Consider the following 57054-nt stretch of genomic DNA (forward strand, 5'->3'; position numbering starts at 1 on the left):
CCACGCGCTACGACAAACTCGCCGTCACTTTCACCGCTGCCGTCGCCATTGCGGCTATCGTCACTTGGTGGATCTGATTGAGTCTCAACCCTAGAGCCTCTAGAGCAAATCCCGAGCGATCTGGAACAGATCGCGACGACGATTTGCTTCAATATCAAAAAGTTAGAGCATTTTGCGTGATCCCGATGTCACGCAAAATGCTCTAGGGGTTCCTTCCCGTGCCGCCGTCGGATGGCGAGCGGCCGAACGCGCGGCGGAAGATGGCCTGCCGCTGAGCCTGAAACTCCTCCTCGGTCAGGAGGCCCTGGTCTCGCAAGCTCTTCAGGGTGGCGAGTTGCGCGCCGATGCTGGTCTGCGGATCGGTCGGCGGAGACGGCAAGCCGCTGCCCTCACCGCCCAGCACAATGACCGAACGAGGCGGCTCGGTCTGCGTCGGACTCGGGGGCGGCCCTTGGGCCGGTGGCGGTGCCGTGTCCGCCGGGGCGATCGGCGTGCCCTCGGGTTCGGTCGCTGGCGCATCGGGTTCGGTGGGGGTGGACGGGACAGCCGCGACCGCTGCGGGATCGGTGTCCGCGTCGGGGGCGTCCGGGCGCTCCCCAAGTGCGGCCGGTGCTTCGGTGGCGGGTGTGTCGGGACCCGGGGCGGCGGGCGCGGTAGACGCCTCCGCCGTCCGGTCTTCCGTCTCGTCTTCCGTTACGGCGGGTGCCGGTACGGCGGTGGGCGGGACGATCGCAACGTCTGTGTCGGTCTCCGTGTCCGCGCTCGGCCTCTCCGGGGCCGGCGAGTCCGCCACCTCGGGCGCCTCGGCGGCGTCTGGTGTCTCGGGTGCGGTGGAACCGGGCTTCGGGCCCAAGGCGGCGTGGTCCGGCCGGGGCGGCGGACGATCCGTATCGGTCGTTGCCGGAGGCGCGGCGGGTGCCGACGCGGGTGCCGGGTCGGGTGCGGCTGGGCGGGCGGCGGCCGTGCCGCTCCCGCCGCCTGTCCCCGACCCGAGCGACGCCCGAAGCTGCGCGCGGCGCGCCTGCAGGTCCGCGTCCCCGGGCGCGAGCCGCAGCGCGGTTTCGCAGGCGGTCAGAGCGCGACGGCCGCCGAGGGTATCGCACTTGATGCGCTCCACCCGAAGCCGCACGGCGCTGTCGTCGCTGGCCCGCGCTGCCGCCTGCTCCTCCTGATAGCGTTGTTCGTCCCGGTAGCTGAGGGCGAGCCGCAGGGCATGCGCGAGGTCGGCCCCGCTGGCGCCGGCCGCCTGGGCCTGCTCCAGGACCCGCACCGCCTGATCCGCGTCGCCGCCGTAGCGCAGGGCCTCGGCCAGCTTGATGGCGACCGGGCCGTTGGCGCGGTCGGTCGCGAACGCGCGCCGACACGGGTCGGCGGCCGTGGGTGCGGGCGCGGACAGACAGCGCGCGGCCGTCGCGTCATATTGCGCCAGGGCCGGCGCGCCACGGGCGATGGCGAGACTCAGGCCGAGAGCGGCGGCCCCAAGATGGCGGGCGACACGCGGGGGGGCGCGCAGCCGGCCGATGGATCGGGATCGCCGCGCCTCCGCCATGGCCGCCTCCTCAGTCCGTGTTGTAGGCGCCGACGGCACCGCCGCCAGCCGGATCCTTCCAGCCCCAGTCCCCCGACGGCAGACGGATCAGGTTGAACAGCCAGCGTCGTTCGACCGTCGTGTAGGGCGGGTTTTCCTGTGCGAGGGTGTTTTCCAGCGACTGGCGCATCTGACGCAGACCGGCCTCTGACACCCCGATCTGGCCATCGTGGTCGGCGTCGTCACCGGCGCGGACCGCCTCGGCCATCTGCGCCAGTTCCTGCGCCAGAGCGCGCGCCTCGCCGGTCGCGCGGGCCGCGAGCACGGCGTCGGAGAGGCCGGCCATGATGCCGACATCGGTGAGGACCGCTTCGCCCATCGCGATGAACTCCGGGCCCCCCGCGCGCAGGTTCGCGGAGGCGTCTCCCGATTCCATGGCGAAACGAACGTGGGTCACCGCGCCGTCCAGGGCGCGCCTCAACCCATAGCCCGCGCCGGGGCCGACCGGATGCAGCGTGGGGTCGATGGCGTGGCGCATGTCACGCACCCTCGCCTGAATGGTCGCAAGATCATTGGCGGATGCGGCGGCCTCGGCGGCCTGTGCGGCGGTGGTGGCCTCCCGCTCGGCGGTGTCCAGCAAACCGGCCTGACCCGGCGTGTCGGGCCATGCCGTCATGGTGTGGCCGACGTGTGTGTGGGCGATGGTCGGTCGCTGCACCGTTACGCATCCGGAGACTAGGCCGGCCATCCCCATAACGGCGAGTCCCAAGGCCAGCGTTCGTCCCAAGCGTGGTTTTGACATCGTCCGTTTTCTCCCCGGATCCCAGCCCTCGTCGAGGCAACCAGTCCCGGCGGGCGCGGTCGGGCGCACAGCCGGCACCATTCATCTACTATTGCAATGATGCCGAGTCCGGACAATAGCGGAGTTGCGGAGTAGGGTTTTTAGGGGCGTCCATCGGTCGGGGCGCGCGGCGGGAGCCACACGCCCACGAACAACGCGCCGGGGTGGATGCTGGAAGCGTTCTCAGGACCGGACCAGTGTGCTAGCGTTCCCGGCGCGATGTGCCCCGTATGGATGGGCGCGGGACGACCAAAACAGGGTCGGGCGTGGGGTCGGGCGGTGCGTGCCGCGCGGGCCGGCGGGCCCGGCCGGATCAGGAGCGGCGGGGTGGGCGGCGGTTGATGAACGACGGCACGCAACGGATCGAAAGCGCCAGCGCGTCCCATGTTGGACGGGTCCGCTCGGTGAACGAAGACAGCTACCTAGAGCGCCGCGAGATCGGTCTATGGGCGGTTGCGGATGGGATGGGGGGGCACAGCCGGGGCGATCTGGCCAGCCGGACCGTGTGTCAGGCGCTGTCGGAGATCGAGCATCCCGGCTCCGGCCTGGACCTTCTCAACGCGGTGCGCGACGCGCTGTATAACGCGCACGCTCAGCTTCTGGACCATGCGGCGGCGTTGGGTGGGGAGCAGACCGTTGGGACCACGGTTGTGGTCTTGATGATCTGCCAGGAACACTATGCCTGTGTCTGGGCTGGGGATTCGCGCTGCTACATCTTGCGGGAGGGGTCCTTGACGCGACTCACGCACGATCATAGCGTGGTGCAAGGCATGATCGACAGCGGAGTCCTGGACGAATCCCAGGCGGAAACCCATCCGTTGGCGAACGTGGTGACCCAGGCGCTGGGGGCGCCGGGAGATCTGGAACTGGCCACCGTGCATGGGCCGCTGGAGCCGGGCGATCTTCTCCTGCTCTGCTCCGACGGCCTGACGCGCATGGTGCCGGACTCGGTCATCGCCGAACTTCTTGGGTCACGGGGCCTTGCCGGAGTGGATACGTTGATTGACGCGGCCCTCAGCGCGGGCGGACGGGACAATGTCACGGCCGTCGTGGTCGCGCCGGATGGCGCCGGGCAGGGGCGGGGGGACCACGCTCCGGCCGACGATTCCCTCGACGAGGACGACGATACGGCCATTCACTGGGGGAACAACGGCCATGGCTGAGGCTGTGGGCCCGGAACGCCTGGGCAAGTATGTGCTGCGGCGTGTCTTGGGCAAAGGCGCCATGGGGATCGTCTACGAAGGCTATGACGAGATCCTGGAGCGCACGGTCGCGATCAAAACGATTCGTTCGGATTTGTGGGATTCCGACGATGCCGCCGAGATGCGCGAGCGCTTCATTCGCGAGGCGCGCGCCGTAGCGCGGATGTCCCACCCCAACATCGTCACCCTGTACGAGTTCGACGAGAAGGACGGCACCGGCTACATCGCCCTGGAGTTCGTGGCCGGCCAGACCCTGAAGGCGCATGTGGCGGCGGCCCCGAACCGGCGGCTGGAGCCGCGCGAGGCGATCACCATCGCCGTGCGTATCCTGGAGGGGCTGGCCTACTCGCATCGCATGGAGGTCACCCACCGGGACATCAAGCCGGGCAATGTCATGCTGACCCCGGACGGTCAGGTGAAGATCCTCGATTTCGGTGTGGCCCGTCTGGCGTCCGCCGGCATCACCGTGGCGGGCGCCATGCTCGGCACGCCCGCTTACATGGCGCCGGAACAGCTTCTCGGCAAGCCCGTGGACCATCGGGCCGACCTCTACAGCGTCGGTGTGGTCCTGTATGAGATGCTCACCGGGCGCAAACCGCACGAGGGCGACTTCAACCAGATCCACATGCAGGTGCTGCATACGGAACCGGACCCGCCGTCCGCCCTGGCGCCGGAGGTCACGCCGGAGCTTGACCGCGTCGTGCTCACGGCCCTCGCCAAGACGCCCGAGGGGCGGTACGCGGACGCCAGCGTCTTCGCGGCGGCGTTGCGCGACACTCTGGACGAGGCGCTATCGATGTCCATCGCCCAGCCGGCCCTGTCCGACTCCGAGGCCACGGTGGTGCGTCCCGGTCCGGACAGTCTAAACGGCACCGGGTTGAACGGCACCGGGCGCGGTCAGCGCGGCGCGAGCGGTACGTCGTCGGGCACGGGGCCAGGGACGGCTAGGGGCAAGAGCACGAGCAAGGGCGCCGGACCCGGTTCGCGGAACGGCGCGGGAGCGCGATCGGGCACGGCCACGGGAACCGCCGGCCGGCGCCCCACCGCGACCCGGGATGGGACGTCGCGGACCGGAAAACCCGGGGGCGGCAAGCCGGGCGGTGGGACCGGTGCGGCGATCGCCGCCATGATGGTCGTGGTCCTCATCGGCGGTGGCGCCGGCGGCGGCTGGTGGTGGTATACGCAGCAGCAGGGCGGATCCACCGCATCCTCGTCGATGGGTGGAGGAGGCTATGGCACGGGCGCATCTTCGGCCGCGGCCACGGATGACGCCTCTGCGGCCCGCTCGGGAGGGACCTCGGGGGCGCAATCCGGGACTGTGCCGTCGTTCAGTGGTGACGACGCTGGGGCGGATCCCGCCCTGCCGGATGCGACGCCGCCGGCGGCGGCGGACGAGGCCGCGCCTGAACCGGCTCCCACGCCGGACCCCGCGCCGCGTGCCGCGTTGAACGCAGACAGCCTCACCCTGAACAGCCCTCGTGGGACCGCGCCGTGGTATGATCCGGGCGAGACGCTGACGGTCTCGTTGCGGACGGACCAGCCCCTCTACACCTACTGCTTCTATGAAATGGGCCACGGGGACATTGTGCGCATCTTCCCCACGCAGTTTGCGCGGAACGCCCGGGTGGAGCCCGGCGAGACCCTGAACCTGCCGGGGTCGCAACCCTTCCTGATTCGGATGGATACCCCGGGTGAGGTCGAGCGCGTCGCCTGCATCGGCACCCAAGACGATGTGACCGCTCAGGTGCGGGTGCTTCTGGGAGGCGGTGGCTTGCAGGTTCTGCCGGTGGATTCCCTCGACACCATTCTCGCCACGATTGACCGGGCCGCGAATGGCGAGGCCGCGACCGATACCCTGACGGTTCGCGTCCGCTGACTCACCCCGAACCGTCCGACGTGACGTCCGAATGAACGTCCGACGCAAAGTCCGACGTAAAGTCCGACTGGGGGAATCGTACGGGTGCGGGTTGAGGCCTCGCTTGGGTGGTGGGGTGGCGCCGTGAGCGCCTGAGAAAGCGGTCCCGATGGGCGGCCTTGACCGGTCACGGAAAGCCTTGCCGTAACGATGGTGCCGCTTGGCACCCCCGGTTCAAAAGGTTATCCTTTCGCTCAAATATTGCCGATACACGAAGGGGACGTGTGCCGAGATGGTTGAACGGGTGTTTGATCTTGACGCTATGTTGGCGCCGATCGAGGGGGAGAGCCCGACCGGGGTCGACCTGCGGGAGGTCACGTCCGGCACAACCTCTCTTTATACCCTGCGCGACCTCCGCACGGCGGCCTCGACCGCCGAACGCAACATGGTGCTGGAGGAGGATGACGGCAGTGTTCCGGAACAGTGGGGCGATATTCTGGACTTGGCGCCCCGGGTTCTGGCGACGGAATCCAAGGACTTGCGGGTCGCCTGCCTGCTGATCGAGGCGGCCGTCCGCTATGAGGGCTTCGCGGCCGTGCGCGACGGCTTCGATCTGCTGATCGGCTTGATCGAGCAGTATTGGGACGGCCTATATCCGCCCATCGAGGATACGGTTGAGGACAAGATCATCGATCTTGTGCATCTGAACGGGGCCGGCGGCGACGGCACGCTGATCGCGCCCCTGCGCAAGGTGCCGCTGACCGACGGCATGTCCGGTGCGTTCGGCCACTGGCGCTTCGAGCAGGCCAGCGAACTGCGCAAGCTGAACGACGAGGAGAAGATCGCCGCCCGTATCGAGGCCGGGGCGATCACCTACCAGACGTTCGAACAGGCCGTCCTGGAAACACCGGCGGCGTTCTACACGAACCTGGCGCAGACGCTGAAGGACGCCCGCGAAAGCTTTGATCGCCTTGACCGGCTGCTGACGGAAACGTGCGGGGCCGAGGCGCCGCCCACCAGCAACATCCGGAACACGCTGGAACAGGTGGCCGACACCGTCACCTACATCATGCGCACCTGGAACAAGGGCAGCCTCGACAGCGGGGATGCGACGGAGGCCGGGGATGGCGCGGAGGATGCCGTCGGCGCGGGGGGCGATGGAACGGCGGGGGCCGTGGTGGCCGGTGGAGGCACGACCAGCGGCGGTGTCTCCGTCGCGGCGGCCGGGGCGATCCAGACCCGCGAGCAGGCGTTCTCGCAGCTTCTCAAGATCGCCGAGTTCTTCCGCAAGACCGAGCCCCATTCCGTCATTCCCCATACCCTGGACGAACTGGTCCGGCGTGGTCGCCTCCCACTCAGCAACCTGCTGGCGGAGTTGATCCCGGACGAAGACGCCCGCCAGAATTTCTATATCCGGGCCGGCATCATGCCACCGGAGGACGCCAGTTCATCCGAGTACGAGTAGACCCCACCGCGGTGGGGCCCGCCGCGCGCCGGCCCGCGTGCTTCGTCAGCGCGCATGCGGGGCTGTCGCGCGAACCGATCCCGGACGCGGCTGTGCCTCGTGGTGAGGCGCGGCCTCGGCTTCGGGAAGGCATCCGGCCCGCGTCCCGGCCACCGGACGCCCGTCGACCCCAGGACGGCGGCGCGACCAAGGACCGGGCGCGGATATGGTACAGGGACCGACCCTCGCGTTTTCGGGACCCAGGCCCGTGGACGCTCTGGCGCAACATGATGGGAGGCGATGATGGCGGAAAGCGTTCACAACCGATTGAACCGGGTGCGGAAACCCCGGGTGCACATCCGGTACGACGTGGAGACGGAAGGCGCCGTGGTCGAGCGCGAACTGCCGTTCGTGGTGGGTGTGCTGGGCTCGTTGTCCGGCGATCCGACCGCTCCGCTGCAGCCGCTGCGGGACCGGAAGTTCGTGACCATCGATCGCGATAACTTCGACCAGGTCATGCAGCGGATGACGCCGGGCCTGAACCTGCGCGTCCAGAACACGCTGAAGGGTGACGATAGCGAAATGCCCGTCAACCTGACGTTCAACTCCATGGACGACTTCGAGCCCGGCCGGGTCGCCGAGCAGGTGCCCGCGCTCAAGGCGCTGATGGAGACGCGCAACAAGCTGCGCGATCTGATGTCCAAGGCGGACCGGTCCGAGGATCTGGAGGCCCTTCTGGAAAAGGTGCTTCAGAACAAGGACGATCTGGCCGCCCTGCAACAAGCCCTGGGCGTCGAGCCCGAGAGTGAAAGCGCCGAGGGAGGGGACAAGGGATGAGCGAGGCACAAAACCTTCAGGACTCCGCCGCCGGCACCCAAGTCGCGGAGGGTCCGAGCCTGCTGGATCAGGCCATCGCCGCCACCAAGCAGACCGAGCCCGATCGCGCGCAGGAGCTGATCCGCACCCTGACGGAACAGGCGATGAAGGGGACCATCACCTTCTCGCGCAACCTGACGCAGACCTTCAACGAGGCCATTACGGCGATCGACCGGCAGTTGTCGGAACAGCTTGCGGCGATCATGCATCACGAGAAGTTCCGCCAGCTCGAAGGTAGCTGGCGCGGCCTGCACTACCTCGTGATGAACACGGAGACCTCGACGAACCTGAAGATCCGCGTGCTGAACGCCACCAAGCGTGAACTGCACAAGGACCTGACCCGCGCCGTCGAGTTCGACCAGAGCGGCTTGTTCCGGAAGATCTACGAAAACGAATTCGGCACCCCGGGCGGCGAGCCCTACGGGTCGCTCATCGGCGACTTCGAGTTCACGAACCACCCCGAAGATCTCGAACTGCTGTCCGGCCTGTCGAGTGTGGCCGCGGCCTCGTTCGCGCCGTTGATCTCAGCCGCCGCGCCCGAGCTGTTCGGCATGAACGACTTCACCGAACTGTCCAAGCCGCGCGATCTGGCGAAGATCTTCGACTCCATGGAGTACGGCAAGTGGCGCGGCTTCCGCGACAGCGAGGACAGCCGCTTCGTCACGCTCACCATGCCGCGCGTCCTGGCGCGCCTGCCCTACGGTCAGGCCACCAAGACGATCGAGGAGTTCGACTACGAGGAAGCGCCGTTCAGCGCGGATGGTTCGCCCCGGCAGATGGACCATGAGCACTATTGCTGGATGAACTCGGCCTATGCCATGGGCGTGCGCCTGACCAGCGCGTTCTCCAACTACGGCTGGTGCACCGCGATCCGGGGCGCGGAGGGCGGCGGCAAGGTCGAGGGCCTGCCGACGCACAACTTCATCAGCGACGACGGCGACACCGACGCCCAGTGCCCGACCGAGGTCGGCATCACGGATCGGCGCGAGGCCGAGCTGTCCAAGCTGGGCTTTCTGCCGCTGTGTCACTACAAGAACTCGGACTATGCCGTGTTCTTCGGGGCGCAGACCACGCAGAAGCCGAAGAAGTACGACCGGCCGGAAGCCACGGCGAACGCTGCCATTTCTGCCCGCCTGCCGTACATCATGGCCACGTCGCGGTTCGCCCATTACCTGAAGGTCATGGCGCGCGACAAGATCGGCTCCTTCATGGAGGCGCCGGACTGCGAGGCCTGGCTGAACCGCTGGATCATGAACTACGTCAACGCGAAGGAGGGCGCCGACCAGGAGTTGCGCGCCCAGTACCCCCTGCGCGAGGCGGCCGTTCAGGTCCGCGAGATTCCGGGGCAGCCGGGCGCATACAACGCCGTGGCCTATCTGCGGCCGTGGCTCCAGATGGAGGAACTGACCACCTCCATGCGGCTCGTGGCGCGCATTCCAAAGCAGGTCTAACGGCCCGTTGGGGCAAACGGGGGCGCGGCGGACCGCGCCCCCGGGGCCTCGTCAGGCTTCACGGTTCGGTGGATCGGGGTTCGGTCGTCGTGCCGCCATCACGAAAGCTGCACGACCGGAGGGAAGGCGAGCCGATGGGGAAGGCGACGTGACATCCGGACCCGGTGACACCGTAACCCGGAAGGCCGCCGCCCGAACAGGGGCCGCGGCGGAGCCAGGGGCCGGGCCCGCCGTGTCCGCGCGTGTGCGGGCCGGGCTGTCCGGTGTGTTGACCGGTCCAGGACATGCCTCCGGCAGCGGCCCAAAACGCGCCTCCGGCGGCATCGCCGCCCGTCCGGGTGCTCTACATCCCGAAGCCCTTCATCCGGATGCCTTGGCCCGGTTCCTGGCGATGGACCGCTGGGAGCTCGCCCTGGTGGCCTGGATCGGCACCGACCGCACGGTCGGGCGGGAGCGGTCCCGTCTGATGGCCGCCATCGACCGCGATATCGCGCTGATCGACCGGCTGCTGTCGGCGCAGTTGGACGCGATCCTGCACCATCCCCGGTTTCAGAAGCTGGAGTCCTCCTGGCGCGGCCTGCGCTATCTGGTGGGCTCCACCGAAGGCGACGACATGGTGCGCATCCGCGTGCTGGATCTGCGCTGGACGGAGCTCTGCCGCGATCTGGAGCGTGCTCTGGAATTCGACCAGAGCCAGTTGTTCCAGAAGATCTACGAGGACGAATTCGGCACCCCCGGCGGAGAGCCCTACGGCTTGTTGTTGGGGGACTACGCCGTCCAGCACCGCATGGACAAGACCCACAGCACCGACGACGTCGCCGCGCTGAAGGCCATGTCCGGTGTCTGCGCGGCGGCGTTCGCGCCGATGGTCGTGGGCTGCACGCCCGCCCTGTTGGGGCTGGATTCCTTCGGCGAGCTGACGGCGCCGATCCGCCTCGCCGGGTTGTTCGACAGCCCGGACTATGACCGCTGGCGCGGGTTGCGGGCGGGTGACGACAGCCGGTTCCTCGGTGTCGTCCTGCCCACCACGCTGATGCGCGACGCTCACCGCGATGACGGCAGCGGGACCCAGCCGTTCCGCTACGCCGAGGACGTCTCGGCCCCGGATGCCTCGGACTGGCTTTGGGCCTCGCCGGTGTACGCCTTCGGCCGCATGGCCATCCGCGCCTTCGTCGAAAGCCGCTGGTTCGGCACCATCCGGGGCGCGCGCCGCGACGAACTGGGCGGTGGCCTGGTCGAGGACTTGCAGGCTCCGGACTACGGTACCGATCGCCCGGGCCTCGCGCAGCGCATCCCGGTGACGGTCGCCCTGCCCGACATGCGCGAGAGCGAGCTGGCCGAGGTCGGCCTGATTCCGCTGTCGGCACACCAGCACACGCCGTTCGCGGTGTTCCGTGCGGTCGGCTCGATTCAGGCGCCCAAACGCTACGATCGGGCGGAGGCCGGCATCAACGCCCGCCTGTCCGCGATGCTGCACTACATGCTGTGCGTTTCGCGCTTCGCCCATCTGCTCAAGGTCATGGTGCGCGACAAGGTGGGGTCGTTCGCCAGCCCTGAGGAGTGTGAGTTGTACCTGCACAACAAGCTGATCCAGTATGTCCAGAGCCGCGCCACCGCCTCCTTCCTGGAAAAGGCCAAGCGGCCCCTGCGCGAAGCGTCGGTGTCCGTGCGGGAACTGCCGGGCCGGCCGGGGGTCTTCACCTGCACCTGTCATATCGTGCCGCACTTCCAGGTCGATCAGGTCCACAGCAGCTTCCGGCTGGAGCTGGACACCACGCCGCTGCGGACCGGCACCTGAGCGTGTCGGCGCCGCCCGTTCCATTCGTTCCGCGTCCCGGGGAGACTCACCGATGAGCGCCAGCACCGCCACCGATCTGTTCCAATCCGGCGACCTCGATGGGGCCATCGCGGCCCTGACGGCCGTCGTGAAGTCCAGCCCCACCGATGTGCAGGCCCGCGCCCGACTGGCGGAGATGCTCTGTTTCACCGGGGAGATCGACCGCGCCGACAAGATGATGGAAGTGGTCGGCAAGCAGGACACCGATCATGCCGTCGGCATCGCTCTGTTCCGCCGCGTGATGCGCGGCGCCATTCAGCGCGAGCAGGTGTTCCGGGAGGGCCGCGCGCCGGAGTTCATCGGTGAGCCCAATGCGTGCCTTCAGGCGCATCTGCGGGCGCTGACGGCGCTGCGGGCGGACGACATGGCCGGCGTGCGCGCCGCCCTGGAGGAGGCGGAGGAGGTTCGCCCTTCCGTGATCGGTACTGCCGGGGAGACGCCGTTCACCGACCTGCGCGACCTGGACGACCTGACCGCCAACGTGCTGGAGGTCATTGCCGCCAGCGGCACGTACTATTGGGTCAGCTTCGACCGTCTGGTCAGCCTGGACTTCCACGCGCCCGAGCGGCCGCGCGACCTGATCTGGCGCCGCGCCTCCATCGAGATCGCCGAGGGGCCCGAGGGCGAGGTCTTCATCCCCGCGCTGTACATGCCGCCGCCGGGGGTGGAGACGCGGTCCGACCACAAGCTCGGCCGCGTGACGGAATGGATCGGCGACGAGGACGCCGGCCCCATCCTGGGCCTTGGCCAACGCTGCTGGCTGGTGGGCGAGACCGACCATCCGATCATGGACCTGGGGACGCTCAGCCTGCCGACCAATGCGCCGGCGGCGCCGGAGGCGTAACGCCATGGCCTATGGCGCGCTGAAGCAACCGCCGCTGCCGTCCCTGCTCGACCGGTTGCGCGACGACGACGCGGTCGACGCGCTGACGGGCCCCAACGCCTCCGTCACGCGCCAGGTGGAGGCGTTGCGCCGCGCCGTGCGCCGCGACCTGGAACTGCTGCTGAACACGCGCGTCCGCTGCATCTCGCCGCCCGCCGACCTGGACGAAGTGCGGCAATCGGTGGTCGACTACGGCATTCCGGACTTCACGGGCGAGGACATGGCCGCGCCGGAGCACCGCGACGGCCTGCGCCGGGCGATTGAGGCGGCGATCCGCCGCTTCGAACCCCGCTTCCTTCAGGTGTCGGTCACCCTCTCCGGCGAAACGAACATGGAAGACCGCCGCCTTTGCTTTCGGATCGAGGCCCTGATGCGGGCCTATCCCTCACCGGAGCCGGTGGTGTTCGACAGCTTCATGGACCCCGTCACCCGCGACATGGAGGTACGACCCGGCGACCATGGTTGATGACCTTCTGCCGCATTACCAGTCCGAACTGACCGCGATCCGCCGCCTCGCCGGGGCCTTCGCCGCCGCCAACCCGAAGATCGCTGGCCGTCTGCGGCTGTCGGAGACGGTGGCTGAGGACCCCCACGTCGCCCGCCTGATCGAAAGCTTCGCCTTCCTGACCGGGCGCATCCGGCTGAAGCTGGACGATACTTTCCCCGAGCTGACCGACGCCCTGCTGGGGGTGCTGTATCCCCACTTTCTGGCGCCGATCCCGTCCATGGCGGTGGTCGGGATGACCTGTCAGGCGGACCTGTCCGGCGGCTATACCGTGGCGCGCGGCACCGAGATCGACACCAGTCCGGCTCATGGGGAGCCCTGCCGCTTCCGCACCGGCTATGACACCACCCTGTGGCCCGTGCGGTTGCAGGCGGCCGCCCTGGCCTCGCGCCCGTTCCAGGCGCCCAACAACCCGCGCGCCGGGTCCGCCGTCGCCTGTTTGCGCCTGACCTTCCAATGCCTCCAACCGGAGCAGACCTTTTCAGCGTTGGGCGTGGACCGGCTCCGGCTGTTCCTGAGGGGCGCGCCGCACGAGAGCTTTCCGCTGTACGAGCTGTTGCTGAACAACACGGTGTCGGTGGCGCTGGCCGACACGCCGGAGGACCGCGCGCCGGTGATCCTGCCGCCGGATGTGGTGCGGCCGGTCGGCTTCGCCGAGGACGAGGGCCTCTTGCCCTGGTCGGCGCGCTCCGCGCCGGGCTATCGGCTGCTGAGCGAGTTCTTCGCCTTCCCGGAGAAGTTCCTGTTCGTCGATCTGGCCGGCCTCGACGCCAAGGTGATGCTGAACGCGGGCAACACGCTGGAGGTCTTCGTCTACCTCGACCGCACGTTCGGTGACCTGGAGCGGACCGTGTCGGCGGGCAGCTTCGCGCTGGGGTGCACGCCGGTGGTGAATCTGATCCGCCAGCGGGCCGAGCCGATCGACGTTACCCAGGCCATGTCGGACTACCGGGTGATCCCGGACTCGCGCCGGCCCAAGGGGCTGGAGGTCTACCGGGTCGAGCGCGTGACGGCCACCAGTCCGGACGACGACACGGTGGAGGTGCGGCCGTTCTACGGCGTCTCCCATGGGCTGGGCGATCCAGACGACGGGCGGCCGTGGTACTGGATGACCGACCGCCGGCCCGGGGTCACGGACGACACCGGGACCGAGGTCTATCTGGGGCTCGTCGATCTGGATTTCGAGCGTGCCAACCGCGACGGCTGGGTGCTGTCGGTGGAGACGCTGTGCATCAACCGGGACCTGCCGAACCGGCTGCCCTTCGGTGGCGGCAACCCGAAGATGGCGCTGAACCAGGCTTCGGCGGCGGTGATCGGGGTCACGGCGCTGACCGCGCCGACCCGGACGCTGCGGCCGGGCGGCGGCCCCGGTGGGCGCTGGCAACTGGTGTCCCATCTCGCGCTCAACCATCTGTCCCTGGCCGGTGGGGACGAGGCGGTGCATGCCCTGCGGGAGATCCTGGCGCTGTATGATGTGCGCGGCACGGCGGAGACGCGGGCGCTGGTCGAAAGCGTCGTGGGGATGTCCACGACCCAGGGCGTGGCGCGCACCCACGCGCGGGTCGGGGCCGCCATGGCGCGCGGCCTGGACGTCGCGCTGGAGCTGGACGAGCGGGCGACACCCGCCACCGGGACGTTCCTGTTCGCCAGCGTGCTGGATCACTTCCTCGGGCTGTACTGTTCGATCAACTCGTTCACGCGCCTGTCGGTGTCCGTGCGGGGGCGGCCGGGTGTGCTGCGGCGGTTCGCGCCGCGCTCCGGCACGCGGGTCATGCTGTGACGGCCGCGCCGCCGAAGGGGGCGCCGGGACCGGCGGATCGGTCGGGCGTGATGGGGCGCTTGGCGGCCGAGCCGCACCGGTTCACGTTCTTGCAGGCGGTGCGTCTGTGGCAGCGCGAGGCGCGGCGCACCGGCACCGGGCGGCCGGTGGGGGGCGATGCGCCGCCCGACCAGGAGGCGGTGCGGCTGCTGGCGCATCAGGCGCTCAGCTTCCAGCCCGGTCAGGTCGCGCCGCCACGCCGCCGCGACACCAACGAGCACGGCATGCCGCACATCGCAGCCACGTTCATGGGCCTGACCGGGCCGAACGGGGCACTGCCGCAGTACTACACCGAGATGGTCCTGCAGCGGTCGCGCGAGCACGATACGGCGATGCAGGCGTTTTTCGACCTGTTCAATCACCGTCTGCTGTCGCTGTTCTGGCGCGCCTGCGCCAAGTACCGGCTCGACCTGTCCTATGAACTGCAGCCGGAGACGGGCCGGCCCGACCCGGTGACGCAGGGGCTGCTGTCGCTGGTCGGGCTGGGGCTGCCGGGGCTGACCGGGCGGCTGCCGGTCGAGGACGAGCGCATCCTGTACTACGGCGGCCATTTCAGCCGTCGCCCGCCGTCGGCCGTCGGGCTGGAGCAGATTCTGAGTGACTATTTCGGCCGCCCTGTGACCGTGGAGCAGTTCCACGGCCGCTGGCTGTACCTGCCGCCGGAGGAGCAGACCCGGCTGGGCGATCCGAAGGGCTGCCGTCTCGGCGTCGACACCGTGGCCGGCAACCGGGTGTGGGACGTGCAGGGGAGCCTGCGGCTGCGCATCGGGCCGCTGGATTGGGAGGGCTTCCGCGCCTTCCAGCCGGGCGGGCGGAATCTGGAGCGGCTGGCCGCGCTGGCGCGGCTGTACGTGGGGCCGGAGTACGCCTTCGACGTCCAGGTGGTGCTGGCGCGCGAGGCGGTGCCGCGCCTTCAGATGCCCAAAGGGGAGCCGAAGGGCGGCGACGCGCCGGAGGGCGGGCTGCGCCTGGGCTGGAACACCTGGATGGTGCACGAGACGCCGCGCCACGACGCCGAGGAGGCCGTGTTCCTGATCCGCGACCTGGAGCCCGGCCCGCTGGCGTGAGGCAGGGCGTTACACACGCGCCAAAACGGCAAGCCGCTTGGACGCCCTCCCCTGGATAGGGGAGGGCCGGGGTGGGGTTGATGCCGAGACACGCACCCGACGGGCCGCAGCCCCCTCCCAGCCTCCCCCCGACGGGGGGAGGAGGCCGGCGGCGGGTGTCGCCTTACAGCTTCGCCTTGGCGGCGGCGGTCACGGCTTCGGCGGTGATGCCGAAGTGCAGGTACAGGTCCGGCGCCGGGCCGGAGGCGCCGAAGCCCTCCATGCCGATGAAGGTGCCGGCCTCGCCCAGCCAACGCTCCCAGCCCAGGCCACCGGCGGCTTCGACCGCCACGCGGACGGTGCCGGGGCCCAGCACGCGGTCGCGGTAGCTCTGGTCCTGCTTGGCGAACAGCTCCCAGCAGGGCATGGAGACCACGGCGGTCGGGATCCCCTCGGCCTGAAGCGCGGCGCGCGCGTCCATGGCGATGGTGACTTCGGAGCCGGTGGCCAGCAGCGTGACCTTGCGGGCGCCGCCCCCGGCCTCGGCCAGGACATAGGCGCCCTTGGCGCTCGGCATGGCCTCGGTGTCGGGGCTGCGCAGGGTCGGCAGGCCCTGGCGGCTGAGGGCCAGGATGCTCGGGCCGCCCTTGTTCTGCAGCGCCAGCGCCCAGCATTCGGCGGTCTCGACCGCGTCGGCGGGGCGGAACATCAGCACGTTCGGCATGGCGCGCAGGGATGCCAGATGCTCGACCGGCTGGTGGGTCGGGCCGTCCTCGCCTAGGCCGATGGAGTCGTGGGTCATGACGTGCACCACCCGGATGCCCATCAGCGCCGCGAGGCGGATCGACGGCCGGCAGTAGTCCGCGAACACCAGGAAGGTGCCGCCGTAGGGGATGAACTCGCCGTGCAGGGCGAGGCCGTTCATGGCGGCGGCCATGCCGTGCTCCCGCACCCCGTAGTAGATGTAGGACCCGGCGTAGTCCGGCGGCGTCACCGGCTCCTGACCCGCGACCTTGGTGTTGTTGGAGCCGGTCAGGTCGGCCGAGCCGCCCACCAGCGTTGGCACCGCCGGCACCAGCACCTCCAGCGCCTTCTGCGACGCGACGCGGGAGGCGATTTTCGGCTTGTCGGCGATCAAGGCGGCGATGTGCGCCTTCAGCCCGGTGTCCCACCCCTCGGGCAGGTCGCCGGACAGGGCGGCGGTCATGGCGTCGCGCACGGCGGGGTCGGCGGCGGCCAGACGGCCCTCCCAGTCGGCACGGGCCTTGGCGCCGCGCGCACCGGCGGCGCGCCACGCCTTCAGGGCATCGGCCGGCAGCTCGAACGGCCCGTGGGTCCAGCCGAGGCCGGAGCGGGCGGCGGCGATCTCGTCATCGCCCAGGGGCGCGCCGTGGGTGGCAGATGTGCCCTGCTTGGTGGGCGCACCCTTGCCGATCACGGTCTTGCACGCGATCAGGCTGGGGGTGTCCGTGGCCTGCGCGGCGGCGATGGCGGCGGCGATGGCCTCCGGGTCGTGGCCGTCGATGCGGGTGGTGTCCCAGCCGCTGGCGGCGAAACGGGCCAGATGGTCATCCGAGGTCGACAGGCTGGTCGGGCCGTCGATCGAAATGCTGTTGTCGTCCCACAGCACGATCAGCTTGCCCAACTTCAGGTGACCGGCCAGCGAGATCGCCTCTTGGCTGATGCCCTCCATCAGGCAGCCGTCGCCCGCGATCACATAGGTGTAGTGGTCGGTCAGGTCGGCGCCGAAGCGGGCGGCGGCCATGCGCTCGCCCAGCGCCATGCCGACCGAGGTCGCGATCCCCTGGCCGAGCGGGCCGGTGGTCACCTCGATGCCCGGCGCGTGGCCGTATTCGGGATGCCCCGCCGTCTTGCTGCCGAGCTGACGGAAGTTCTTCAGGTCCTCGATCTCCATGCCCGGCATGCCGGTCAGGTAGGACAGCGCGTACAGCAGCATGGAGCCATGCCCGGCCGACAGCACGAAGCGGTCGCGGTCCGGCCAGGTCGGGTTGGCGGCGTCGAATTTCAGGACGCGCGTGAACAGCACCGTCGCCACGTCCGCCATGCCCATGGGCATGCCGGGATGGCCCGACTTGGCGGCCTGGACCGCGTCGGCGGCCAGGAAGCGGATGCAGTTGGCCATGTCCGCGTGGCTGGCGGTGGCCGCGGGGGAAGTCTGGTGCGTCATGGAGCGTTCCTCGTCACGCTGGTCCACCGACCGGCCGGTGTGCCGGGGCGGCGGAATCTTGCCGAACCGATCTTCAGGCCGGCTGGCGGAGTGAAGACGGTCGGCGGCGGCATGATCGCGTTGGACCATGCTCCGCCGCCGATCGCAAGTCTCTAGATCGCATGAATGCCCAGCGCCGCCTTCACCATGTGGTAGGCGATCAGAAGCTGGGTCAGCGCCAGCGGGTGGCTGACGACCTGCTCGTTCTCGGCATTGGTGAACTCGCCCACGTTGGCGCGCAGGTGGCTGGCCTCCGGGATCAGATCCCAGAGCAGGTTTTGCAGGGCGGCGGCCCGCTGGTCGGTGATCGACCCGGCGATGCCGAGCACGTCCACCGGCTTGCCGTCGTGGTCGCGCGCCAGATCGAGGCTGAGTTCGTTCTTGGCGCCGGCGTCCACCAGCGGGGCGAGGTTCGGGTGCGGCAGCGTCGGGCGCAGGATGTGGCGCACGTCCAGGCGGGCGCCGCTTTCGGCGGTCTGCCCCTCCGGCCGGCGGAACTGGATGACGATGTCCGCGAAAATGCGCTGGGGGTGGATGAAGGCGGGGCTGTCCGCCGCGCGCTTCTCCAGCGAGGCCAGGACCGCCTCCCGGGTGTAGCCGCGCTTGGCGGTGTCGCGCTGGATCTTCCAGTCGACGCGCAGATCCTCGTCCGGCTCCAGGTAGGTCTTGACGTCGTAGCAGTCGCGCATGGCGCGGGTGGTGTAGCCCAGCAGGCCCTCGACGATGATGTAGGGCTTGGGCGCGATGTACTCGGGCGCGACCAGATCCCCCGTGTCGTGGCTGTAGACCGGCTTCAGGATCGGCTTGCCCTGGCGGAGGCGGGCGAGGTCCTGCTCCAGGATGTCGATGTAGTTGGCGCGCGGATCCAGGGCGGACAGGCCGTTCTCGGCCCGCTCGCTGCGGGAATAGCGGTGGTAGTCGTCGGTGCAGATGGTGGCGACGCGATCCTCGCCCAGGATGCGGGCCACGCCGGCCGCCAGCGTGGTCTTGCCGCTGGCCGAGTCACCGACCATGCCCAGGATGATCGGGCGATCAAAACGCTTCAGAGGCATGACGGAGAGTCCCTCTCATCATCGTGGAAGGTGTGCGCGGCGCGTCAGGCCGCCGATCCGGTAACCGCCCCGGCGGGGCCCCCGGTGGTTCCCCCAGGTATGCCTTGGGGGCGGGGGCGCCAATTGATGAGCTTTTGCCGCTCCCCGCTTGCGCCGGAAATCAGCATGCTCTGCAAGCACTCGTGGGTGGCGGTGCGCCGCACGCCGTCCAGCAGCAGGCCGGTGGTGATGCCGGTGGCGCAGAAAAAGACGTTGTCGGAGCGGATCATGTCCTCCAACGCGTACCAGTGCGTCGCGCTCAGGCCGGCGTCGCGGACCGCCATCTGCTCGGTGGGAAGCTGCGGGTCGAGCCGCCCCATGAAATCGCCGCCCAGGGCGCGCACGGCGCAGGCCGACATGACGCCCTCGGGCGTGCCGCCGGTGCCCATCAGGCAGTCGATGCCCGAATCCGGGATCGCCGCCATCAGCGCGCCGGCCACGTCGCCGGCCGGGTACAGGGCCACGCGGGCGCCGGCGTCGTGAATGCGCTCGACCAGGCCGCGATGACGCGGCTTTTCCAGCACATAGACGGTCAGGTCGGCGACCGGCTTGCCGAGCGCCTTGCCCAGCGCGGTCAGGCGCCGTTCCACCGGCCACGTCGGGTCGATCTTGCCCCGGGCGGCCGGCGGCACCACCAGCTTTTCCATATAGAACGCCGGCCCCGGGTCCATCATGGTCCCGCGCGGCGCCACCGCGATCACGGCCAGGGCGTTGGTCTGGCCGTTGGCGAGATAGGTCGTGCCCTCGACCGGATCCACGGCGATGTCGAGCGCCGTGTCGCCCGGCGCCGTGCCCAGGCGCTCGCCGTTGTACAGGGCGGGGGCCTCGTCCTTCTCGCCCTCGCCGATGACGACGACGCCGTCGATGGCAAGCTGGTTGAGCGCGAGGCGCATCGCGTCCACGGCGGCGCCGTCGCCATCCTCCTTGCGCCCGCGGCCGATCCAGTCATAGGCGGCGCTGGCGGCGCCCTCGGTCACGGTGCGCAGGGCATACAGGAACAGGGGCGCGCTGCCCCCGGTCATGGTCATCATGGCCGGTCCTCTCTTTCCCGTCTGCGGCGGGAGCCCGGTGGAGATCCGTCGGACCGCGGCGCGGCCCCGGCCGGCGGGGGCGCCGGCCCGTGTGTATGCGCAAACGCTAATGTCGTGGGCGGGCTGGGGGAAACGCTCGGGCGGGGAGGGTCACAAACTCTTTAGGGGGATTGAGCCCTGCCCGAACGGGTAGGGGGGCGCCGACCGGACGGGACTACCACGCGCGGACGTCAGGTCTCTCCGGGCGGCGGTCGCCGCTCGCCACATAGACCGCCACCGCCCCGGCCCGGTTCGACACCGCCAGCTTGCCGAAGACGTTCTTGAGGTGGAACTTGACGGTGTGCACGGAGATGCCGAAGCGGTCGGCGATGCGGGCGTTGGACTGCCCCTCGGCGAGGCAGGCGAGCATCTCCCGCTCACGTGCGGTCAGCGCGTCCAGGGGCGAGGCCACCGGGGCGGTCCGTCGCGTGACGTCGGTGTAGGGGAAGGTCATGTGGCCGCGCGCCACGGTGTCGATAGCGGCCAGCAGGCGCTCCGGGCTTTCGGACTTGGTGCAGAACCCGGCGCCGCCCAGGTCCATCACCTCGCGCGGGATGGCGGGGTTAGGGTCGCCGGTATAGACCAGGATGCGCGGGGCCTCCGGCCGCTCCCGCAAGGCTCGCAGGACCGTGGCCCCGTCCATGTAGGGCATGATCCAGCCGATCACCCCGACCCGAAAGGTCAGGCGGTCCACCGCACGCAGGAAAAGCTCGCCGTCCTCGGCCGTGCCCAGGAGGTTGAACCGGGGATCCGCACCGAGCAGCGTCTTCATGGCCATACGGACGAGCGGACTCTTGTCGGCCACAAACACGTCGACGAGAGGACGTTCTCGAGTCTCCATGGTCCGCATTGAGCGTGGTCCCTCGTCCCGCCCGCCGGCACACCGGTGCGCGGCGGACCCGCTTGCCTTCATCCTCGCCCCGATTGAAAGTGGAGCGCAAGTGCGCAAATCGTGGGGGGTAGGGCCGTTTGCCCGCCCATGTCTTTACAGGAGTTTCGAGTACGATGAAGTATTTGCACACGATGGTGCGCGTGACCGACCTGGATGCGTCGATGGCGTTCTGGCGCGACAAGCTGGGGCTGCGCGAAACCCGGCGCACCGAGAGTGAGAAAGGTCGGTTCACCCTGATTTATCTCGCCGCCGACGAAAACCCGGAGGCCGAGATCGAACTGACCCACAACTGGGATCCGGAGGAACTGACCGGCGGGCGCAACTTCGGCCATATCGCGTTTGCCGTGGACGACATCTATGCCGCGTGCCAGCGTCTGATGGATGCCGGTGTCACCATCAACCGTCCGCCCCGCGACGGCCGCATGGCCTTCGTGCGCTCCCCGGACGGGATTTCGGTGGAGTTGCTTCAGGCCGGCGATGCCCTGCCCAAGGCCGAGCCCTGGGCGTCGATGGAGAACACCGGAACCTGGTAGGCGGTCCGCGTCCATCCGTCCGCTGGCGTGGAGGGGAGGGGTGACCGTATGGATTCCGTGCTTTTCCTCGACCGGGCGGAGTGGCGCATCCTCCATTTTGCCGGCCTTGCCATCTTTCTGGGCAACGTGATCGTCACGGCGGTGTGGAAGGCCTTGGCCGACCGCACCCGCGACCCCCGGACCGTGGCGTTCGCCCAGCGGCTCGTGACCCTGACCGACTGGGTGTTCACCGTCGGCGGGGTCGCGCTGATCCTGTCGAGCGGCTTCGCCATGGCCCACCTGATGGGGTGGGGCGGGTTCGAGCCGGCATGGCTGCGCTGGGGGCTCGGCCTCTTCGTGGCCTCGGGCGTTCTGTGGGGCGCCATTCTGATCCCCATCCAGATCGTGCAGGCCCGCATGGCGCGGGACTTCTGCGACGGGGGCCCGATCCCGCATCGGTATTGGACCCTGGCGCGCATCTGGTTGTGGGTGGGGATCGTGGCCGTCCTCCTTCCAATGGTGAATTTGTATCTGATGGTGGTAAAGCCCTGACACCGGTCGCGCTGTTGCGCCGCGCGTCGGTCGGGGGCAGGATGACGCCGGATGCCCGGCGGGAACCGGGTGCCGGCGCTTCGTGCCGCGCGGGGATACACACAAAACGAAGGAGGGTACGGCCATGACCAACACCAAGGTGCTGGTGGCCCAGGGGGGCGGTCCCACCGCCGTCATCAACCAGTCACTGGTCGGGGCCGTTCTGGAATCGCGTAAGTTTCGTAACGTGGACCGGGTGTACGGCGCGTTTCACGGGGTGCGCGGCATCGTCAACGAAGACTTCCTCGATCTGACGCAGGAGACGACGCACAACCTGGAGATGGTCGCTGAGACCCCGTCCTCGGCTCTGGGCTCGACCCGCGACAAGCCGGACCTGGAATACTGCCAGGAGATCTTCCGTGTCCTTCAGGCGCACGAGATCGGCTATTTCTTCTATGTGGGCGGCAACGATTCTTCGGACACGGTTCGCATCGTGGCGGAGCAGGCCGAGCGGGCCAATTACGAACTGTCCTGTATCCACATCCCGAAGACGATCGACAACGATCTGGTCATCAACGATCACACCCCGGGCTTCCCATCCGCCGCGCGCTACGTCGCGCAGGCGTTCATGGGCATCAACCTGGATAACTGGGCGCTGCCCGGCGTCTACATCGGTGTCGTGATGGGCCGCCATGCCGGCTTCCTGACCGCCGCCTCCGCGCTCGGCAAGAAGTTCCACGAAGACGGGCCGCACCTGATTTACCTGCCGGAGCGTGACTTCGACGTCGACCGCTTCGTGTCCGACGTGAAGGAGGTGCACGACCGCCTGGGCCGCTGCGTGGTCGCCGTCAGCGAGGGCATCCACGACAAGTCCGGCAACCCGATCATTGCCCAGCTCGCCAAGCAGGTCGAGCGCGACGCGCACGGCAACGTACAGCTCTCCGGCACTGGCGCGCTGGCGGATCTGTTGGTCCAGACCATCAAGGAGAAGGGCGGCATCAAGCGCGTGCGCGGTGACACCCTGGGCTACCTGCAGCGCTCGTTCGTCGGCTGCGTCTCGGACGTGGACCAGCGCGAGGCCCGCGAGGTCGGCGAAAAGGCCGTGCAGTACGGAATGTGGGGCGCCAAGACCGGTTCGGTGACCATTCACCGTACCGGGTTCTATTCGGTGGACTACCAGCTCTCCGATCTGACGGCCGTGGCCGGCAAGACTCGCACCATGCCGGACGAGTACATCGCCGACACCAACAACGACATCACCGACGCCTTCCGGCTGTACCTGCGGCCGCTGCTGGGTCGGGGGATGCCGGATGCGTACCGGTTGCGCTCCAGCAACTTCGTGGAGCGTGTGCTGCACAAGGACAAGCCCTGGACCAACGCGCCCTGGTCCACCGCCATCTAAGGGCGGATCACGGTCCCGGATCCCGGCCGTCTCCTGCATGGAAAGGCGGCCGGGATCCGCTCGGGGCCGTGACCGTTCCATGAAACCGTACGGCGGCCCCGGTGGATTCCGGTTGGCCGCCGCCCCCGCTTCGCGGTAGAGCCAGCCCGGTCAAGGGGCGCGCCGCTGGGCGGTCCCGTTCGTTGCCAAGGGAATCCTGACGTCATGCGCATTTCCATGATCGGCACCGGCTACGTGGGGCTCGTGTCGGGTACGTGCTTCTCGGAGTTCGGTGTCGACGTCGTCTGTGTCGACAAGGACGCGGGCAAGATCGAGCGCCTGAATGGGGGCGAGATCCCTATCTTCGAGCCCGGCCTGGACGCCATGGTGGCCAGCAACGTCGCGGGCGGTCGGCTGTCGTTCACGACCGACCTGGCGGCGTCGGTGGCCGCATCGGACGCCGTGTTCATCGCCGTCGGCACCCCCAGTCGGCGCGGCGACGGTCATGCCGATCTGAGCTACGTCTACGCCGCCGCGCGTGAGATCGCCCGGGCCATGACCGGCTATACGGTCGTTGTGACCAAGTCGACCGTGCCCGTGGGCACCGGGCGCGAGGTGGCCCGCATCATCCGCGAGGAGCGGCCGGACGCCGATTTCGACGTGGTGTCGAACCCCGAATTTTTGCGCGAGGGCTCGGCCATCCAGGACTTCATGCGTCCCGACCGCGTGGTGATCGGCACCAGCAGCCCGCGCGCGCAGCAGGTGATGCGCCAGCTCTATCGCGTGCTGTACCTGATCGAGACTCCGATCCTGTTCACGGAACTGGAGACGTCGGAGTTGATCAAGTACGCCGCCAACACGTTCCTGGCGACCAAGATCACCTTCATCAACGAGGTCGCGGATCTGTGCGAGAAGGTCGGCGCCAACGTGCACGACGTCGCGCGCGGCATCGGCCTGGACAACCGCATCGGGCGGAAGTTCCTGCACGCCGGGCCGGGCTACGGCGGCTCGTGCTTCCCCAAGGACACGCTGGCGCTGGTCCGTACCGCGCAGGAGTGCGGCGCCCCCCTGCGCATCGTCGAGACCGTGGTGGACATCAACAGCACCCGCAAGAAGGCGATGGCCGGGCGCGTCCTGGCCGCCTGCGGGGGCAGCCTGGAGGGCAAGACGGTGGCCGTGCTTGGCCTGACCTTCAAGCCCAACACCGACGACATGCGCGACGCGCCCAGCCTGGATATCGTGCCGGCGCTGGTGACGGCGGGGGCCACCGTGCAGGCCTTCGATCCCGAGGGCATGGCGGAGGCCAAACCGCTGCTGCCCGAGATCACGTATTGCGAGGACGCCTACGGCGCCATGACCGGGGCCGACGTCGTCGTGCTGCTGACCGAGTGGAACGAGTTTCGCGCCCTGGACCTCGACCGGGCCAAGGCGCTGCTCAAAGCGCCGGTGATGGTCGACCTGCGCAACGTCTACACGCCGGCCGACATGGTCGCGGCGGGCTTCACCTACAGCAGCATCGGGCGCCCGGCGCCGGAGGCGCCCCCGCAGGGGGACACGGCCGAGGCTGCCGCCACCCCCTCGTCGGCGCCGGCCTGACCGTCCGCCATCCCCGGCCGCTGGAGACCCATCCATGAGCGCGATCCGCGTTGTCCCCACCACGCCCTTCGAAGGCCAGAAACCCGGCACGTCCGGCTTGCGGAAGAAGGTGACGGTGTTCCGCACGCCCCGGTACCTGGAAAACTTCGTTCAGGCCATTTTCGATTCCGTGCCCGGCCGCCAGGGGGCCACGATGGTCTTGGGCGGGGATGGCCGGTTCCACAACACGGCCGCGATCCAGACCATTCTGCGCATGGCCGCTGCCAACGGCATCGCCCGCGTGCTGGTCGGCCAGAATGGGCTGCTGTCCACGCCGGGCGCCTCCTGCGTGATCCGTGCCCGGCAAGCCTGGGGCGGCATCATCTTGTCCGCGAGTCACAATCCGGGCGGGCCGGACGGTGATTTCGGCATCAAGTTCAACCCGTCGAACGGCGGGCCGGCGCCGGAGCGGATTACCGATGCCATCTACGAGCGCACCCAGACGATCGGCGAATACTGTATCCTCGACACGCCCGAGGTCGATCTGTCCGTGCTGGGCGAGACCGACGTCGATGGCATGGTGGTCGAGGTGATCGATCTGGTGGCGGACTACGCCGCGTTGATGGAAACGCTGTTCGACTTCGACGCCATCCGCGCGCTGTTCCAGGGCGGCTTCCGCATGTGCTTCGACGCCATGCACGCCGTGACCGGTCCCTATGCGACGGAAATTCTGGAGAACCGCCTGGGCGCGGCCAAGGGCAGCGTCATCAACGGCGTGCCACTGGACGACTTCGGCGAGGGCCATCCGGACCCCAATCTGGTCCACGCCCATGATCTGGTCGCGGCGCTGTTCGGCGACGACGCCCCCGACATGGGCGCCGCCAGCGACGGCGACGGCGACCGCAACATGATCCTGGGCCGGCGGTTCTATGTGACGCCCAGCGACAGCTTGGCCGTGCTGACCCTGAACGCGACGCATGCGCCCGGATACGCGCGCGGGATCGCGGGGGTGGCCCGCTCCATGCCGACCAGCCGCGCCGCCGACCGCGCGGCGGAGACGCTCGGCATTCCCTGCTTCGAGACGCCGACCGGCTGGAAGTTCTTCGGGACCCTGCTGGACGCCGGCAAGGCGACCCTGTGCGGCGAGGAAAGCTTCGGCACCGGCTCCGACCATGTGCGGGAAAAGGACGGTCTGTGGGCCGTGCTGTTCTGGCTCAATCTGGTGGCGGCGACCGGCAAGACGGTGGAAGAGTTGGTGCGCGACCTGTGGCGCCAGTGCGGCCGCATCTACTACACCCGCCACGACTACGAGGATCTGCCGAGCGGCCAGGCCGATACTTTGATGGCCGATCTGCGCGCCAGCCTGAGCGGCCTGTTCGGCACGGTGCAGGGCGGCCGCATGGTCATGCTGGCCGACGATTTCGCCTACACCGATCCGGTGGACGGTTCCACCGCCGCCAAGCAGGGCGTGCGCGTGCTGTTCGAGGACGGCGCCCGCATTGTCTACCGCCTGTCGGGCACGGGGACGGCCGGGGCCACCTTGCGCGTCTACATCGAACGGCCCGAGGACGATCCCGCCCGCCAGGACCTGGAGACGCAGGCCGCGCTGGCCGACCTGATCGCCACCGCCGACGCCCTGGCCGGGATCCAGGCCCGCACCGGCCGCGACAGCCCGACCGTCATCACCTGATCGGCGCGTAGGGTATCGGGCGCGCGACCCCGTTGGCCTGCGCGCGCGGAGCGGATATGGTGCCCGGGACGGACGAGAAAAGGGCAGGGCGGGAGACCAATTGTGAGAATCACACCCCTTCGGACGGCGGCACTGGCCATCGGGACGATCGCCGCCGTGAGCGTCACCACGCTCCCGACGACGCCCGCGCGGGCCGATTCCGATTTCAACATGATCGCCATCGGCGCGCTGGGCGTGATCGGCGCCGGGCTGGTGGGCGACGCCATCCGGGGCAACGACCTGTGGGCGGAAGGGCCGCCGGAGCCGGCGCGCATCGCCTTTGGTGCCGGCGCCTACAACGTCAATCTCGACAACGAGAACGACCACGGCAACTCCACCGTCTCCATGTTTCGGGTGGAGGCGCGCCTGCCCTACAAGCTGTGGCGGTTCACGCCGATCACCGGCATCGAGGTGTCCGACCGGGGCGCGTTCTACGGCTACGGTGGGGTCGCCCTCGACGTGTTCTTCGGCGATCATTTCGTCGTCACGCCCAACACCGCCCTGGGCTACTACAACGAGGGCAACGGCCGAGACCTGGGCTATCCGCTGGAGTTCCGCACCGGCATCGAGGCCGCGTGGCAGTTCGACAACGGCAGCCGGCTGGGCGTGGTCTATCACCACATCTCCAACGCCGAACTCGGCGACCGGAACCCGGGCATCGAGAACCTGTCGGTCAACTACGCCGTGCCCTTCGACATGATCTTCGGCGACTGAGGGGGCCCCGTCCCGCCGTGACTCCGGATGAGCCGCCCCCGGCCCAGGCCCCATCGTCCCGCGTGCGCGTCGTCACCTGGAACGTCAATTCGGTCCGCCGTCGGTTGCCGCAGGTGCTCCGCCTGCTGGAAGAGACGGCGCCGGACGTCCTGTGCCTTCAGGAAACCAAGGTCCGCGACGACCTGTTCCCGGCCGAGGCCTTCGCGGAGCTGGGCTATCCGCATCAAGCCATCTACGGCATGCCGGGCTACAACGGCGTGGCGATCCTGTCGCGCTATCCCCTGGACGGGATTCGCCGCCAGGACGGGCTGGGGCGCCCCGACGCGCGGCTGATCCTGGCGCAGGTGCCCGCTCTGGACCTCGACATTCATTGCCTGTACGTGCCGGCGGGCGGGGATGTGCCGGACCCGGAGACGAACCCGAAGTTCGCCGACAAGTTGGCGTTTCTGGATGCCGTGGCGGAGTGGTACGCGGCCTATTTCGGCCGGCTTGATCGCATCGTGCTGTGCGGTGACCTGAACGTGGCGCCGCTGGAGCGCGACGTGTGGAACCACAAGCGCCTGTCGCGCGTCGTCACCCACACCCCGGTCGAGATCGAGCGGCTGGGTCGCCTGCGCTCCAGCCTGCTGTGGGTGGACGCGGTGCGCGCCCTGGCGCCGCCCGACCAGCCGGTGTTCACCTGGTGGAGCTACCGCGCCGGGGACTGGCGCGCGGCCAACAAGGGGCGGCGGCTGGATCACGTTTGGGTCACGCCACCGCTCGCGCCGGCGCTGACCGGGTGGGAGGTGCTGCACGAGGCGCGCGACTGGATCCCGCCCTCCGACCACGCCCCGTTGGTGGTGACTCTGGACCTGGACCGGGCGGGCGGGAACGCGCCCACACCGTGAGCGGTTGACCTTGGCCCGGACATCCCTATTCTCTGACCCAGATACCCGGACCGTCCGCGTGGGAGAGACCGGCCGTCATCCGCCCTGAAGAGGGCGAGGGCGATCGGCGCCGAAGGAGCAACCGCCCCCGGAAACTCTCAGGCAAAAGGACCGCGCGGACGCGGGACTCTGGAAAGCGGGTGCGTGCCAGCCTTGGTTGGTGCGTGCCTCACCGAAGATGTAAGCCGCCGCGCGGGCGTTCACCGCTCCACCGGTCCGGTCAATCTTTCAGGTTCCATGACAGAGGGGGGCAAGGGATCGTCGGTCCGGAACCGCCGGTCTTTGTTGCTCTCCCAGGGCGTCCATCGCCCGCTGTGACAAGGGAACCGCCATCGTGTCCGAGTCCGCCGCCTCTCCGTCCGAGCCTCCGCTTCGCACCACCCCCCTCGACGCCCTGCATCGGGAGTTGGGCGGCAAGATGGTGCCGTTCGCCGGCTACGCCATGCCGGTGCAGTACCCGGCCGGGGTGCTGAAGGAGCACCTGCACACCCGCGCCAAGGCTGGGTTGTTCGACGTTTCCCACATGGGGCAGGTTCGCCTGACCGGGGACGATCCGGCCGGTGCGCTGGAACGCATCGTGCCGGGCGCCATCCGCGCGGTGAAGCCCGGCCGCCAGCGTTACACCCTGCTGCTGAACGAGACCGGCGGCATCCTCGACGACCTGATGGTCGCCAACGCGGGCGACCACCTGTTCGCGGTGCTGAACGCCGCGTGCAAGGCCGAGGATATCGCCCACCTGCGCGCCCATCTGACGGACGTCGATCTCGTCGAGTTGACCGAGCATGCGCTGCTGGCGCTTCAGGGGCCGGCGGCGGCCGCCGTGCTGGAGACTCTGGCGCCGGAGGTCGCGACCATGCGCTTCATGGACGCCTGCGCGCTGGAGATCCGGGGCGTGCCGTGCTTCGTCACCCGCTCCGGCTACACCGGGGAGGACGGGTTCGAGATCAGCGTGCCCGCCGATGCGGCCGAGGATCTGGCCCGCACCCTGCTGGCGCACGAGGACGTGGCGCCGATCGGCCTGGGTGCTCGCGATTCGCTGCGGTTGGAGGCCGGTCTGTGCCTCTATGGCTCCGACATCGACACCACCACCACGCCGATCGAGGCCGATCTGGCCTGGACCCTCGGCAAGGCCCGCCGGGAGGCGGGGGACTTCCCGGGCGCCGAGATCATTCTGGAACAGCTGCGCGATGGCCCCGGCCGCAAGCGGGTGGGCATCCGGCCCGAGGGCCGGGCGCCCGCGCGGGCCGGAACGCCGATCCACGCCCCGGGTGGCGAGGCCATCGGCGTCGTCACCAGCGGCGGCTTCGGCCCGACCGTCGAGGGGCCGGTGGCCATGGGCTATGTGCCCGCCCCGCTTGCCGCGCCGGGCACCGAGCTTGATCTGATGGTGCGCGGGCGTGCCCTGCCGGCCCGCGTCGTCTCGCTGCCCTTCACGCCGCCGCGCCAGCACCGGGGCTGAGCCGGAGCCCGCGGCGGGCTTCCCGCAGACTATACTATCGTTCGTCAACAGGGGGTTCTGGCTGCCATGAGCACGCTTTACTTCACCGAGGATCATGAGTGGATCGCCGTGGACGGCGACACCGCCACCGTGGGGATTACCGATTACGCGCAGAAACAGCTCGGCGACGTGGTGTTCGTCGAGGTGCCGGAGGCCGGCAAGACGCTCGCCAAGGGCGACGAGGCCGCCGTGATCGAATCGGTCAAGGCCGCCAGCGAGGTCTATGCGCCCGTGTCCGGCGCCGTCATCGAGGGCAACGCCGATCTCGCCGACGCACCGGCGACGGTCAACGAGTCCCCGATGGACGATGGCTGGTTCTTCAAGATGACGCTGTCCGACACCAGCGAACTCGACGACCTGATGGACCAGGAGGCTTACGACTCCTTCGTCGCCGGCCTGGACTGAACCCGCGCGCGGGCTGTTCCCGGTCCGGGGAGCAGCCCACCCGGCCTAAGCCGCACCGATCCGGGCGGTCCGCCCGCGACCTTTCCCGATCCGAGGACCCCGCTTCATGCGTTATCTGCCCCTGACCGATGACGACCGGCGCGCCATGCTGGCGCGCATCGGCGCCGCTTCGGTGGATGATCTGTTCCGCGATGTGCCGCCGGCCGCGTGGACCGGCCCCGATGGGTTCGACGGCCTGCCGCCGCACGCCACCGAAATGGCCGTGGAGCGGCAACTGTCCGCACTGGCCGCGCGCAACGTGGCGGCGGGATCGGTGCCGTCCTTCCTGGGCGCGGGCGCCTACCGCCACCATATCCCGGCGGCGGTCGATCACCTGATCCAGCGTGGCGAGTTCCTGACCGCCTACACGCCGTATCAGCCCGAGGTCAGCCAGGGCACGCTGCAATACCTGTTCGAGTTCCAGACACAGGTGGCGCTCATCACGGGGATGGAGGTGGCCAACGCCTCCATGTACGACGCCGCGACCGGTGTCGCGGAAGCGGCGGCCATGGCTTGCCGCATCACCCGGCGCAAGCATGTCCTGCTGTCCGGCGGGGTGCATCCGCACTACCGGGCCGTGACCGAGTCCTTCCTGCGCTACACCGACATCGAGACCGAGTGCCTCGCCCCCGATCCGCTGGGCGTCGAGGATCTGATGGGCCGGGTGACGGCGCAGACGGCCTGTGTCGTGGTGCAGAACCCGGATTTCTACGGCAATCTCGCCGATCTGTCGGCCCTGGCGGCGGAATGCCACGCCGAGGGCGCGCTGCTGGTCGTGGCGGTGGCGGAACCGGTGTCACTGGGGCTCGTGACCCCGCCGGGGGCCATGGGTGCGGACATCGTGGTGGGCGAAGGCCACGCCATCGGCAGTCCGCTGAACTTCGGCGGCCCGGGCGTCGGTCTGTTCGCAACCCGGAAGAAGTACGTCCGCCACATGCCGGGCCGCCTGGCCGGCGAGACGGTGGACGAGGAGGGCCGCCGGGGTTGGGTGCTGACCCTGTCCACGCGCGAGCAGCATATCCGCCGCGAAAAGGCGACGTCCAACATCTGCACCAACAGCGGCCTGATCGCGCTGGCCTGGACCATCCACATGACCTTGCTGGGCGAGGCCGGGTTCACGCGCCTGGCGCGCCTGAACCACATGAAGGCGGTGGAGATGGTCGAGGCCCTGGAGCGGGTGCCGGGCCTTAAGGTCGTGCCGCGCCACTTCTTCAACGAGGTCATGGTGCGCCTGCCCGGACAGAACGCCGCCGGCGTGGTCGATGCGCTGGCCGAGCGCGGCGTGCTGGCCGGTGTGCCGCTGTCGCGCTTCTACCCGACCTATCCGGAGCTGGCGGACGGCCTGCTGCTCTGTGCGACCGAGACCACCGACACCGCCGATATCGAGGCGCTGGTGTCCGCCCTGACGGAGGTGCTGCGATGACCCTGGATTCCCCCACCGTCACCGGCAACCGGGGCCTCGTCATCGAGGAACCGTTGATTTTCGAACAGGGCAGCCCCGACAAGTGCGGCGTGGATCTGCCGGAGCCCGACGACCGCCCCGACCGCCTGGGCGGGGTGGCGCGGTCCGGTCCCATTGGCCTGCCCGGCCTGAGCGAACCCGAGGTGGTGCGCCATTACACGCGCCTGTCGCAGAAGAACTACGCCATCGACGCCGGGTTCTATCCGCTCGGCTCCTGCACCATGAAGCACAACCCGCGCCTGAACGAGCGCATGGCCCGGCTGCCCGGCTTCGCCGATCTGCACCCGTTCCAGCCGGAATCCACGGTGCAGGGTGCCCTGGCCGCCATGGGGCACCTGAGCGACTGGCTGCTCGGCCTGACCGGCATGGAAGCGGTCGCGTTGTCCCCCGGCGCCGGGGCTCACGGCGAACTGTGCGGCATGCAGGCGATCCGCGCCGCGCTGGACGCGCGCGGCGCCGACGAGCGGCGGGTCGTGCTGGTGCCGGACTCGGCGCACGGCACCAACCCGGCGACGGCCGCGCTGTGCGGCTTCCAGGTGCGCGGCATTCCGGGCAACGACCGGGGGCGCGTGGATGTCGACGCGTTCAAGGCCGCGTTGGACGACCGGGTGGCGGCGGTGATGCTGACCAACCCCAACACCTGCGGCCTGTTCGAGTCCGATATCCTGGAGCTTTCGACGGCGGTGCACGAGGCCGGCGCGTACTTCTACCTCGATGGGGCGAACTTCAACGCCATCGTCGGCCGGGTGCGCATCGCCGACCTGGGGGCCGACGCGATGCACATCAACCTGCACAAGACGTTCTCCACCCCGCACGGCGGCGGCGGGCCGGGGGCTGGTCCCACCGTGCTGAGCGGCGCGCTGGCGCCGTTCGCGCCCCTGCCGCACATCGTCGCGGACGGCGCCGGCTATCGGCTGGTGGAGCATGTGGAGGGCGACATGCAGCCGTTCGGCCGCATGAAGGGCTTCCACGGCCAGTTCGGCGTGTTCGTGCGCGCCCTGTCCTACATGATGAGCATGGGCGTGGACGGGCTGCGGCAGGCCTCCGGCGACGCGGTGCTGAACGCCAACTACGTGATGGCCCGCCTGCGCGAGACGCTGACGCCGTCGTTCGAGGGGCCGTGCATGCACGAGGCCCTGTTCGACGACCGGTTCCTGAAGGGCACGGGGGTCTCCACGCTCGACTTCGCCAAGGCGATGATCGACGAGGGCTTCCATCCCATGACCATGTACTTCCCGCTCGTCGTCCATGGCGCCATGCTGATGGAACCGACCGAGACCGAGAGCAAGGAGAGCGTCGACGCCTTCTGTGACGCGGTCCTGGCTCTGGCGGACAAGGCGAAGGCGGGCGACGCCGCGTTCTTCACCGGGGCGCCCCGGCACACGCCACGCCGCCGTCTGGACGAGACCAAGGCGGCGCGCAACCCTGTGCTGCGGTGGGAGCCGCCGGCTCCGGCCCAGGCGGCGGAGTAGGGCGCACGGGATCCCGTGGGCGAGACACCGTCCGGGTTTAGGCGGAGTCCGGCGGAGGTGTCTGCTCCGGTGCTTCGGTATGCAGCGGCTGGATCAGAAGGCGGTCGAGCCGGCCGTCGCCGGGGGCGCGGAACACCGCCAGACCCAGGGTCATGGCGGTGTGGCCGTCCGCCGGCTGGGCCGTGTAGGTGCCGAACATTCGATCCCACCAGGACAGGGCAAAGCCGTAGTTGCTGTTCGTCTCGTGGGGGTGAACGGAGTGGTGCACCCGGTGCATGTCGGGCGTCACCACGACCCGGCGCAGGCTGCGGTCCAGGCGGGCGGGCAGGGCGACGTTGCCGTGGTTGAACAGCGCCGCGCCGTTCAGCAGCACCTCGAACACCAGCACCGCGACCGCCGGGGCACCGAGGGCGATGACCACCGCCATCTTGATGGCCATCGACAGCACGATCTCGACCGGGTGGAAGCGCAGCGCGGTGGTGACGTCCACCGCCGTGTCGGTGTGGTGCACCCGGTGCAGCCGCCACAACACCGGCACATGGTGGAATGCGACGTGCTGGGCGTAGATCGCGAGATCGAGCGCCAGCACGGAGACGGGCAGGGCCAGCCACAGCGGCACGTCCAGGAGGTTCAGCAGGCCCCATCCGTGGGCCTCCGCCCGTAGCGCGGCCTCGACCGCCAGGAGGGGCAGCACCAGCCGCAGGGCGACCGAGTCCACGACGATCAGCGCGATATTGTGCGGCCAGCGGCCCCGGCGGAGGGTATCGCGGCGCCGGGGGGTCCAGGCCTCCCACAGCGCCATGGCCGCGAACAGGCCGAGGAAGACGCCGGCGCGCACCGGCCCTTCAAGGGCAAGAGTCGTGTCGGGCATCGGCTCGTTCGTCCCGGCCCCCCGGATTAGAACCCGAGCATCGGGGCAATCATGCGGGGCACGAAGCCGGAGAAGCGCAGGGGGGCATCGGTGCCGATCAGGCAGATGCACTCCTCGCCGGAGTCGGCGATGGGCTGGTGGTCGGCGTCCTGGTCGAGTTCCGCCAGATCACCCGCCGTGAACCGGCCCTGTTCATCGGTGAACGAGCCGTGGAGGACCAACGTCAGCTCCAGGCCCATATGACCGTGACGGGGCAGCACGCGGCCCGGGGCGATGCGGAGAATCTTGGCGGTGTCGCGCCCGCGCGGGCGTTGGGTCACATCGACCTGACGAATGCCGGGCGCCATCCACTGCCAGCGGACGCCGGACAGGTCGCCGACGTAGGAGCGCAGGGGGGCCGGCAGGTCAAGGGTGGCCTGATGGGCGTGGCCGCCGCGCGGTGGCGTGCTTGGCCGGGCGGGCGTGTGGGCATGGGGCGTGTGGGCGGTGGGCGCTGTCCTCGCCGGGAGGATGCCGTCGTTTCCCGACTCGAGGCGATCCAGAACGGCGGCCAGCGCTCCTTCGTTCATCGAGACCGGCAGCGCCTCTTCCAGAAGGGCGCCGCCCACGGCTTCGGCTTCGGCCACCGCCGCGCGGCAGGCCGGGCAATAGGTTAAATGGGTCGCGACCAGCAGGGACACGCCCTCGCCCACATGCCCGGCGGCATAGGCGAGGAGCAGCGCCTCACTGGGATGATGCTTGACGGTCATGCCAACTCTTCTCCCACGAGCGCCTTGACCTTGCGAAAGGCCAGACGCAACCGCGATTTTACCGTTCCCAACGGAATCCCCAGGCGTTCGGCGATCTCCGAATGGGGCAAGTCCTCGTAAAACGACAGCGTCAGCACCTCGACCTGTTCCGGCGGCAACGTGGCCATGGCGTCGCGAATACGAACCTGGGCCTGGGCCGTGGACATATGGGCCTCCGCCGAGGGTTCCGGCTCGCCCACCAGCATCGGGTCGTCCGGATCGGGTTCCGGTCGGCGCTCCCGGCGCAGGACGTCGATCCGCCGGTTGCGTGCGATGGTGAAAATCCACGTACTGGCCGCCGCCTTTGCCGCGTCGAACTGGTCCGCCTTGCGCCACACCGTCAGCATGACGTCCTGGGCCAGATCATCGGCCTCGGCGTCGGTGGCGCCCTGTCGCATCAGAAACCCCTTCAGCCGGGGGCCGAAGTGGGCAAACAGGGCGGCGAACGCGCTCCGGTCGTGCGAGGTCGCGACGGATCGGATCATGCCGGCGAGAGCCTCGCCATCGACGGCAACGCGCGTCATGGCTGCCTCCCTGGGCAACGCGGCCCACGTCGTGACGGCGCTGAGGCGGTCTGCGCCGGGGGCTCGAGATAAGAACGTGTCGTCATGCACGAGGTCCTACGGTGAGAGTGGGCCCTGGATCACCGCGCGTTCACGAAAACACGCGACGGTCTCCCCGTCTGTTCGGACCCCTCCGTCCGATGTAGATGATTGGGCTCAGGCCCGGCCGATGCAACCCATTCCGCTTCCTTCCGGCCGGACTCTTTTCTCCTGAGAGCGGGGGAGCCCGCCCAGAGTGATCTGGTGCGCCAACCCTTCCGTAATCCATGGGTGTGGGCGTGGGGACGGGATCGTCCCCGGTCCCCGGACGCGCCGAGCCGCTCAACGCGACCGCTAAACGATGCCGCTAAACGATAGGGAAGGGGTGCCGCACGCCATGACGACGACCACGAGAGGACCCGAAGACGGCGCCACGGGGACCGACCGGCCACGGCGGCGCATCGGCGTGGTGGGCACAGGCATTGCCGGCATGGGGGCGGCGTGGTTGCTGTCCCAGGCGCATGACGTCACCGTGTTCGAGCGCGGCGATTATATCGGCGGACACTCCAACACCGTCGACGCACCGGGGCCGGACGGCGGCCGGATTCCCGTGGACACAGGGTTCATCGTCTACAACGAACAGACCTACCCCAACCTGGTCGCGCTGTTCCAACATCTGGGTGTGCCGACGCACGACAGCGACATGAGCTTTTCAGCTTCGCTCCGCGATGGCGGGCTGGAGTACGCCGGCACCGGGTTGGGGGGCCTTCTGGCGCGCCCCCGCAACGCCGTCAGCCTCCGCTTCTGGGCCATGCTGCGCGACCTCGTGCGGTTCTACCGCCAGGCGCCGGCCTTCCTGGAGAGCCCATGGTCGCGCCACGTTACGCTGGGGGAATACCTTACGACCCATGGCTACAGCGACGCATTCATCGAGGACCACCTTTTGCCCATGGGCGCGGCGATCTGGTCCACACCCACGGCGGACATGCGCGCCTATCCGGCGGCCGCCTTTATTCAGTTTTTCCAGAACCACGGCTTGTTGAAACTGCTGGACCGTCCGATCTGGCGCACCGTGACCGGGGGAAGCCGGGAGTACGTGCACCGCCTGACGGCGCCCTTCGCCGACCGGATCCACCTGAACGCGCGGATCAACCGTATCCGCCGGGTGCAGGGGGGCGTCGTGGTGGAGGACCGGCACGGCGACACCCACATGTTCGATGATGTCGTGCTGGCCTGTCATGCCGACGAGGCGCTGGCGCTGCTGGCCGACGCCGACGATCGGGAGCGCACCGTGCTGACCGGGTTCCGCTATACCCGCAACCGGGCCATCCTGCACAGCGACCCGAGCCTGATGCCGCGCGCACGCCGGGCCTGGGCGAGTTGGAATGTGATCGGCACAACCGACGCCAGCGACGATACGCCGCGCGTCTGTGTGACCTATTGGATGAACCGGTTGCAGGGGATCGCGTCGCCGAAACCCCTGTTCGTCACGCTCAACCCGCCGCGCGAGCCGGCGGACGGCAGCGTGATTCGCGGGTTTCTCTACGATCACCCGGTCTTCGACGATGCCGCGCTGGCCGCGCAGGATCAGGTCTGGCGGCTGCAAGGGCATCGGCGGACGTGGTTCTGCGGCGCCTATATGGGCGCGGGGTTCCACGAGGACGGCCTTCAGGCCGGTCTCGCCGTTGCGGAGGCGCTGGGTGGCGTCGCCCGGCCCTGGACGGTGCCGAATCCGAATGGCCGCATCCGGGTGGGCGATGTGCTAGGGGCCGATCCGATGGGAACGCGACCCGGCGAGGCCGCCGCATGACAGAGCCCGCGTTCGCCTCCGCCCTCTACATGGGAACCGTCATCCACCGCCGGCTGAAACCGCGGCACCACCGCCTGCGCTACCGCGTGTTCTCCCTGTTGCTGGACCTGGACGAACTGCCGCGCCTGGATCGGACCCTGCCGGGCTTCGGCCATAACCGGTTCGCTCCGGTCAGCTTCCACGATCGGGACCACGGGCCGGGCGACGGCGGCTCGTTGCGCGCCTGGGTCGAGGCCGAACTGGCGGCCGGTGGTATCGACCTCGGCGGCGGGCCGATCCGGGTGCTGAGCTATCCGCGCCTCTGGGGCTATGCGTTCAATCCGCTGACGGAGTTCTTCTGCTACCGGCCGGACGGGCGGCTGGGCGCCGTGTTGCACGAGGTCAACAACACGATGGGGGAGCGGCATTGCTACCTGATCCCGGTCACCGATCCCCCGGCGAACCGCCCGGGGGCTGCGGGGGTCGTGGTGCGCCAGACCTGCGCGAAGCGGTTCTTCGTGTCGCCCTTCATCGCCATGGAGACGACCTATCACTTCAAGATCCGCCCGCCCGATGACCGGGTCGCGGTCGCCATCGAGCAGACCGACGCCGAGGGGCCGCTGCTGCACGCCGCCTTCGCCGGCCGCCGCGTGCCCTTGAGCGGGCGAACGCTGGCCGGCGCGCTGGCCCGGCATCCCCTGATGACCCTGAAGGTGATCGTCGGCATCCATTGGGAAGCGCTGCGACTCTGGCTGAAGGGGGTGCGGCTGGTGCCCCGGGATCCGGCGCCCGCCCGTCTGGTGACCGTGGTCCCGCCCGACGGAGAGGCCCCGCCGTCCTGCGCCGGCTCCTGACCGGACGCCCCGCCCTCAACTCATTCTGATCCCTGCATGAGGCCCGACGCCATGTCCGACCGCTCCGCCGCTGTCCGCGTTGCCGATCCGACCGCGCCGTTTCCCGGCGCACCATCCCCCCCCGCCGTGTCCGTGTCCCGGGTGACCCAGGGCCTGCCCGGTGAGGGGGCGCTCTGGCTGTGGGCTGTGGATCGTCTGGCCCGCCAACTGCGGCGGGGCCGGCTGACCCTGGTCGGTCCGGACGGGCGGGCGCGTCGGTACGTGGGCGCAGAGCCCGGCCCGGAGGCGGAGGTTGTTCTGCGGTCGCCCGTCGCCGCGCGGCGCCTGCTGCTGGGCGGTGCGGTCGGTTTCGGCACCGGCTACGTCGACGGGTTGTGGGACACGCCGGACCGGACCGCCGTGCTGAGCCTCGCCTTGGCGAACGACGACCGGGTGTCCATCGCCGGTCTCGGCTCCGCCCTGGGGCGGCTGAGCCACCTCTTGCGGCACCGGCGGCGGGCCAACACGCGGGCGGGCAGCCGGCGCAACATCGCCTATCACTACGATCTTGGGAATGCGTTCTACGGCGCATGGCTCGACCCCGGCATGACCTACTCGGCGGCGCTGTGGGCGCGGCCGGAGGATTCACTGGAGGAGGCCCAAGCGAACAAGTACCGCCAGATGTGTCGCGACCTGGATCTGCGGCCGGGCCGGCACGTGCTGGAGATCGGCTGCGGCTGGGGTGGCTTCGCCGAGATCGCGGCGCGGGAGTTCGGCGCGCGGGTGACCGGGATCACGCTGTCCCGCGAACAGTTGGCCTACGCCCGCGCCCGCATGGCGCGGGCTGGGCTGGCGGATCAGGTGACCCTGGACCTGTGTGACTACCGCGACGTGACGGGCCAGTATGACGCGATCGCTTCCATCGAGATGGTGGAGGCGGTCGGGGAAGCGCATTGGCCGGCGTATTTCGGGACCCTGGCCGCGCGCCTGAAGCCGGGCGGCCGGGTCGCGCTGCAAGCCATCACCATCGAGGACGCCCGGTTCGAGGACTACCGGCGCACGCCGGACTTCATCCAGACCCACGTGTTTCCGGGCGGCATGCTGCCCACCAAGGGGCACCTGCGCGCCGGTCTCGCGGAGGCCGGCCTGACGGTGGCGGACGAACGCGCGTTCGGTCTGGACTATGCCCGCACGCTCGACCTGTGGCGGGCGGCGTTTGAGGCCGCGTGGCCGGATATCCTTGCCTCCGGCGCAGGGTTCGACGATCGCTTCCGGCGCCTGTGGCTGTACTACCTGGATTACTGCAAGGCCGGCTTCGCGTTCGGAAGTATCGACGTTGTGCAGATCCGGGCCGACCGCCCGGTCTGAGACACGCGGAGCCCGGCCAAGACGGGAGGGACGCTCCATGCTCAAGACACAGGTCGTATTGGGGCCCGCGTTGGGGCCCATATCGGGCGCCGGTTCGCGTTGGTCCAGAGGGCTGAGCCCGTTCCGATGGGGGCGTTTGCGCGCCCTTCTGACCGCTGGTCTCCTTTTGTCTGTTATCACAATCCTGACGGGGTGCGACGACATGAAACCGCAAGACTTTGCCGCCGCCGAGCCCACGCTCTTCCTGGAAGAGTACTTTCCGGGCAAAACCTATGCCTGGGGCATTTTCGTCGATCGCTTCGGCACCTTGCGCCGCCAGTTGCGGGTCGAGATCGACGGCACGTGGGACGGCGAGACGCTGACCCTCGATGAGCATTTCGACTATGCGGACGGCGAGACGGACCGCCGGGTCTGGCGCATCACCCGGACGGGATCGGATCGGTACGAGGGCCGGGCCGAGGACATCATCGGCGTGGCGTCCGGCCAGATCGCCGGCAATGCCCTGAACTGGACCTACACCATGACGCTGCCGATCGGCTCCACACCCTGGAAGGTTCGGTTCGATGACTGGATGTGGCTCCAGCCCGGCGGAGTGCTCATCAACCGGGCCACGGTCTCGAAATGGGGCTTCACGCTGGGGACGGTGACGCTGTTCTTTAGCAAGACGCCGCCAAACGAGGGGCGCGATCCGAAGTAATGGCCCCCATAAGGGTGTTGTAACGGCGTGACAGACTTATACCGTGTCACGATGTCCTCCGATCGTGTCATGGCAAGAATATCCCTATGTTTTTGAGTAGGCCTTCAGGTGATACTCCCTCCGGGGGCGGCTGAACGCCGCGGCGCGGGGCAATGGGAGCCGAACCCGTCAGAGCGGTGGCGGGGGGGCGGATTGCGCCTGCGTCGGGGGCGCCTGGACCGGGGAGCCGGACAGGGGCGCCCAGGCGTTTGGTCGGAGAGGGATGGCACGTCGTGACGGAAGCGCTGATCGAACACCATGCCGCATGCACGGTCGTCGTGCGGCAGCATCCCTTGCCCGATGGTCGGACGGCGCTCGCGTTCGCCATTCACGGTGAGTTTTCCTCGGGCGATTTCGCGGTGTGTCTGGAACGCTTCCTGCCCCGGATCGTGCTGCCGGGGCACAGTCTGGTCGTCATGGACCTGCGGGAGGCAATCCGCAGCACAGATGCGCACGGCCTGTTCCAGCAGGCCGAGCTCCTGACGCGGGCGCGGGTGTGGCGCCTCTCCGTCAGCTATGTTTCGACCTCGGAAACCGCGGAGGCGGTGATGCCCCTGGTCCGGGACGTTTTCGAACAGGTGAACGTCGCGATCGACACCCACATTGCCCCCACCCTCGAGGACGCCCTGGTCTGGCTGGCCACCCAGACGTAACGCCGCACCCCGTTGCCGCGTGTGGTGCGACGCGCGCGGCGGCGATGAGGCCGGCTCTTTGCCACCGGGGCCCGGCCCCTCAGAACGCGTGCAAGTACAACGTCCAGTGGTCCTCGATGCGCCGGAGGAACAGCGCGTCGAGTCCCTGGTCTGAGGCCTGCGCTGCGCGGGCGGCGGCAAAGGCGTCATCCAGATCCGCGACCCAGGTGCCGCCGGCCGGCTCTTCACCCGGGGCTTGGTACAGCAGGCCCTTCTCCAGGCCCGAGACGCTGATCCCGGCGCTGTAGACCGGAAACGCGACCCCGCCGAGGGTGGGGTCGTGGGCGGCCAGCGTTACGTTCGCGGCCCTGAGCCGTGGGGTCAGCGGGTCGTCCGTCGAGTCGGCCGATTCGGTGTCCAGGGTGGTTCCGGGCGGGCGCTGGAGCAGAGCCTCGCCAACCTCGGTCAGCGCGGCCCGGTGACGGTCCAAGTGCGCCAGCAGGGCGGCATCGTCGGGCCGGCTCGGGCCGCGAAACAGGGCCACGGCCAGCGCCCCCACGAGTCCCATGCCGGCCAGGACTAGGATCGATGTTCGCATGATCGAGTCTGCCGTCTATTTGGTGTTCAACGCGGCCGCATCGGCACGCACCGCGTCGATGAGCTGCTGAACCGTCAGTGTTTTGCCGTAGGTGTCCCACAGCCGGGCCCCCAGTTCGATCGCGGCCTGGTCCTTTGGGTCGTCGAACGCGGCCAGAAAGTCGGCATCCCCTATACGCTTGAACCGCCGCGACCAGTACCCCGGCGGCGATGTGCCGGCCTGGAGCTGGGCATGCCCGGCCCCGGCTTTGAGGACGTACGTCCAGAACCCGGCGGCGCGACCGACGTAGCCGTAATGGACGTTGGACCAAATGTCGAAGCCGTAACTCTTTCCCGACGTGGCGTCGGTGGACCAGTCCCCGTATGTGCTTTTGATATGGCGCTTGTGATCCCAGGGCTTGCGGTTGCCAACCTGGGCCTTCCAGAGTTGGCACGCATCGTAGAAATTCAGGGGGTACGTCAGACCACCGGAGGTCAGCAGCGTTGAGATGCTGGCCACCACCGTCGACCCGGCGTTCTTAATCATCTCGCCCCATATGTACCCCGCCACCGCGACCATTTTTGTCATGGATGCCCCGCTTCAGACAGTCAATCCCGCAAAACGATGTTAGTCCGAAAATACAGCGAAATCACGAAAACAGGCGGCGCCCTGCCGCGAAATCGACCCGGCCGGGTCCCTTTTGGGCTCGTGTGGACGGGTGGCTGCGTCCATGAAATCCCATGCCGGGGCCTGTTTTGAGTCTTTAGAACAAAAGAAGAACGATCTTCGGCGTAGTGCCAGATGGCATTGCGATTCGCATCTTATTACCAACGGCTTGTGCCGTCTCTTTCATTTTCCTTCTCAATATCTTGTTGCGCCCTGTATCTGTTTTAGTATCCCATGAGCGAAGGCCGTCGAGGCATTGACGCCCATGAAATCCCATGCGATACCATATCGATCCCGTTCGGGATCGGTGGGCGTGGAGCATCCAGGACGGAGAGCGAACCAGCGGGACCCAGCCAGGCCAAAACACACGGAATGAAAGGCGAACGGCCATGGGGCTGTTCCTGTCCACAATCACCAACAAAGTGGACAGCAAGGGACGGGTCTCCGTTCCGGCATCGTTTCGTGCCGCGCTCAAGGACCAGGAGTTCCAGGGCGTCGTCCTGTACCCGTCGTTCACCGCCCCCTGTATCGAGGGGTGCGGCATGGACTTCCTCAAAAGCCTGAGTGAAGGCCTCGATACCCAGCCGACGTTCTCGCCGGACATCGACGAGCTGACCGAGCTGGTGTTCGGCTCCAGTCAGCAACTGCCTTATGATCAGACCGGACGCATCGTGTTGCCTCGCGACTTCATGGAGCACGCCGGCATTACCGATCAGGCCGCGTTCGTCGGGAAGGGACGGACGTTCCAGATCTGGGAGCCGGCGGCACAGCAGAAAAAGAAGCAGCTCTTGCTGGAACGCGCCCGCAAGGCGCCGCCGCGCGGCCCGGCCCTGGCGCCGAATGGTGATCGTGGGGGCGAGCGCAGCGTCGATCGCGGCGGGGGGGGCTCGGCATGAGTGTGCTCGATCCGGCGTTGTCTCATGTGCCCGTGATGGGCGCCGAGGTTGTCGATGCGCTGGCCGTCCGGGATGGCGGTGTGTACGTGGACGGGACCTTCGGCGCGGGCGGTTACAGCCGCGCCATCCTCGCCGCTGCGCCGACCTGTGTGGTCTGGGCGGTGGACCGGGATCCGGTCGTGGCGCACTTCGCCGATGCGCTGGCGGCCGAGCATCCGGGGCGGTTCCGGCTGGTGCCGGGCTGCTTCGGGGCCATGGACCGCCTTCTCGCCGCCGAGGGCGTGGCGGGGGTGGATGGGGTCGCGCTCGACCTTGGTGTGTCGTCCTTGCAGATCGATGATGCCGCGCGCGGGTTCTCGTTCCAGCAGGACGGGCCGCTCGATATGCGTATGGGCCGCGATGGCTCGTCGGCGGCGGATCTGGTCAACACGGCCGATGAGGCCGAGCTCGTGGACATCATCGCGAGCCTAGGGGAGGAGCGGCACGCCCGCCGTGTGGCGCGGGCCATCGCGCAGGCCCGGGCCGAGGCGCCGATTGTGCGAACCGGTAAGCTGGCCGAGGTGGTGCGCGCCGCCATTCCAGGGGCCGCGCGCCAGCAGGCCCGCGACGGCATCGATCCGGCGACCCGCACCTTCCAGGCGCTGCGGCTGCACGTGAACGACGAACTGGGCGAGTTGGACACGGGCCTTGAGGCCGCCGAACGGCTGCTTGGCCCCGGCGGACGGCTGGTCGTCGTCAGCTTCCACTCGCTGGAGGACCGCCGCGTCAAAAGCTTCATGCGGGCGCGCACCGGGGATCGGCCGGCGCCCTCGCGGCACCAGCCGGTGGCGTCTAACGACCAGCCGCGCGCGACCTTCCGGGCCGTCGGCCGCAAGGCGGTGCGACCAGGCGACGCGGAGGTGTCGGCCAATGCTCGGGCGCGGTCCGCCCGGATGCGGGTGGCGGAGCGCACCGACGCGCCCGCGTGGGACCGGACGACGGGAGGCGAACCATGAGACTGCGCGGCATCGCGGTGGTCTGGGGCGTTCTCGCGGTGGCGGCCGCGGCGGGCCTGTTCCGCCTGAAGTACGAAGTCATCGCCCTGGAGGAGCGTCTCGCCACCCTGACCCACGCCATCGAGGCCGACCGGCGCGCCATCCATGTCCTGCGGGCGGAATGGAGCTACTTCAACGACCCGGACTCGCTCGATAAGCGCGTGGGGGCGAAGCTCGACCTCGTTCCGATGGATCCCGCGCACATCATCGCGCTGGACGCCTTGCCGTTCCGGCCCAAGCCGGTGGGGGAAACCGCCGGCGGTCCCGCCCGTCCGCCGCGCGTGCTCAACCCGGGCAGTGCCGCGCCCATCCCCGTGCCGGGGCAGAAACCCGCCACTCTCGCCGAGTACACAGTCATGAGGACGCAGCCATGATGCCCGCTCTGCTTCGGTCCCTGGTCCGGCGGTCCTCCCGGCGTGGGGCGTTCCTGTATCCGGGCGCGGAAATCCGTGACCTTCCCGGGGCGCAGGGGCGGCACCCGGCCCGGGTGCGCGTGAGCGTGGAAGGCCAGGCCAAGGCCGCCGTTGAGGTCGGGCGCAACCGGCTGGCCATCACCGCCGGCGTGTTCGCGCTGGCGTTCTGCGTCATCGCCGGGCGTCTGGTGGATCTGATGGCCCTGAACGGCGGCGAGGCGGAGGCCATGGCGGCGGCGATGGCCGCCAGCGATGGCCCGGTGGTCGGGGCCGTGGTGGCCCGCAGCGATATCGTGGACCGCAACGGGGTCATTCTGGCCACCAACCTGCCGACCGTGAACCTGTACGCGGACACGCGCGCGATCCTCGATCCGGAAGAGGCGGCCCGCCGGCTGGTGCAACTCTTCCCTGACATGGAATACGGCGAAACCCGCGACAAGCTCGCCTCGGGCGGTCACTTCGTCTACCTGCGGCGGCACCTGACGCCGGAGCAGCAGGAGGCCGTGAACCTGCTCGGCCAGCCCGGTCTGGAGTTCGAGCCGACCGAGCGGCGCGTCTATCCGCAGGGGCCGCTCGCCGCCCATGTTCTCGGCGCCACGAGCACCGACAACCACGGCATCGCGGGCATCGAAAGCAGCTTTGACCGGTACCTGCTGGAAAAGGCGGAGCCGCTGCAATTGTCGCTGGACGTGCGTGTGCAGCATGCCGTGCGCGACGTCCTGTTGAAAGCCGTGGACCGTTTTCATGCCATCGCGGGCGCCGCTCTGGTCGCCGATGTCCGCACGGGTGAGATCTTGGCGCTGGTCAGCCTTCCAGACTACCAGCCGGAGGCCTTCTCCGGCGCACCGGCGGACTCGCGCCGCAACCGTGCGACGCTGGGCGTCTACGAAATGGGGTCGACCTTCAAGCTGGTGAACACCGCGCTGGGCCTGGAGGTGGGCGGCTACCATGTCACCGACGGCTTCGACGCATCCCACCCGCTGCGCATGGCCGGGTTCACCATCCACGACGACCATGCCCAGGCCCGCTGGCTGTCGATTGAGGAGATCCTCGTGCACTCCTCCAACATCGGGTCGGCCAAGATGGCCCTGGCGATCGGCGGCGACGCCCAGAAGGCGTTCCTCGACCGCCTCGGCCTGCTGTCGCCGATCAGCCTGGAGCTGCCGGAGGTCGGCAAGCCGCTCTATCCGGACCCGTGGCGGCCCATCAATACGGTCACGATTTCCTATGGCCACGGCGTGGCCGTGACGCCGGTGCATATGGTCAACGCCGTCATGCCCCTGGTGAACGGCGGGTGGTATCGCCCGGCGACGCTGCTGCGCCAGGATCCCGAGGCGCCGCCGCCGGGTCATCAGGTGGTGTCGGCACGCACCTCCGACACGATGCGGAGCCTGATGCGGCGGGTCGTGACCGACGGCACCGGCCGCAAGGCCGACGTGGCCGGCTATCTGGTGGGCGGCAAGACCGGCACCGCCGAGAAAAACGAGCACGGGCGCTACCGTCACAAGGCGCTGTTGCCGTCGTTCGTGGCCGCCTTCCCGATGGACGACCCGCGCTATGTCGTTCTGGCGATGCTCGACGAGCCCAAGGGGATTCCGGAAACGCACGGGTTTGCGGCGGCGGGCTGGAACGCGGCGCCCACCGCCGGGGCCATGATCGCCCGCATCGCGCCGATCTTGGGGGTCCGCCCGCGCGGCCCCGAGACGCCCGTCGCCCCCGAGGTGCGGTTCGCCACGGCCTCCGGGGATGCGGGCCGTGCAGTTCACTGACCTGCTGGCTGCGGGAGAGATAGACGACATCATGATCGGCGACGCGCCATCTTCGGCTGAGGCTCTCGCGGACGACCGCGCGCTGGCCGCTTTCGGTCCCGAGATTCGGGGGCTGACGGCGGATTCGCGGGCGGTGGCGCCGGGCTTCCTGTTCGCGGCCCTGCCGGGCGCGCGGGCCGATGGCCGTGCCTTCATTCCAGAGGCGCTGGCGCGTGGCGCGGTGGCGGTGCTGGCGGCAGAGGGGACCCCGCCGCTGGAGGGCCCGGCCCGGCTGGTTACGTCCGCTAATCCGCGCCGGGCCTTCGCGCGCTTGGCGGCGCGCTTCCACGGCCGTCAGCCCCGGACGGTGGTGGCCGTCACCGGCACGAATGGGAAGACCTCGACGGCGCGCTTTGCCGCCGGCCTGTGGCGGGCGCTGGGGTGCGCCGGCGGAAGCCTGGGCACCCTGGGCGCCGAGGCCCCCGGGTACGCGCGCGCGGGATCGCTGACCACGCCGGACCCGGTTCTTCTGCATGAGATCCTGGCCGCGATGGCGGATGCCGGCTGCGACCGGCTGGCCATGGAGGCGTCGAGTCACGGGCTGGACCAGTACCGGCTGGATGGGGTGCGGCTGGCGGCGGCGGCCTTCACCAACCTGACGCACGATCATCTCGACTATCACGGCTCCATGGCGGCGTATCGGGCCGCCAAGACCCGGCTGTTCACCCAGGTGATGCCCCCTAATGGGGTCGCGGTTCTCAACGCCGACTCGGCTGAGGCGGAGGATTTGGATGCCCTCTGCCGCGCCTGCGGCCATCGGGCGATTACGTACGGCCGCGCCGGGGGCGACCTGCGCCTGGAGGGCGCGCGCCCCACGCCGGACGGCCAGGACCTGCGCCTGATCGTGTATGGCCAGCGGGTCACCGCGCATCTGCCGGTGCCGGGCGAGTTCCAGGCCCTGAACGCGCTCGCCGCGCTGGGGCTGGTGATCGGCACCGGGGCCGAGCCGCGCCGGGCTGTCGCGGCCCTGGAAACCCTGGCGGGCGTGCCGGGCCGCATGCAGAAGGTGGCGGCGCTGGCGAACGGGGCACCGGTCTATGTGGATTACGCGCACACCCCGGATGCTTTGGAGACGGTGCTGAAGGGGCTGCGCCCGCACGCCCACGGCCGGCTCGTCTGCGTGTTCGGCTGCGGTGGCGACCGCGACCGGACCAAGCGGCCGGAGATGGGCGAGGTCGTCGCACGCCTCGCCGACGTCGCGATCGTGACCGACGACAACCCGCGCACCGAGGATCCCGCCGCCATCCGCGCTGCCATCCTGGCCGCCTGTCCGGGCGGGATCGAGATCGGCGACCGGGGTGCGGCCATCCGCGCGGGCGTGGACCAACTCGGGCCGGATGATCTTTTGCTCGTCGCCGGCAAGGGGCACGAGCCCGGGCAGACCGTCGGCACCACCGTCCTGCCGTTTGACGATTCCGCGCAGTCCCGCGCCGCTGTGGCCGAGCGCGACCAGCGGAAGGCGCCCGCATGAGCCGCACCCTCACCCCCACCCCCGCATCAACGGCGTCCCTGTGGACCACGGCCGAGGCCGTGCGCGCCACGGGCGGCCGCGCGGACGGCGCCTGGGCGGCGTCCGGGGTGTCGATCGACAGCCGCAGCGTTGCGCCGGGCGACCTGTTCGTCGCATTGCAGGGGCCGACCTTCGACGGGCACGACTACGTCGCGGCGGCGCTGGCGGCGGGCGCCGTGGCGGCGGTGGTGGCGCGCGTGCCGGAGGGCGATGGGATCGATCCGGCCCGGCTGCTGGTCGTCGGCGACACCTTCCAGGCGCTGTGGGATCTGGGCCGCTTCGCCCGGTCGCGGGCGCGCGACGTGCGGGTGGTCGGCGTCACCGGCAGTGTCGGCAAGACCGGCACCAAGGAGATGCTGGCGCTGGCGCTCGGCGCCCTTGGGCCGACGCACGCCACGACCGGCAATCTCAACAATCATTGGGGTGTGCCGCTGACCCTGGCGCGCATGCCGGCCGCGACGCGGTTTGCCGTCATCGAGATGGGCATGAACCATGCGGGGGAAATTGCGCCCCTGTCGACGCTTGCCCGTCCCGACGTCGCCGTCATCACGGCGATCGCGCCCGCGCACATCGAGTTCCTGGGCAGCGAGGAGGCCATTGCCCACGCCAAGGCCGAGATCCTGACCGGTCTTGCCGAGGGCGGCACGGTCATTCTGCCCCGCGACAGCCGCCATTTCCGGCGGCTGCGGGCGGCGGCGCGCGCCGCCGGCGCCGGTCGCGTGGTCAGCTTCGGGGATCATGTGGAAGCGGACGCCCGCCTTCTCGACGTCGCGCTCGATCCGGGCAATGTGCGGGTGTTCATGGTCGCCGACGGGGCGCCGCTGGGCTACCGCCTGGGCGCCGACGGGCGGCATTGGGCCATCAACAGTCTGGCGGTGATCGCCGCCGTGCAGGCCCTGGGTGCGGATCCGGTTGCGGTGCTGGGCGCCCTCGGGCAGGTGAGCGCGCCGAAGGGGCGCGGGCAACGGCGGACCGTCGCCCTGCCGGGCGGTCGTCTGCATCTGATCGACGAAAGCTACAACGCCAGCCCGGCGGCGGTGGTGGCGGCGGTCGCAACGCTCGCCCTGGTGCGGCCGGGCGCCGGCGGGCGCCGGGTGGCGGTGCTGGGCGACATGCTCGAACTCGGCGATGCGGGGCCGGATCTCCACGCCGGGTTGGCTGCGGCCCTGATCGACCATGGGATTGACCAGGTGTTCACGGCGGGGCCGCTGATGCGCCATCTGGATGCCGCTTTGCCGGACACACTGCGGGCCGGGCATGCGTCGGACGCCCTGACGCTGGCGCCGATGGTGGCGGACGCGCTGGGGCCGGGCGACGTGGTGATGGTCAAGGGCTCCCTGGGCAGCCGGATGAGCGCCGTGGTGCGCGCCATCCTGGCCCTGGAGGTGGGCGACCAGGGCGAGGCCCATAAAGACGAGGACGAGACGGCCGCCTGATGGCGTCGGTCGCTCGATTCAATGGTGACGGAATGAGGTGGGGCACTCACTAAGATGTTGTATTGGCTGTATCAGTTTTCGGACCAGTTCGGGGCGCTGAACGTCTTTCGCTACCTGACGTTCCGCACCGGGGGCGCCGTCATGACGGCGCTGCTGGTGGCCTTTGTGTTCGGCCCGGCGGTGATCCGTTGGCTGCGCAGCCGGCAGGGCAACGGCCAGCCGATCCGGACCGACGGTCCGGAAAGCCATGTGCTGACCAAGCAGGGGACGCCGACCATGGGCGGGGTGCTGATCCTGCTCGGCGTCGGGGTTGCCACGCTGCTATGGGCGGACCTGTCCAACGGCTATGTCTGGGCCGTCCTGCTTCTGACTCTGGGGTACGGCGGACTGGGGTTCGCCGACGACTACCTGAAGGTCTCGCGCCGGCATCACGCGGGCCTGCCGGGACGCTCCAAGCTGTTGGGTCAGGTCGTGCTGGCGGCCCTGGTCAGCGGCTGGATCATCTGGCTGGGCGATCCGGCGGACAGCACCGGGCTGGCGTTTCCGTTCCTGAAGGATCTGCTTGTCGACCTGGGGTTGTTCTACATTCTGTTCGCGGTGTTCGTGATCGTCGGCGCCTCCAACGCCGTCAACCTCACCGACGGGCTGGACGGGCTCGCCATCGTGCCGGTCATCATCGCGGCCGGGGTGTTCACGCTGATCGCCTATCTGGTCGGCAACACGGTGTTCGCCGACTACCTGCAGATCCACCACGTGCCGGGCACCGGCGAGTTGGCGGTGTTCTGCGGTGCCCTGATCGGCGCCGGCATCGGCTTTCTGTGGTTCAACGCGCCCCCCGCGATGGTGTTCATGGGCGATACCGGGTCGCTGGCCATGGGCGGCGCCTTGGGCGCGATTGCCGTGGTGACCAAGCATGAGTTCGTTCTGGCCATCGTCGGCGGCTTGTTCGTGCTGGAGACGGTGTCGGTGATCGTCCAGGTGGCGAGCTTCCGGCTGACCGGCAAGCGCGTGTTCCGCATGGCGCCGCTGCACCATCACTTCGAAAAGAAGGGGTGGGCCGAGCCCACCATCGTCATTCGCTTCTGGATCATCGCCATGATTCTGGCGCTGGTCGGTCTGTCCACTCTCAAGCTGCGCTAACCCATCGGAGGCTGCCACCGTGATTCCCGTCTACACCTACGCTCTGGAGCCGGTTGCCGTCATGGGCCTGGGCCGGTCCGGACTGGCCGCCGCCCGCGCGCTCATGGCGGGCGGTGCCCGGGTGATGGCGTGGGACGACAACGCCGACCGGCGGGCCGCCGCGGCGGACGCGGGTATCCCCGTGGTGGATCTCGCCGATGCTGGTACGGACTGGACCGGGGTGCGGGTGGTCGCCTGGAGCCCCGGTATTCCCCACAGCTTTCCTTCGGTCCATCCGGTGGCCGAGCGCGCCCGGGCGGCTGGGGCCGCGCTGGTGTGCGACATCGAGCTGCTGGTGGGGGCGCAGCCGTGCTCGTTCTACATCGGGGTCACCGGCACCAACGGCAAGTCGACCACCACCAGCCTGATCGGCCACATCCTGCGCGCGGCCGGGCAGGCGCCGCAAGTGGGTGGCAACCTGGGGACCTCGGCTCTGGACCTGGAGACGGTGGACGCCTTCGGGACCTACGTCCTTGAACTGTCGAGCTACCAGCTTGAACTGACACCGTCGCTGGTCTGCGATGTGGCGGTGCTGCTCAACATCACACCGGATCATCTGGACCGGCACGGCGGCATGGAGGGCTACATTGCCGCCAAGCGCCGCATCTTCGACGGGGTCGTGCCGCCGCGCACGGTCTGTATCGGGCTCGACGACACGGTGTGCCGCAACATGCACGCGGAGATGACCCGCTACGGCAGCCGCTCGCTGATCCCGTTCGCGACCGGCCGCGCGGTGCCCGGGGGCGTGTCCGCCAAGGATGGCGTGCTGATCGACGATACGGAGGGCAAGGGCCAGCGCGTTCTGGATCTGAACGGCCTGACGGCGCTGTCCGGGGAGCACAACTGGCAGAACGCGGCCGCCGCCTATGCCGCCTGCCGCGCCCGGGGCGTCGGCTCGGAGGTCATCGCCGAGGCGCTGAAGACCTTCCCCGGCTTGCCCCATCGCCATGAGACGGTCGCCACCATCGACGGCGTGCTGTTCATCAACGACAGCAAGGCGACCAACGCCGAGGCCGCCGAGAAGGCCATCGTGTGCCACGAGGATATCTATTGGATCGTCGGTGGTCTGCCCAAGGAGGGCGGCATCGCCAGCCTGACGCCGCACTTCGACCGCATCGTGCACGCCTATCTGATCGGCGCGGCGGCCAAGGACTTCTCGGTGGTGCTGGACGCGGAGGAGGTGCCGTTCTCGCTGTGCGGCACGCTTGAGGCCGCCGTGGATCTGGCGTTCCAGCACGCGCTGGAGGACGAGGAGGAAGACCCGGTCATTCTGCTGTCTCCGGCCTGCGCGTCGTTCGACCAGTTCCCCAACTTCGAGGCCCGCGGCGAGGCGTTCAAGGCGCTGGTCGCCGATCTAGCCGCCGAGGTCGCCGTTTCGGACGACGATCCCGATAGGGACGACTCCGATGCGGGCTCCGACCCGGCCGACGATGAGGTGGACTCATGAACCGACGCCGCGCCCAGGCGCTCGTCCCGCCGCCCCTCGCCGCGACCCCGCGCCCCGTGCTTGGTGGGTCCGGGCTCGGTGGGTCTGGGCTCGGTGGTCCCGGTCTGGCGCCGCCACCGGCGCCGGCGGCGGGCGCGGGCGGGCATGCGCGCCGGGTGCGGTTTCGCGCCGGGGACTCCAGCGTCATCGGCCGCTGGTGGAACTCGGTCGATCATCTGATGTTGGTCCTCATCGCCGTTCTCGTCGTGATCGGCGTGGTGCTGATGCTGGCGGCCGGCCCTCCGGCGGCCCAGCGCATTCACGCCGATACGTTCCACTTCGTGCGCCGCCAAATGGTGTTCACTCCGGTGGGCGTGGTGTTGATGCTCGGGGTGTCGCTGCTGTCGCCCCGCGGGGTGCGTCGGTTGGCTGTGATCGGCTTCGCGCTTATGCTGGGCCTTCTGGCGCTGACGCCGCTGATCGCCCCGGAGATCAACGGTGCCACCCGCTGGCTGATCGTGTTCGGCCTGACGGTGCAGCCTTCGGAGATTCTCAAGCCTCTGTTCGCCGTGACCGTGGCGTGGTTGCTGGCCGGCGGTCTGGAGACCGAGGAGGTCCCGGGAACCGTCATCTCGCTGGTCCTGGTGGCCATCGTCGCGGGCCTGCTGCTCAGCCAGCCCGACGTCGGCATGACCCTCGTCATCGTCGCGATCTGGTGCGCCGAGGTGTTTATGGCCGGGTTGCCGCTGGTCTGGGTCGGGGTGATCGGGGCGCTTGGCCTGGGTGGTGTGGTCGGGGCTTACTTCCTGTTCCCGCATGTGGCCTACCGCGTGGACCGGTTCCTGGATCCGAGCAGCGGCGATACCTATCAGATCATCCAGTCCATGAAGGCGTTCGCCGAGGGCGGGTTGTTCGGGCGCGGCCCGGGCGAGGGGCGTGTGAAGGAATTTCTGCCGGACGCCCACACGGACTTCATCTTCGCCGTGGCGGGGGAGGAGTTCGGCCTGTGGCTGTGCCTGCTGGTGGTCGCCTTGTTCGCAGTGCTGATCGTGCGGGCACTGACCCGCGCCATCGGCAGCCGTGATCTGTTCATCATGCTGGCGGTCGGCGGCCTGTCCGTGCAGCTCGCCATGCAGACGATCATCAACATGGCCTCCAGCCTGCACCTGATGCCGACCAAGGGGATGACGCTGCCGTTCCTCAGCTACGGCGGCTCGTCGATGGTGGGGGTGGCGCTGGCGACCGGCATGATCCTGGCGCTGACGCGGCGGCGGGGACGGACGGAGGAGCGGCCATGACGGCGCCAATGACCTCCTCTCCCAAGACGCCGACACAGGCGCCCTTCATCCTGCTGGCGGCGGGCGGGACCGGCGGCCACGTCTTTCCGGCCGAGGCCCTGGCAGCGGCGCTGGAGGCGCGCGGCTGCCGGCTCGGGCTCGTGACCGACACGCGCGGCGCCGTCCATGGCGGCGCGCTGGGCCGGCTGGAGACCTGGCGGGTCGCGGCCGGCGGTCTGGCGGGCATCGGCCTGAAGGGGCGTGCGACTGGCGTGCTGCGTCTGGCGCGCGGCATGGTCCAGGCGTGGCGCCTTGTGGGCCGGCTGAAGCCCGACGGTGTGGTCGGGTTCGGGGGGTATGCGTCCGTTCCGGCCGTGCTGGCGGCCACCCTGCGCCGCACACCCAGCCTGATTCACGAGCAGAACGCGGTGCTGGGCCGCGCCAACCGGCTGCTCGCCCCGCGCGTGACCGGCATCGCCACCGCGCTGCCCGAGGTGCGGTTCCTGCCCGACGGTCGGGGGCAGCATGTGGGCAATCCGGTGCGGGCGGCCTTCCTGGAGCGGCGCGACGCGGCCTATGCGGCGCCCGAACCGGCGGGGCCGATCCACATTCTGGTCACCGGCGGCAGCCAGGGGGCCCGTGCCCTGACCGATCTGGTGCCGGAGGCGATGAACCGGCTGCCCGCGCCGGTGCGCGCTCGCCTGCGGATCACCCAGCAGTGCCGGCCCGAGGATTTGGAGCGCGCTCGCGCCACCTATGCCGCCGCCGGGATCATGGCCGAGACCGCCGCCTTCTTAGACGACATGCCGGCGCGCCTGTCCGGCACGCATCTGGTGATCGCCCGCGCCGGGGCCTCCACGGTCGCGGAACTGACCTGTGTCGGCCGGCCGGCGGTGCTGATCCCGCTGCCGGGCGCCATCGACGACCACCAGACGGCCAACGCGCGCGCGCTCAGCGACGCCGGGGCCGCTTGGCTGATGCCGCAGGCGGAGCTGACGGCGGAGCGGTTGGCCGCGCGGCTGGAGCCGATCCTGTCCGACGGTGCCGGCCTGTCCGCCGCCGCCGCACAGGCCCACGCGCTGGGCCGGCCGGATGCCGCCGAGCGGCTGGCCGATCTCACCCTGTCCCTGACCACCCCTAACGCCGGAAGGGCCGCCGCATGAGAGCCCTGCCCCTTGATATCGGGCCCATTCACTTCGTCGGCATCGGCGGCATCGGCATGAGCGGCATCGCCGAGGTGCTGCACAATCTGGGCTATGCCGTCCAAGGCAGCGACATCGCCGCCAACGCCAATGTCGCGCGCCTGCGCGATTTGGGGGTGCGGGTGGCCATCGGGCACGACGCCGCCAATTTGGGCGACGCGCAGGTGGTCGTCATCTCCTCCGCCGTGAAATGCGACAACCCCGAGGTCGCGGCGGCCCGCGCCCGGCTGGTGCCGGTGGTGCGGCGGGCGGAGATGCTGGGCGAGCTGATGCGCCTGAAGTGGGCCATCGCCATCGGCGGCACCCACGGCAAGACCACCACCACGTCGATGGTGGCCGCGATCCTGGAGGCGGCGGGGCTCGACCCCACCGTCATCAACGGCGGCATCATCAACGCGCGTGGCACCAACGCCTATCTGGGCCACGGTGACTGGATGGTGGTGGAGGCCGACGAAAGCGACGGCACGTTCACCAAACTGCCGGCGACCATCGGCGTCGTCACCAACATGGATCCGGAGCACCTGGACTTCTACGGCAGCTTCGAGCGCATGCGCGATGCCTATAAGACGTTCGTACAGAACCTGCCATTCTATGGCTTCGCCACCCTGTGCATCGACCATCCGGAGGTGCAGTCGCTGATCCCGGAGGTGCTCGACCGCAAGATCGTCACCTACGGCTTCAGCCCGCAGGCCGATATCCGCGCCGTCAATCTCTCGCTCGGGCCGGACGGCGCGCGCTTCGCGGTGACGGTCACGGACCGGGTCACCGGCGGGGTGGAGACGGTCGAGGACCTGCACATGCCCATGTTCGGGCGCCACAACGTGCAGAACGCGCTCGCCGCCATCGCCATCGGGCACGAGATGGGCGTGGGGTTCGATGTGATCCGCGCGGGTCTCGCCGCCTTCGGCGGGGTGCGGCGGCGGTTCACCCGGACCGGCGAGGTCAACGGCGTGACCGTCATCGACGACTACGGCCACCACCCGGTCGAGATCGCGGCGGTGCTGCGCGCGGCCCGTGACGTGGTGCGCGACCGCCATGTCATCGCCGTGGTGCAGCCGCACCGCTACAGCCGCCTTCAGGCGCTGTTCGAGGACTTCTGCACCTGCTTCAACGACGCTGACGAGGTCGTCGTGGCGGACGTGCACCCGGCGGGCGAGAGCCCCATTCCCGGCGTGGACAAGGGCGCCCTGGTCGAGGGCCTGCGCACCCATGGCCATCGCAATGTGACGGCCCTGCCGGACGCGGACGGCCTCGCGCCACTGGTCGCCCGGCTGGCGAGTCCCGGGGACATGGTCGTCTGCCTGGGCGCCGGCACCATCTCCGCCTGGGCGAACGCCCTGCCGGACCAGCTGCGCGCGCTCGGCACGAAGGAGGAGGTGGGATGATGGTGGCGCCCCGCATCGGCTCCTCCGAGCACCTGATCGACCGGCTGCCGTCGGTGCGCGGGCGCCTGCGTCCGGACGCGCCGCTGTCGAGCCAGACGTGGTTCCGCGTCGGTGGCCCGGCCGAGGTGCTGTTCCGGCCGGCCGACGCCGAGGATCTGGCCGCCTTCCTGGCGGAGACCCCGCCGGAGGTGCCGATCACCGTGATCGGGGTCGGCTCCAACCTGCTGGTGCGGGACGGGGGCGTGCGCGGGGTGGTGATCCGCCTGATGGGCGGCTTCGCGGACGTTCGGATTGCGGGATCGCGGGTGCATGCCGGCGGCGCGGCGCTCGACGCCACGGTGGCCAAGGTGGCGCGGGACGCGGGGCTGGAGGGGTTGGAGTTCCTGTCCGGCATTCCCGGTTCGATCGGCGGTGGTGTGCGGATGAACGCGGGCGCCTTCGGCCGGGAGCTCAAGGACGCGCTGGTGGAGGTCCGGGTCGTGGATCGGTCTGGCCGGCTGTTCACCGTGCCGGCGGACCGCCTGGGGCTGTCCTATCGGCACGCGGACGCGCCGCCCGACTGGATTTTCGTGGAGGCGGTGTTCCAGGCCCAGCCGGGCGATCCGGCGGCGATCGCCGGGCGCATGGACGAAATTCGCGCGGCGCGTCAGGCCAGCCAGCCCGTGCGGGGCCGCACCGGCGGCTCGACCTTCGCCAACCCGCCCGGCGCCAAGGCTTGGGAGCTGATCGACCGGGCCGGGTGTCGCGGGCTGCGGTGCGGCGGGGCGCAGGTGTCGGAGCTGCATTGCAACTTCCTCATCAACACCGGTGGGGCGACGGCGGCCGATCTGGAAGACCTGGGCGAAGAGGTGCGCCGCCGCGTGCGGGACACGAGCGGGGTGGAGCTGCGGTGGGAAATCCGCCGCATCGGGGAGGCTCTGGCGCAGCCGGGCGAAGTGGAAATGAACGGGGCCGCATGGCCGGGGAGTACCGAATGAGCCGACGCGTCACGGTCCTGAAGGGCGGCTATTCCGCCGAACGCGAGGTGTCGCTGAACAGCGGCGCCGCCGCGGCCGCGGCGTTGAGCGCGCAGGGCTACGCGGTGGCCGAGATCGACGTGCCCCGCGATCCCGCCGCATTGGTCGAGGCGCTGCGCAAGACCCGGCCGGACGTCGTGTTCAACGCCCTGCACGGCCGGTTCGGCGAGGACGGACGCATTCAGGGCCTCCTCGATATCATGGGGCTGCCCTACACCCACTCCGGTGCGCTGGCGAGCGCGATGGCGATGGACAAGCCGACCGCCAAGGCCGCGTTCTCTGCCGCCGGCATTCCGGTCGCCGAGCACGTGGTGGTGGGGCCCGACGCCTTCGCCGACCCGGATGTCGAGCCGATGACGCGGCCCTATGTGGTCAAGCCGCTGAACGAAGGCTCCAGCGTCGATGTGCATGTGGTGCTGGAAGGCGTCAACGACCTGGAGCGGCTGCGCACCGCCTGGCCCTACGGGCGCCGCGCCATGGTGGAGCGGTTTATCCCGGGGCGGGAGCTGACCGTGTCCGTCATGGGGCAGGGGGACGGTGTGCGCGCCCTGGCGGTGACGGAGATCACCACGCGGCGGGGCTTCTACGACTACGACGCCAAGTACGTCACCGGGGGTTCGGTGCATGTGCTGCCGGCGGACCTGCCGGCCGGGATCACGGCGCGGTGCCTCGATCTGGCGGTTCGGTCGCACCAGGCGCTCGGCTGCCGGGGGGTGAGCCGGGCCGACCTGCGGCTCGACGGCGACGCGCTGTATGTCCTGGAGGTCAACACGCAGCCCGGCATGACGGCCACCTCGCTGGTGCCGGAGCAGGCGGCCTACGTCGGCATTTCGTTTCCAGAGCTGTGTGCCTGGATGGT

Annotated in this window: 49 protein-coding genes, 1 pseudogene and 2 riboswitches (1 of these 52 only partly in view); of the genes and pseudogenes, 39 read left to right on the plus strand and 11 right to left on the minus strand. The window is 69.5% G+C overall.

The window, feature by feature from the left end:
• Nucleotides 1-202: 202 nt before the first annotated feature.
• Together GGD82_RS15675 and GGD82_RS15680 are read right to left on the minus strand one after the other, a co-directional pair.
• Entirely contained in the window at nucleotides 203-1549 is a 1347-nt protein-coding gene (locus GGD82_RS15675) for an SHOCT domain-containing protein (RefSeq protein ID WP_150063271.1), read from the minus strand.
• Nucleotides 1550-1559: 10 nt separating this feature from the next.
• Nucleotides 1560-2246, minus strand: coding sequence for a hypothetical protein (locus GGD82_RS15680; RefSeq protein ID WP_150063272.1), 687 nt, complete (start codon nucleotides 2244-2246; stop codon nucleotides 1560-1562).
• A 464-nt stretch (nucleotides 2247-2710) separates the two neighbouring features.
• On the opposite strand from GGD82_RS15680, the gene GGD82_RS15685 reads away from it, so the two are divergent.
• From GGD82_RS15685 to tssG, 10 genes are all read left to right on the plus strand, one after another.
• On the plus strand, nucleotides 2711-3532 hold the full coding sequence (locus GGD82_RS15685; protein WP_150063273.1) for a PP2C family protein-serine/threonine phosphatase: 822 nt from the start codon (nucleotides 2711-2713) through the stop codon (nucleotides 3530-3532).
• Entirely contained in the window at nucleotides 3525-5447 is a 1923-nt protein-coding gene (locus GGD82_RS15690; RefSeq protein ID WP_170284373.1) for a serine/threonine-protein kinase, read from the plus strand. Before GGD82_RS15685 ends, GGD82_RS15690 begins: the two co-directional genes overlap by 8 nt.
• 271 nt (nucleotides 5448-5718) lie before the next feature.
• Nucleotides 5719-6891, plus strand: coding sequence for a type VI secretion system protein TssA (gene tssA, locus GGD82_RS15695; RefSeq protein WP_150063275.1), 1173 nt, complete (start codon nucleotides 5719-5721; stop codon nucleotides 6889-6891).
• Nucleotides 6892-7173: 282 nt separating this feature from the next.
• Complete coding sequence (gene tssB, locus GGD82_RS15700) at nucleotides 7174-7707, plus strand: type VI secretion system contractile sheath small subunit (RefSeq protein WP_150063352.1); 534 nt, start codon at nucleotides 7174-7176, stop codon at nucleotides 7705-7707.
• A complete protein-coding gene (tssC, locus tag GGD82_RS15705) occupies nucleotides 7704-9197 on the plus strand; it encodes a type VI secretion system contractile sheath large subunit (protein WP_150063276.1) in 1494 nt (497 codons plus the stop codon). Before tssB ends, tssC (GGD82_RS15705) begins: the two co-directional genes overlap by 4 nt.
• Before the next feature lie 232 nt (nucleotides 9198-9429).
• The gene (tssC, locus tag GGD82_RS15710) at nucleotides 9430-10995 is read left to right on the plus strand and encodes a type VI secretion system contractile sheath large subunit (protein WP_150063277.1); all 1566 of its coding nucleotides are present in this window, start codon (nucleotides 9430-9432) and stop codon (nucleotides 10993-10995) included.
• 52 nt (nucleotides 10996-11047) lie between these two features.
• Nucleotides 11048-11878, plus strand: a complete 831-nt coding sequence (locus GGD82_RS15715) for a type VI secretion system accessory protein TagJ (protein ID WP_150063278.1) — start codon at nucleotides 11048-11050, stop codon at nucleotides 11876-11878.
• Between the two features lie 4 nt (nucleotides 11879-11882).
• Nucleotides 11883-12383 (plus strand): type VI secretion system baseplate subunit TssE, encoded by a 501-nt coding sequence (gene tssE / locus GGD82_RS15720; protein ID WP_170284375.1) that lies wholly within the window; start codon nucleotides 11883-11885, stop codon nucleotides 12381-12383.
• Complete coding sequence (tssF, locus tag GGD82_RS15725) at nucleotides 12376-14202, plus strand: type VI secretion system baseplate subunit TssF (RefSeq protein WP_150063280.1); 1827 nt, start codon at nucleotides 12376-12378, stop codon at nucleotides 14200-14202. Before tssE ends, tssF begins: the two co-directional genes overlap by 8 nt.
• 50 nt (nucleotides 14203-14252) lie before the next feature.
• Complete coding sequence (gene tssG / locus GGD82_RS15730; protein ID WP_260178462.1) at nucleotides 14253-15308, plus strand: type VI secretion system baseplate subunit TssG; 1056 nt, start codon at nucleotides 14253-14255, stop codon at nucleotides 15306-15308.
• A 163-nt stretch (nucleotides 15309-15471) separates the two neighbouring features.
• Here the strand turns inward: tssG and tkt are convergent, their stop codons facing one another.
• From tkt to GGD82_RS15750, 4 genes are all read right to left on the minus strand, one after another.
• Nucleotides 15472-17475, minus strand: a complete 2004-nt coding sequence (tkt, locus tag GGD82_RS15735; protein WP_150063353.1) for a transketolase — start codon at nucleotides 17473-17475, stop codon at nucleotides 15472-15474.
• A 152-nt stretch (nucleotides 17476-17627) separates the two neighbouring features.
• Complete coding sequence (locus GGD82_RS15740; protein WP_150063282.1) at nucleotides 17628-18566, minus strand: phosphoribulokinase; 939 nt, start codon at nucleotides 18564-18566, stop codon at nucleotides 17628-17630.
• Between the two features lie 44 nt (nucleotides 18567-18610).
• The gene (gene glpX, locus GGD82_RS15745; RefSeq protein WP_246163962.1) at nucleotides 18611-19636 is read right to left on the minus strand and encodes a class II fructose-bisphosphatase; all 1026 of its coding nucleotides are present in this window, start codon (nucleotides 19634-19636) and stop codon (nucleotides 18611-18613) included.
• Nucleotides 19637-19850: 214 nt separating this feature from the next.
• On the minus strand, nucleotides 19851-20525 hold the full coding sequence (locus tag GGD82_RS15750; RefSeq protein WP_311731969.1) for a response regulator transcription factor: 675 nt from the start codon (nucleotides 20523-20525) through the stop codon (nucleotides 19851-19853).
• A 155-nt stretch (nucleotides 20526-20680) separates the two neighbouring features.
• Between GGD82_RS15750 and GGD82_RS15755 the strand changes: the two genes are divergently transcribed.
• From GGD82_RS15755 to gcvPB, 11 genes are all read left to right on the plus strand, one after another.
• Nucleotides 20681-21100 (plus strand): VOC family protein, encoded by a 420-nt coding sequence (locus GGD82_RS15755; RefSeq protein WP_150063284.1) that lies wholly within the window; start codon nucleotides 20681-20683, stop codon nucleotides 21098-21100.
• A gap of 48 nt (nucleotides 21101-21148) precedes the next feature.
• The gene (locus tag GGD82_RS15760; protein ID WP_150063285.1) at nucleotides 21149-21631 is read left to right on the plus strand and encodes a DUF2269 family protein; all 483 of its coding nucleotides are present in this window, start codon (nucleotides 21149-21151) and stop codon (nucleotides 21629-21631) included.
• Between the two features lie 124 nt (nucleotides 21632-21755).
• Nucleotides 21756-23012, plus strand: a complete 1257-nt coding sequence (locus GGD82_RS15765; RefSeq protein WP_150063286.1) for a 6-phosphofructokinase — start codon at nucleotides 21756-21758, stop codon at nucleotides 23010-23012.
• A 204-nt stretch (nucleotides 23013-23216) separates the two neighbouring features.
• A complete protein-coding gene (locus GGD82_RS15770; protein ID WP_150063287.1) occupies nucleotides 23217-24587 on the plus strand; it encodes a UDP-glucose dehydrogenase family protein in 1371 nt (456 codons plus the stop codon).
• Between the two features lie 34 nt (nucleotides 24588-24621).
• A complete protein-coding gene (locus GGD82_RS15775; RefSeq protein ID WP_150063288.1) occupies nucleotides 24622-26256 on the plus strand; it encodes an alpha-D-glucose phosphate-specific phosphoglucomutase in 1635 nt (544 codons plus the stop codon).
• Between the two features lie 102 nt (nucleotides 26257-26358).
• On the plus strand, nucleotides 26359-27009 hold the full coding sequence (locus GGD82_RS21470) for an acyloxyacyl hydrolase (protein ID WP_150063289.1): 651 nt from the start codon (nucleotides 26359-26361) through the stop codon (nucleotides 27007-27009).
• A gap of 17 nt (nucleotides 27010-27026) precedes the next feature.
• On the plus strand, nucleotides 27027-27896 hold the full coding sequence (locus GGD82_RS15785) for an exodeoxyribonuclease III (protein ID WP_246163964.1): 870 nt from the start codon (nucleotides 27027-27029) through the stop codon (nucleotides 27894-27896).
• Nucleotides 27897-27945: 49 nt separating this feature from the next.
• A riboswitch (glycine riboswitch) is annotated at nucleotides 27946-28059 on the plus strand.
• A 3-nt stretch (nucleotides 28060-28062) separates the two neighbouring features.
• A riboswitch (glycine riboswitch) is annotated at nucleotides 28063-28181 on the plus strand.
• An 88-nt stretch (nucleotides 28182-28269) separates the two neighbouring features.
• On the plus strand, nucleotides 28270-29394 hold the full coding sequence (gene gcvT / locus GGD82_RS15790; protein WP_150063290.1) for a glycine cleavage system aminomethyltransferase GcvT: 1125 nt from the start codon (nucleotides 28270-28272) through the stop codon (nucleotides 29392-29394).
• A 66-nt stretch (nucleotides 29395-29460) separates the two neighbouring features.
• Nucleotides 29461-29838, plus strand: coding sequence for a glycine cleavage system protein GcvH (gcvH, locus tag GGD82_RS15795; protein WP_150063291.1), 378 nt, complete (start codon nucleotides 29461-29463; stop codon nucleotides 29836-29838).
• Nucleotides 29839-29944: 106 nt separating this feature from the next.
• Nucleotides 29945-31300: an aminomethyl-transferring glycine dehydrogenase subunit GcvPA gene (gene gcvPA, locus GGD82_RS15800; protein WP_150063292.1), complete on the plus strand. Its 1356-nt coding sequence runs from the start codon at nucleotides 29945-29947 to the stop codon at nucleotides 31298-31300.
• Nucleotides 31297-32811, plus strand: coding sequence for an aminomethyl-transferring glycine dehydrogenase subunit GcvPB (gcvPB, locus tag GGD82_RS15805; RefSeq protein WP_150063293.1), 1515 nt, complete (start codon nucleotides 31297-31299; stop codon nucleotides 32809-32811). The genes gcvPA and gcvPB overlap by 4 nt, the downstream gene beginning before the upstream one ends.
• Nucleotides 32812-32848: 37 nt before the next feature.
• Here gcvPB and GGD82_RS15810 read toward each other — a convergent pair whose 3' ends face one another.
• Genes GGD82_RS15810 through GGD82_RS15820 form a run of 3 tightly spaced genes read right to left on the minus strand, consistent with a single transcriptional unit; the run spans nucleotide 32849 to nucleotide 34994 of the window.
• Complete coding sequence (locus tag GGD82_RS15810; RefSeq protein WP_150063294.1) at nucleotides 32849-33682, minus strand: sterol desaturase family protein; 834 nt, start codon at nucleotides 33680-33682, stop codon at nucleotides 32849-32851.
• A gap of 26 nt (nucleotides 33683-33708) precedes the next feature.
• Nucleotides 33709-34431, minus strand: a complete 723-nt coding sequence (locus tag GGD82_RS15815) for a ChrR family anti-sigma-E factor (RefSeq protein ID WP_150063295.1) — start codon at nucleotides 34429-34431, stop codon at nucleotides 33709-33711.
• Nucleotides 34428-34994, minus strand: a complete 567-nt coding sequence (locus tag GGD82_RS15820; RefSeq protein WP_150063296.1) for a sigma-70 family RNA polymerase sigma factor — start codon at nucleotides 34992-34994, stop codon at nucleotides 34428-34430. The genes GGD82_RS15815 and GGD82_RS15820 overlap by 4 nt, the downstream gene beginning before the upstream one ends.
• A 415-nt stretch (nucleotides 34995-35409) precedes the next feature.
• On the opposite strand from GGD82_RS15820, the gene GGD82_RS15825 reads away from it, so the two are divergent.
• The 5 genes from GGD82_RS15825 to GGD82_RS15845 all read left to right on the plus strand — a co-directional run bounded on the left by GGD82_RS15825 (nucleotide 35410) and on the right by GGD82_RS15845 (nucleotide 40391).
• Nucleotides 35410-36822, plus strand: a complete 1413-nt coding sequence (locus GGD82_RS15825) for an NAD(P)/FAD-dependent oxidoreductase (RefSeq protein WP_150063297.1) — start codon at nucleotides 35410-35412, stop codon at nucleotides 36820-36822.
• A complete protein-coding gene (locus tag GGD82_RS15830) occupies nucleotides 36819-37655 on the plus strand; it encodes a DUF1365 domain-containing protein (RefSeq protein ID WP_150063298.1) in 837 nt (278 codons plus the stop codon). Before GGD82_RS15825 ends, GGD82_RS15830 begins: the two co-directional genes overlap by 4 nt.
• 51 nt (nucleotides 37656-37706) lie before the next feature.
• Nucleotides 37707-39002 (plus strand): SAM-dependent methyltransferase, encoded by a 1296-nt coding sequence (locus GGD82_RS15835; protein ID WP_246163965.1) that lies wholly within the window; start codon nucleotides 37707-37709, stop codon nucleotides 39000-39002.
• A 166-nt stretch (nucleotides 39003-39168) separates the two neighbouring features.
• Nucleotides 39169-39699, plus strand: coding sequence for a DUF3833 domain-containing protein (locus tag GGD82_RS15840; RefSeq protein WP_311731970.1), 531 nt, complete (start codon nucleotides 39169-39171; stop codon nucleotides 39697-39699).
• A 272-nt stretch (nucleotides 39700-39971) separates the two neighbouring features.
• The gene (locus GGD82_RS15845) at nucleotides 39972-40391 is read left to right on the plus strand and encodes a hypothetical protein (protein ID WP_150063301.1); all 420 of its coding nucleotides are present in this window, start codon (nucleotides 39972-39974) and stop codon (nucleotides 40389-40391) included.
• Nucleotides 40392-40470: 79 nt separating this feature from the next.
• On the opposite strand, the gene GGD82_RS15850 is transcribed toward GGD82_RS15845, so the two are convergent.
• Nucleotides 40471-40968, minus strand: coding sequence for a hypothetical protein (locus GGD82_RS15850; protein WP_150063302.1), 498 nt, complete (start codon nucleotides 40966-40968; stop codon nucleotides 40471-40473).
• Between the two features lie 15 nt (nucleotides 40969-40983).
• Entirely contained in the window at nucleotides 40984-41535 is a 552-nt protein-coding gene (locus GGD82_RS15855; protein ID WP_150063303.1) for a polymorphic toxin type 44 domain-containing protein, read from the minus strand.
• A gap of 467 nt (nucleotides 41536-42002) precedes the next feature.
• Between GGD82_RS15855 and GGD82_RS15860 the strand changes: the two genes are divergently transcribed.
• From GGD82_RS15860 to GGD82_RS15920, 13 genes and pseudogenes are all read left to right on the plus strand, one after another.
• On the plus strand, nucleotides 42003-42509 hold the full coding sequence (locus GGD82_RS15860; protein ID WP_170284377.1) for a division/cell wall cluster transcriptional repressor MraZ: 507 nt from the start codon (nucleotides 42003-42005) through the stop codon (nucleotides 42507-42509).
• The gene (rsmH, locus tag GGD82_RS15865) at nucleotides 42506-43504 is read left to right on the plus strand and encodes a 16S rRNA (cytosine(1402)-N(4))-methyltransferase RsmH (RefSeq protein ID WP_150063305.1); all 999 of its coding nucleotides are present in this window, start codon (nucleotides 42506-42508) and stop codon (nucleotides 43502-43504) included. Before GGD82_RS15860 ends, rsmH begins: the two co-directional genes overlap by 4 nt.
• Nucleotides 43501-43917, plus strand: a complete 417-nt coding sequence (gene ftsL, locus GGD82_RS15870; protein WP_150063306.1) for a cell division protein FtsL — start codon at nucleotides 43501-43503, stop codon at nucleotides 43915-43917. The genes rsmH and ftsL overlap by 4 nt, the downstream gene beginning before the upstream one ends.
• Complete coding sequence (locus GGD82_RS15875; RefSeq protein ID WP_211364806.1) at nucleotides 43914-45725, plus strand: peptidoglycan D,D-transpeptidase FtsI family protein; 1812 nt, start codon at nucleotides 43914-43916, stop codon at nucleotides 45723-45725. The genes ftsL and GGD82_RS15875 overlap by 4 nt, the downstream gene beginning before the upstream one ends.
• Nucleotides 45726-45756: 31 nt before the next feature.
• Nucleotides 45757-47235, plus strand: coding sequence for a UDP-N-acetylmuramoyl-L-alanyl-D-glutamate--2,6-diaminopimelate ligase (locus tag GGD82_RS15880; protein ID WP_375782135.1), 1479 nt, complete (start codon nucleotides 45757-45759; stop codon nucleotides 47233-47235).
• The gene (locus tag GGD82_RS15885) at nucleotides 47232-48710 is read left to right on the plus strand and encodes a UDP-N-acetylmuramoyl-tripeptide--D-alanyl-D-alanine ligase (protein ID WP_150063308.1); all 1479 of its coding nucleotides are present in this window, start codon (nucleotides 47232-47234) and stop codon (nucleotides 48708-48710) included. The genes GGD82_RS15880 and GGD82_RS15885 overlap by 4 nt, the downstream gene beginning before the upstream one ends.
• Nucleotides 48711-48764: 54 nt before the next feature.
• Nucleotides 48765-49850 carry a phospho-N-acetylmuramoyl-pentapeptide-transferase gene (gene mraY, locus GGD82_RS15890; protein WP_150063309.1) on the plus strand — a complete coding sequence of 362 codons (1086 nt, stop codon included), beginning with the start codon at nucleotides 48765-48767 and terminating at the stop codon, nucleotides 49848-49850.
• 19 nt (nucleotides 49851-49869) lie between these two features.
• On the plus strand, nucleotides 49870-51336 hold the full coding sequence (gene murD / locus GGD82_RS15895; RefSeq protein ID WP_311731971.1) for a UDP-N-acetylmuramoyl-L-alanine--D-glutamate ligase: 1467 nt from the start codon (nucleotides 49870-49872) through the stop codon (nucleotides 51334-51336).
• On the plus strand, nucleotides 51333-52613 hold the full coding sequence (locus GGD82_RS15900; RefSeq protein WP_150063310.1) for an FtsW/RodA/SpoVE family cell cycle protein: 1281 nt from the start codon (nucleotides 51333-51335) through the stop codon (nucleotides 52611-52613). Before murD ends, GGD82_RS15900 begins: the two co-directional genes overlap by 4 nt.
• Complete coding sequence (gene murG, locus GGD82_RS15905; protein WP_246163967.1) at nucleotides 52610-53755, plus strand: undecaprenyldiphospho-muramoylpentapeptide beta-N-acetylglucosaminyltransferase; 1146 nt, start codon at nucleotides 52610-52612, stop codon at nucleotides 53753-53755. Before GGD82_RS15900 ends, murG begins: the two co-directional genes overlap by 4 nt.
• Nucleotides 53752-55192: pseudogene (gene murC / locus GGD82_RS15910) on the plus strand (UDP-N-acetylmuramate--L-alanine ligase); the annotation flags it as partial. The gene murG and the pseudogene murC, both read left to right, overlap by 4 nt.
• Nucleotides 55176-56156 (plus strand): UDP-N-acetylmuramate dehydrogenase, encoded by a 981-nt coding sequence (murB, locus tag GGD82_RS15915; RefSeq protein ID WP_150063312.1) that lies wholly within the window; start codon nucleotides 55176-55178, stop codon nucleotides 56154-56156. The pseudogene murC and the gene murB, both read left to right, overlap by 17 nt.
• A protein-coding gene (locus GGD82_RS15920; RefSeq protein ID WP_150063313.1) for a D-alanine--D-alanine ligase crosses the window boundary here: on the plus strand, nucleotides 56153-57054 show its 5' portion. Its footprint extends 25 nt past the window's final position; the window shows 902 of its 927 coding nt (coding positions 1-902); its start codon is at nucleotides 56153-56155; its stop codon lies off the right edge, out of view. The genes murB and GGD82_RS15920 overlap by 4 nt, the downstream gene beginning before the upstream one ends.

It is taken from the genome of Roseospira marina, assembly GCF_014197855.1.
Classification (GTDB): Bacteria; Pseudomonadota; Alphaproteobacteria; order Rhodospirillales; family Rhodospirillaceae; genus Rhodospira; species Rhodospira marina.

What these genes read in the sequence shown, in the direction of transcription:
- GGD82_RS15835 (WP_246163965.1), top strand. Translation starts at nt 37,707, where the DNA reads ATGTCCGACCGCTCCGCCGCTGTCCGCGTTGCCGATCCGACCGCGCCG.
- tssA (WP_150063275.1), top strand. Translation starts at nt 5,719, where the DNA reads ATGGTTGAACGGGTGTTTGATCTTGACGCTATGTTGGCGCCGATCGAG.
- GGD82_RS15770 (WP_150063287.1), top strand. Translation starts at nt 23,217, where the DNA reads ATGCGCATTTCCATGATCGGCACCGGCTACGTGGGGCTCGTGTCGGGT.
- GGD82_RS15760 (WP_150063285.1), top strand. Translation starts at nt 21,149, where the DNA reads ATGGATTCCGTGCTTTTCCTCGACCGGGCGGAGTGGCGCATCCTCCAT.
- gcvPB (WP_150063293.1), top strand. Translation starts at nt 31,297, where the DNA reads ATGACCCTGGATTCCCCCACCGTCACCGGCAACCGGGGCCTCGTCATC.
- mraY (WP_150063309.1), top strand. Translation starts at nt 48,765, where the DNA reads ATGTTGTATTGGCTGTATCAGTTTTCGGACCAGTTCGGGGCGCTGAAC.
- GGD82_RS15685 (WP_150063273.1), top strand. Translation starts at nt 2,711, where the DNA reads ATGAACGACGGCACGCAACGGATCGAAAGCGCCAGCGCGTCCCATGTT.
- GGD82_RS15775 (WP_150063288.1), top strand. Translation starts at nt 24,622, where the DNA reads ATGAGCGCGATCCGCGTTGTCCCCACCACGCCCTTCGAAGGCCAGAAA.
- tssE (WP_170284375.1), top strand. Translation starts at nt 11,883, where the DNA reads ATGGCCTATGGCGCGCTGAAGCAACCGCCGCTGCCGTCCCTGCTCGAC.
- GGD82_RS15850 (WP_150063302.1), bottom strand. Translation starts at nt 40,968, where the DNA reads ATGCGAACATCGATCCTAGTCCTGGCCGGCATGGGACTCGTGGGGGCG.
- GGD82_RS15820 (WP_150063296.1), bottom strand. Translation starts at nt 34,994, where the DNA reads ATGACGCGCGTTGCCGTCGATGGCGAGGCTCTCGCCGGCATGATCCGA.
- GGD82_RS15830 (WP_150063298.1), top strand. Translation starts at nt 36,819, where the DNA reads ATGACAGAGCCCGCGTTCGCCTCCGCCCTCTACATGGGAACCGTCATC.
- glpX (WP_246163962.1), bottom strand. Translation starts at nt 19,636, where the DNA reads ATGATGACCATGACCGGGGGCAGCGCGCCCCTGTTCCTGTATGCCCTG.
- GGD82_RS15875 (WP_211364806.1), top strand. Translation starts at nt 43,914, where the DNA reads ATGATGCCCGCTCTGCTTCGGTCCCTGGTCCGGCGGTCCTCCCGGCGT.
- murG (WP_246163967.1), top strand. Translation starts at nt 52,610, where the DNA reads ATGACGGCGCCAATGACCTCCTCTCCCAAGACGCCGACACAGGCGCCC.
- GGD82_RS15825 (WP_150063297.1), top strand. Translation starts at nt 35,410, where the DNA reads ATGACGACGACCACGAGAGGACCCGAAGACGGCGCCACGGGGACCGAC.
- gcvH (WP_150063291.1), top strand. Translation starts at nt 29,461, where the DNA reads ATGAGCACGCTTTACTTCACCGAGGATCATGAGTGGATCGCCGTGGAC.
- GGD82_RS15755 (WP_150063284.1), top strand. Translation starts at nt 20,681, where the DNA reads ATGAAGTATTTGCACACGATGGTGCGCGTGACCGACCTGGATGCGTCG.
- tssC (WP_150063276.1), top strand. Translation starts at nt 7,704, where the DNA reads ATGAGCGAGGCACAAAACCTTCAGGACTCCGCCGCCGGCACCCAAGTC.
- ftsL (WP_150063306.1), top strand. Translation starts at nt 43,501, where the DNA reads ATGAGACTGCGCGGCATCGCGGTGGTCTGGGGCGTTCTCGCGGTGGCG.
- GGD82_RS15860 (WP_170284377.1), top strand. Translation starts at nt 42,003, where the DNA reads ATGGGGCTGTTCCTGTCCACAATCACCAACAAAGTGGACAGCAAGGGA.
- GGD82_RS15740 (WP_150063282.1), bottom strand. Translation starts at nt 18,566, where the DNA reads ATGCCTCTGAAGCGTTTTGATCGCCCGATCATCCTGGGCATGGTCGGT.
- GGD82_RS15675 (WP_150063271.1), bottom strand. Translation starts at nt 1,549, where the DNA reads ATGGCGGAGGCGCGGCGATCCCGATCCATCGGCCGGCTGCGCGCCCCC.
- tssG (WP_260178462.1), top strand. Translation starts at nt 14,253, where the DNA reads ATGGGGCGCTTGGCGGCCGAGCCGCACCGGTTCACGTTCTTGCAGGCG.
- murB (WP_150063312.1), top strand. Translation starts at nt 55,176, where the DNA reads ATGATGGTGGCGCCCCGCATCGGCTCCTCCGAGCACCTGATCGACCGG.
- gcvPA (WP_150063292.1), top strand. Translation starts at nt 29,945, where the DNA reads ATGCGTTATCTGCCCCTGACCGATGACGACCGGCGCGCCATGCTGGCG.
- tssB (WP_150063352.1), top strand. Translation starts at nt 7,174, where the DNA reads ATGGCGGAAAGCGTTCACAACCGATTGAACCGGGTGCGGAAACCCCGG.
- GGD82_RS15810 (WP_150063294.1), bottom strand. Translation starts at nt 33,682, where the DNA reads ATGCCCGACACGACTCTTGCCCTTGAAGGGCCGGTGCGCGCCGGCGTC.
- tkt (WP_150063353.1), bottom strand. Translation starts at nt 17,475, where the DNA reads ATGACGCACCAGACTTCCCCCGCGGCCACCGCCAGCCACGCGGACATG.
- GGD82_RS15900 (WP_150063310.1), top strand. Translation starts at nt 51,333, where the DNA reads ATGAACCGACGCCGCGCCCAGGCGCTCGTCCCGCCGCCCCTCGCCGCG.
- GGD82_RS15885 (WP_150063308.1), top strand. Translation starts at nt 47,232, where the DNA reads ATGAGCCGCACCCTCACCCCCACCCCCGCATCAACGGCGTCCCTGTGG.
- rsmH (WP_150063305.1), top strand. Translation starts at nt 42,506, where the DNA reads ATGAGTGTGCTCGATCCGGCGTTGTCTCATGTGCCCGTGATGGGCGCC.
- GGD82_RS15855 (WP_150063303.1), bottom strand. Translation starts at nt 41,535, where the DNA reads ATGACAAAAATGGTCGCGGTGGCGGGGTACATATGGGGCGAGATGATT.
- GGD82_RS15715 (WP_150063278.1), top strand. Translation starts at nt 11,048, where the DNA reads ATGAGCGCCAGCACCGCCACCGATCTGTTCCAATCCGGCGACCTCGAT.
- GGD82_RS15690 (WP_170284373.1), top strand. Translation starts at nt 3,525, where the DNA reads ATGGCTGAGGCTGTGGGCCCGGAACGCCTGGGCAAGTATGTGCTGCGG.
- GGD82_RS15750 (WP_311731969.1), bottom strand. Translation starts at nt 20,525, where the DNA reads ATGCGGACCATGGAGACTCGAGAACGTCCTCTCGTCGACGTGTTTGTG.
- tssF (WP_150063280.1), top strand. Translation starts at nt 12,376, where the DNA reads ATGGTTGATGACCTTCTGCCGCATTACCAGTCCGAACTGACCGCGATC.
- GGD82_RS15815 (WP_150063295.1), bottom strand. Translation starts at nt 34,431, where the DNA reads ATGACCGTCAAGCATCATCCCAGTGAGGCGCTGCTCCTCGCCTATGCC.
- GGD82_RS15765 (WP_150063286.1), top strand. Translation starts at nt 21,756, where the DNA reads ATGACCAACACCAAGGTGCTGGTGGCCCAGGGGGGCGGTCCCACCGCC.
- GGD82_RS15880 (WP_375782135.1), top strand. Translation starts at nt 45,757, where the DNA reads ATGATCGGCGACGCGCCATCTTCGGCTGAGGCTCTCGCGGACGACCGC.